Source organism: Streptomyces sp. NPDC091371 (genome assembly GCF_040684275.1).
Taxonomy (GTDB): Bacteria; Actinomycetota; Actinomycetes; order Streptomycetales; family Streptomycetaceae; genus Streptomyces.
Map to the genome: position 1 here is coordinate 1 of NZ_JBFBFP010000059.1, position 41,169 is coordinate 41,169.

Here is a 41,169-nt window from a genome sequence, read left to right on the forward strand (position 1 = left end):
GCGGAAGGAGATGTCGTCCAGGCCGGCCGCGGCCAGGAGTTCGGCGGCGCGGGTGTCAAACGCCGGCGAGGCTGAAAGAACCGCCGGCGTTTGAGGCGCGGGGGTCCGGAGGACCCCGCGGGCTACCCCTTGGCCGTGGCCACCTCCACCGGGCGGACCCGCAGCGCCACCCTCCCCGGGAGGGAAGTGGCGACCAGGGCCAGCAGCCCGGCCACCCCCACCACCACCGCGTAGGCGACGGGCAGCACGGCCGGCGCCGCCACCCCCGTCATGCCCACGCTGAACGCGGTCAGTACGGCCAGGGCGATCCCCGACCCCAGCACCGCCCCCATCAGGACCACCCCGAGCGCCTCCGCCCGCAGCATCCCCAGGACCTGCCTCCGCTGCGCCCCCGCGAGCCGCAGCAGCCCGAACTCCCGCACCCGTTCGGCGGTGGACATCGCGAGGGTGTTGACCACCGCGATCGCGGTGAAGGCCAGCACCAGCCCCATCGCGAGCAGGTTGATCTCCGCCGCGGCGTCCTGCCGCTCGGCCCGCGCCCGGTCGGCGTCCGCCGCGGACAGCACCGCCACCCCCGGGTAGCCCTTCACCGCCGCGGCGAGCCGCTCGTACCCCGCTCCCGACCCCGGCTGCGTCGCCACCAGCACGCTGCCGGCGAGGGGGTTGTCCACGTGTGCGGCCACCAGCGCGTGCGGCAGCGTCAGGTCCCCGAAGCCCAGCCCCCGCGCGTACACGGCGGAGACCTTCAGCGTGACCGGGGTCCCGTCGCCCAGCGTCAGCTTCAGCGGGCTCCCCGGCTTCAGCCCCAGCTGATCGGCGGCGAGTTCGCTCACGGCCGCGGTCCCGTCGCCGAAGCCGTCCAGGCTCCCGCCCGTCACCCGCGGGTCCCAGGTCCGGGTCAGCCCGGCCGGGGTCACGCCCTGCGCGGCGTACTTCGCGAGCCCCACCCGCACCGACGTGTGCACGATCTCACTGGCCGCCACGACCCCGGGCGTACGCCGGATCCGCTCGGCGGCCTCCGGCGTGACGCCCGGCCCCCGCGCGGTCAGCACCCACTCGGCGCGGACCCCCTCGCGGGCCTGCGCCCGGGCCGCGTCGCCGAGGGTGGGGGTGATGAAGAGCACGGTGCAGGTCATGCCGACGAGCAGGGCGAGCGGGGTGACGGCGGAGGCCATCCGGGTGGCGTTGCCGCGCAGGTTCGCACCGGCCAGCTTTCCGCCCGCCCCGGCCAGCCCCAGCGGACCGGCGAGCAGCGCGGCGGCGCCCCGTACGAGCAGCGGACCGAGCAGCGAGACCGCCCCGGCCAGGACCACCACGGCCAGGAAGGTCACCGGAGTGGAGGCGGGCTCCGTGCGCAGCGAGCCCAGTACGACGACCAGCACGGCGCCGCCGGCCAGCAGGAGCAGGCCGAAGGCGGTCCGGAGCCGGCGCGGCCGCCCCTGCTCGGAGGCGGCTTCGGCGAGCGCCTCGGTGGGGCGGATCCGGGCGATGCGCCGGCCGGTGATCCGCGCGGCGGCCCAGGCGCCGAGCAGGCTCGCGCCGACGGCGGCGAACATCGGGAAGATGCCCGCGGTGCGCTCCAGGGTGGCGGGGACGACCCCGCTGTCGACGAACCGGCCGTGCAGCCAGGCGGCGAGCGGCAGTCCCGCGAAGGCCCCGGTGATCCCGGCGGCCAGGCCGATGATCAGGGCCTCGCGCCCGATCAGCTGCCGCAGCTGGCCGGGCGTGGCGGCGATGGCCCGCAGCAGGGCGAGTTCGCGGTAGCGCTGCTGGACGGTGAGCGAGAAGGTGCCGACGACCACGAGGATCGCGACGAGGAGCGAGGTGCCGCCCATCGCGCCGCCCATGGAGACCAGCTTGGTGCGGGCTCCGGCGGCGTCGAGGAACTCCACGGGCCCGCGTTCGTCCCCGGTGCTGACCTGCGCTCCGGTGCCCCGCAGGGCCTGCTCGACCCGCCCGGCGAGCTCACCGGCGGTCACGCCGGGTGCGGGCAGGATCCCGATGGCGCTGACCTGTCCGGCGCGGGCGGCGAGCCGCTGGGCCTCGGCCTCGCTGAAGAAGAGGGCGCTCTGCTGCGCGAGGTCCCCGTGGGCGCTCGCCGCGACTCCGCTGACTCGGTACGTCTTCGGCTCTCCGGTGGACTGCACGGTGAGCTCGGAGCCTGGCTTCAGCCCGGCGCGGGCGGCCAGCGCCCGGTCGACGACGACCTCGGCGCCGCTCTGCGGGGCGCGCCCCTCCGCGAGCGTGAAGGGGGTGAGCGCGGCGGAGGTCCAGGCGTGCCCGTACGAGGGCTTCTGCCCGCCCGGGGCCGCCGGCAGCGGAACGGCCTGGAACGTGAGCTCGGGCACGGCCCGCTCGACTCCGGGCACCGCGCGGACCGTGTCCACGGTGGAGGCGGGCAGCCAGGCCCGCTCGGCGACGGGCTTGGCCTTGTGCTTCGTCTTCGTCTTGCCCTTCTTCTCCTTGACCGTGGTCTCGTGCACATTCTGGTCCGCGGAGACGAGGACCGGCGTGGCCGCGTACCGCTCGGTGCCGATCTTCCCGCGGAGTCCCGTTTCCAGGAGGGTGCCGCAGGCGGTGACGAGGGCGGCCGCGCACAGGAGTGCGACGAAGGCTCCGAGGAAACCGGCTTTGCGGTCCCTGATGGTCCGAAGGGCGTAACGCAGCATCATGCCGTCAACTCTGGCGCCGGGCCCGCCTCCTGACATTGGCGCATCCCGGCGTCCGTACCCGGGGGTTACCCCCACCCCGGGCGCCCCGGCTCACTCCCCCGAGTACCCCGGCCGGAGCTCGTCGGCGTCCTCGCCCTCCGCCTCCAGGGCGCGCCGGACCACCCGCAGGGCCATGCCCTCCGGGTATCCCTTGCGGGCGAGCATCCCGGCGAGGCGCCGGATCCGCTTGTCCCGCTCCAGCCCCCGGGTGGCGCGGAGCTTGCGCTCCACGAGCTCGCGGGCGGTCTCCTCCTCCTGCTCGGAGTCCAGCTGCCCCAGGGCCTCCTCCACGAGGGTGGCGTGGACCCCCTTGGTCCGGAGCTCCTGGGCGAGCGCCCGGCGGGCCAGGCCCCGGCCGCGGTGCCGGGACTCGACCCAGGCCCCGGCGAAGGCGGCGTCGTCGATCAGGCCCACCTCCTCGTACCGGGAGAGGACCTGCTGCGACACCTCCTCGGGGATGCCCCGCTTGTGCAGGGCGTCCGCGAGCTGGCGCCGGGTGCGCGCGCTCCCGGTGAGCAGGCGCAGGCAGATGGCCCGCGCCTGCTCCTCGGGGCTCTGGGGCGGCAGCTCCTGACGGCCCTCACGGCCGCTTCGGCTCCCGCCGCCCCCTTCCTGCTCCCGCACGGTCAGCTCTTGGACGCGGCGGCCTTGGCCGTCGTCTTCGCCTTCGTCGCGGGCGCGGGCACGGCTGCCGCGGCGTCGGCCGGCGCTGCCGCCGCCTCGTCACCCGCGGCGTCCTTGCGGACGCCCACGCCCAGCTTCTCCTTGATCTTCCGCTCGATCTCGTTGGCGAGATCCGGGTTGTCCTTGAGGAAGTTGCGGGCGTTCTCCTTGCCCTGGCCCAGCTGGTCGCCTTCGTACGTGTACCAGGCACCGGCCTTGCGCACGAAGCCGTGCTCCACGCCCATGTCGATCAGGCCGCCCTCGCGGCTGATGCCCTGGCCGTAGAGGATGTCGAACTCGGCCTGCTTGAACGGCGGCGCGACCTTGTTCTTGACGACCTTGACGCGGGTGCGGTTGCCGACCGCGTCCGTGCCGTCCTTCAGGGTCTCGATGCGGCGGATGTCGAGACGCACGGAGGCGTAGAACTTCAGCGCGCGGCCACCGGTGGTGGTCTCGGGCGAGCCGAACATCACACCGATCTTCTCGCGGAGCTGGTTGATGAAGATCGCGGTGGTCTTGGACTGGTTGAGCGCACCGGTGATCTTCCGGAGGGCCTGGCTCATCAGACGGGCCTGGAGACCCACGTGCGAGTCGCCCATCTCACCCTCGATTTCCGCGCGCGGCACGAGGGCCGCGACGGAGTCGATGACGATCAGGTCGAGGGCACCGGAGCGGACGAGCATGTCCACGATCTCCAGTGCCTGCTCGCCGGTGTCCGGCTGCGACAGGATGAGGTTGTCGGTGTCGACGCCGAGGGCCTTCGCGTACTCGGGGTCGAGCGCGTGCTCGGCGTCCACGAAGGCGACGGTGCCGCCGGCCTTCTGCGCGTTGGCCACGGCGTGCAGGGTCAGGGTCGTCTTACCGGAGGACTCCGGCCCGTACACCTCGATCACGCGGCCGCGGGGCAGCCCGCCGACGCCGAGCGCGATGTCCAGCGCGGTCGACCCGGTCGGGATGACCTCGATGGGGTCGTTCGGCTTGTCGCCGAGGCGCATGACCGCACCCTTGCCGAATTGCCGTTCAATCTGTGCGAGCGCGGCGTCGAGAGCCTTCTCGCGGTCGGTGCCTGCCATGGGTTCCACCCGGTTTGCTTGAGTCGATCGCTTCACGCCATTGACGCTAATGCCTGCCACTGACAATGCGCCTCCACGACCGGTTCGGCTGTGGATAACCCATCAGAATGGATGTTCGATTTCCGTGTCAAGCGCGCCACGCCCGCCCCACCGGACGACCGCGGCTTCCCCTCCGAGACGGCGCTCGCGCGGACCCGCCGATCCCGTGGCCGGCGCGCCCTGCGATCGTGACCGGATGCTGTTGACTCCTGAGAACACCCTGTTCGTCCGGGGCACCGTCCCCGTGCTCCTGCTGTCCGACGCCCCGGTCCACGAGGCGCTGCCGGTGCTGGCCGCGCGGGACGGGGCGGTGCCCCGGTGCGAGGGATGGAGCATCGTCCCCAAACTCACCCTGTGCGTCGTGGACGGGCCCGGCGAGGCCGGGCTCGTCGTCCCGGCCTTGGCGGCCCCGGTGATCGACACGACCGCCGGCGACGCCGCGGCCGGCGACATGGGCGACTGGTGCGAGGACGCCGTGCGAGCGGGTGGCGCGGTCGTCCTGTCGCTCGACGAGCTGCCCGAGGTGCTCGACTGGGACCACCTGCTCGGCTCCGGTGCGGCCCGCGGCGGGTTCGTGGCGAGCCTGGACTGACGCCCGCCACGGGCCCCGCCGACACCACGGACGGGACGGACGTCACAGGGCAGAATCCACCCCTGTGACGATCACCGCGCGCGAACTCAACCGGGCCACCCTCAGCCGCCAGCTGCTCCTCGAACGTGAGCCGCTGTCCGTCCCCGACGGGCTGCGGCGCGTGGTCGCCCTCCAGGCGCAGCACCCGGCGTCGCCCTACGTCGCGCTGTGGAACAGGCTCGCAGGCTTCGATCCGGCCGGGCTCGATGCGGCCTTCGCCGGGCGGTCGGCGGTCAAGGCGACCCTGATGCGGATCACGCTGCACGCCGTCCACGCCGACGACTACCCGGACTTCCGCGCGGCGATGCAGCCCACGCTGTACGGCGCCCGGCTCGGCGGCCGCTTCGCCGGCGCGGGGCTGACCCCGGCGGACGCCGACGCGCTCGTGCCCGACCTGCTGGCCTTCGCCGACCGGCCGCGCACCTCGGCGGAGATGCAGGCGTGGGCCGGGGAGCGAGTCGGTACCGAGCGGAAGGACGCGGCGTGGTGGGGGCCGAAGGGGTACGCGGCGCTGCACCACGCCCCGACGGGCGCGCCGTGGTCGTTCGGCCACCGCCCGTCCTTCGTCGCGGCCGGGACGGCCGGAACCGCGGGCACCGGCGCGGTGCCCGCGGCCAAGACCCTGGACCCGCACGCGCTGCGCGCCCTGATCCTGCGCTACCTGGCGGGGTTCGGGCCCGCGTCGGTCGCGGACGTGGCCCAGTTCGCCATGGTGCAGCGGGCCCCCGTCCGCGCGGCCCTCCGCGAGCTGGACGGAGCCGTCGAGGAACTCCGGGGGCCGGACGGCGACATGCTGTACGACCTGCCGGGCGCCTCCCGGCCGCCCGCCGGGACCCCCGCCCCGCCCCGGCTCATGGCCATGTGGGACAGCGTCCTGCTGGCCTACGCCGACCGCGGCCGGGTGATACCCCCGGCCTACCGCCCCCTGGTGATCCGGCGCAACGGCGACGTACTGCCGACCCTGCTCGTGGACGGCCACGTCGCCGGGGTGTGGCGCCCGACGGCCGAGGGCATCGAGGCCACCGCGTTCCACCCCCTCCCGCCCGCCGCCTGGGAGGGACTCGCCGAAGAGGCACGGTCCCTGACGGCCTTCCTCGCCGGCCGCGAGACGGAGGTCTACAGCCGCTACCACCACTGGTGGGCGAAGCTCCCGACGTCCGAGGCCCGGCTGCTGTGACCCGCGACTCGCGGCCCCCGTCGCACGCCGCGCGCACCGCTCAAAGGGAGAGCGCGGTCCCGAGGGATTCCGCGGCCAGGGCCTTCGGCGCGCCCTTTTCGTAGAAGACGTCGAGCGCCGTGATCGTGAACCCCGCCGCCCGCAGCATGTCGGCGGTCGGCCGGGTCAGGTGACACCCGCCGAGGAGCCGTTTGTTGAGCGGTTCGAGCCGTCGCTGCCAGCGGCGCACGTTCCAGTCCCCTTCCGGAGCGAGGCCGTGCTCGACGAAGTGCAGGGTCCCTCCGGGCTTCAGTACGCGCCGCAGCTCCCGCAGCGCCGCGCCCGGGTCCGGGACGGTGCACAGGGTCCAGGTGCACAGGGCGGCGTCGAAGCTGTCGTCCTCGAAGGGCAGCGACTGGCCGTCCAGGCCGGCCCGCCGCACCGGGACGGGTGAGGCCCTGACGCGGTCGGCGGCCAGCTTCCACCCGAGGTCGGAGGGCTCGACCGCGGCCACGCCCGTGACCTCCGGCGGGTAGAAGGGGACGTTGTGTCCCGTGCCGAACCCGATCTCGACGACCTCGCCCCGCAGACCCTCGCAGACCCGGCGCCGCAGCGGTTCGGCCATCTTGGCCCCGCAGGCGACGTTCACGATCCGCGGCACGATCCGGTCGGTGTAGAACCCCATCTCGGCCTCCGTGTCTCGCTCTCAGCCGCGCGTCCCGCACAATCGTGGGTCCGACACGATCTCAAGGGGATGGCATCACGTGAACAGGGTGGGGAACGGAAGGGCGCGCCGTACGGCGGCAGTCGCGCTCGGCGTGGCGGCGGTACTGGCCGGCGCCGCGGCCTGCGGCGGGACGGGCGAGGGCGGCAAGGGCGGCAAGGACGGCAAAGCCGCAGCCACCGCGAGTGCGAGCCCGGGCGGATCCGCGTCCGCGTCCGCATCCCCGGGAAGCCCCGCGGGGCCGGGCGTCGAGCGGCTCAAGGCCATGGCGCTCGCCCCCGGCGAGAAGGCGGGCCGGTACGAGGTCTCGGAGCCCGTCCTCGACGAGCCGATGAGCGAGCTCTACGACGTCGAGCCCGCCGTCTGCACCCCGCTGAACAGCCTCGGCAAGGCCGGCCACACGGCCCAGGCGTACACGGCGACCCATGTGCCCGGCGAGTGGCAGGCCGTCGGGACCGACATCCTGCTGCGCTCCTACAAGGACGGCGGCGCGGCCTCGGCGATGAGGAGCCTGGCCGAGGCGGGCCGGCAGTGTGCGGGCGGGTTCACCGAGGAGCGCTGGGCCGTGTCGGCGAAGGTCCTCAAGGTGGAGCCGGTCAAGGCTCCCGCGCTCGGCGACGAGGCACTCGCCTACCGCATCGTGACGCAGGACGTGAAGGACAAGGACATCACGCTCTACGACTACCTGACGGTGATCCGCTCCGGGTCGGTGACCGTCTCCTTCCGGTCGGACGCCCTCGACACGAAGGACTTCGGCGGGGTGCCGGAGGAAGTGGTGGCGGCGCAGTGGGAGAAGTTCACGAAGGCCGGGGGCGCGGGCTCGTAGCGGCCGCCGGGGCGACACCCCCACCGAGTGACAACCGCGGGTTGACACCCATTCGACTGTCAACCTACGGTTGCACCTATGACGAACCCTTCAGTGGAACCCGTTCGCATGACCAATCCGGTACGCCTCGACGACCTCATCGCGGCCATCAACAAGGTCCACACCGACCCCCTGGAGCAGCTCAGCGACGCCGTCGTCGCCGCCGAGGCGCTCGGGGACGTCGCCGACCACCTCATCGGCCACTTCGTGGACCAGGCCCGCCGCTCCGGCGCCTCCTGGACCGACATCGGCCGCAGCATGGGCGTCACCCGCCAGGCCGCCCAGAAGCGCTTCGTCCCCAAGGCCGACAAGGAGGGCGAAGCGGCCCTCGACCCGAGCGCCGGCTTCGGCCGCTTCACCCCCCGCGCCCGCAACGTCGTCGTCACCGCGCAGAACGAGGCCCGCGCCGCCGGCAGCGCCGAGATCGGCACCGCGCACCTGGTCCTGGGCCTGCTCTCCGAGTCCGAGGGGCTCGCGGCACTGGCCCTGCGCGCCCAGGGCGTCGCGGAGCAGGACGTGCGCGCCGCCGCGACGGCCGCACTGCCCCCGCGCCAGGAGGACGTTCCGGCCCTCATCCCCTTCGACGCGTCCGCGAAGAAGGCCCTGGAGCTCACCTTCCGCGAGGCCCTGCGCCTGGGTCACCCGTACGTCGGCACCGAGCACATCCTGCTCGCGCTGCTGGAGCAGGAGAACGGCGAGGGGCCGCTCAGCGGCCTCGGAATGGACAAGGGCGCCGTCGAGTCGGCCGTCACCGAAGCCCTGGCATCCGTACTCGGCGACGGCGCGGACGGGCAGTAGAGGCGGCCGCGTCCTCCGTCAGCTCGTACCTCTTCACGTACGCGCCGAGGAAGGCCTGCAGAGTGGCGACGGCCGGGATCGCGATGAGCGCCCCGACCGCGCCCAGCAGGGCGGTGCCGGCGATGACCGAGCCGAAGGCCACCGCCGGGTGGATGTCCACGGTCCTCGAGGTCAGCTTCGGCTGGAGGACGTAGTTCTCGAACTGCTGGTAGACCACCACGAATCCCAGGACGTACAGCGCGTACCAGGGGTTGACGGTGAAGGCGATCAGCATCGGCAGCGCGCCCGCGAGATAGGTGCCGATGGTGGGGATGAACTGGGAGACCAGCCCCACCCACACGGCGAGCGCGGGCGCGTACGGCACCCCGAGGGCCGCCAGCAGGATGTAGTGCGCGATGCCGGAGATCAGCGCCATCAGCCCGCGCGAGTAGAGGTATCCGCCGGTCTTGGCGACGGCGATCTCCCAGGCGCGCAGCACCTCGGACTGCTTCGCGGGCGGCAGCACGGAACACAGCGCGTGCCGCAGCCGGGGGCCGTCGGCGGCGAAGTAGAAGGAGAACAGACCGATCGTCAGCAGCTTGAACAGTCCGCCGAGCACGGTGGCGGACACGTCGAGCACGCCGGTCGCGCTGTTCTGCACGTACTTGCGCAGCCAGTCGGAGCGCAGCAGGCTCTCCTGGATCTCCAGCCGGGAGAACTCGGTGCGGAAGGTGGAGTTGATCGAGTCGATCACCGAATCGAGGTAGCGCGGGAAGCCCTCCACCATCTCGATGATCTGCCCGGCGAGCATCGAGCCGAGCAGGGTGAGGAATCCGGCGGCCGCGACGAACACCCCGAGGAACACCAGGAAGGTGGCGAACCCGCGGCGCATGCCGCGGGCCGCCATCCGGGACACGGCGGGTTCGATCGCGAGCGCGAGGAAGAACGCGATCAGGATGTTGACGAGCAGCCCGATCAGCTGGTGGAAGGCCCAGCTGCCGAGCTGGAAGCAGGCGACGAGGGCCAGTACGAGGACCACCGCGCGCGGCAGCCAACGCGGCATCCGCGCGTCGCCCGCGGCCGGGCCGGCCCCCATCGGCGGGCTCCCGCCCCCGCGCCGGTCGGCGCCGGAGCCGTCCTCGTCCGGGCCGGAGGGGGACCCGCCGGCTCCGGCCCGGGGGGGCGTGCGGCCCGTGTCAGCGTGGTCCTGGACGTCCTCTCCCAGCCGCGCGTCCGGGTCCGCCGGGCGGGGCCCGGGTACTCCCCCGGCGGCCTGCGGGCTCCCGCCCCCGGGCCGGGCAGAGCCGGAGCCGTCCTCGGCCGCGTCGGGGTGCGGGGCATCCGGGGAACCGCCGGCTCCCGCCGCCACGGGCTCGTCGGCACGGCCACGCGGGGGTGTGCGGGCGGGCCCGGCCCCATCGGCGGGGTCCCCCGCGTCAGCGGCGCCGGCGGCGTCGGCCGGTGCGGTCGGGTCCGCCCGCCCGGGCGCGTGGGCTCCCCCGGCGGCAGGGGGCTGGTCGGTCGTCTCTTCGGTGGCTGCCACCCGGCCAAGTCTGGCCCACCCGGGCCCCGGAGCACGAAGCGATGGGCCGCGCCCGGCGGCGCCCTCACCTCGAAGCGGCCGCCGCGACGGCCCCTGCCGCGCACCGGTGCGCCCCCGGCTCACCCGGCGGAAGTCTCCGCAGCCGGCCGCACCCCGCGGGGGGTCACCGCAGCGAGGCCGGGACGTCCATGGCCGAACACACCGCGCGCCACACGTCCTTGGTCTCCCAGCCGGCGTCAAGCGCCTGGTGGACGGTCCGCCCGCCCAGCTCCGTCATGACGTGGTCCCGCGCGAAGGAGTCGGCGTAGGCCTCGCCGAAGTGCTCCGCCATCCGCTCCCAGAAAATCGTCAACCGCATGCCCCCAGTATCCCGCCCCGGGAGAGTGCACCGGCCGCGTTCGGCCCTCGTCGCCCCGGTACCGCGTCCTACGTTGCACGCATGCCCGGAGACGAAGCTTCCTCTCTGATCCCGCCGGCCCCGTCGGCCCTGGCCCGCGCCGAGCAGTTCATCTGGCTCACGGCCCGGGTCCTGGAGCAGCGGCGGTTCGCGTTCCACTTCCTCGGCGGGGACGCCGACTCGGTGGACTCCGCCCTCGGCGCGTACCTGGGCGGCGACGGCGGCTACGGCCACGCCCTCGACCCGGACCTGCGCGGCCCGCTCAGCCATCCCCTGCACACGGCGCACGCGCTGCGGGTGCTGGACAGCCTGGGCCGCTGCGCCGGGCAGCGCATCGAGCGGCTGTGCCGCCACCTGACCCGGGTCTCCACCCCGGACGGCGCCCTCCCGGTGGTCTTCCCGGCCCCGCGCTGCTACCCGGCGGCCCCGTACCACCCGATGCACGACGACCCGCCGGGCGAGCTGCTGACCACGGGTCCGGTGGTCGGGGTACTGCACCGCAACCGGGTCTGGCACGCGTGGCTCTTCCGGGCCACGGATTTCTGCTGGGACCGGGTCGAGAGCCTGCGCCACTCGCATCCGTACGAGGTCCAGGCGGCGGTGGCCTTCCTGGACGGCGCCCCCGACCGGGCCCGTGCCGCGGCGGCCGCCGACCGGCTCGGACGGCTGGTGCGCGAGCGGCGCCTCGCCGTGCTCGACCCCGCCCGGCGCGAGGAGTACCCGTGCGCCCCCGGCTACGCGCCCGGCGAGCAGCTGTTCCCGCACGACTACGCGCGCCGGCCGGAGTCCCTGGCCCGGGGCTGGTTCACCGACGAGGAGCTGCGCCGCTCGCTGGACTTCCTGGCGGCCGAGCAGCAGCCCGACGGGGGCTGGCCGGTGCACCGCAGGGCCTGGGCGCCGGGCAGCTCGCTGGAGCGGCGGCCGATCGCCACCCTGGAGGCCCTGCTCACGCTGCGGGCGTACGGCCGCCTGGCCGCGCCCGGAGCTACCCGCCCAGGGCCCGCACGCCCGCGGTGACGACCACCGCGGCGGCGACCACCAGGAGGAACGGGGCCCGCAGGAGCAGGGCGATCCCGGCGGCGGCGAGGCCGGCGGCCCGCGCGTCGAGGACGAGCTCCTGCCCGGTGCTGAAGGTCTGCTGGGCGGTGAGGGCGGCGAGCAGCGCGACCGGCAGCAGCGCGGAGAGCCGGCGCACGAGCGGCCGCTCCAGGGCCCCGGCGGGGACGAGCAGCCCGGCGAGCTTGACGGCGTAGCAGCCGACGACGGTCAGCCCGATGGCGATCCACACATTCATGGCGTTCATGCCGTTCATCCCGTTCACGAGCGGCGTCCCTTCATCCAGAGCACGACGGGGGCGGCCAGGGCCGCGATCAGCACGGGCACGCCCGCGGGCAGCACGGGCAGGAATCCCAGGCCCAGCACGAGCGCGAGGGCGGCGACGGCCCGCTCGGTGGAGGTCTTCAGCATCGGCGCGAGCAGGGCCAGGAACACGGCGGGCCCGGCGGCGTCCAGCCCCCATGCCTTGGTGTCCCCGATGGCCTCGGCGCCGAGCGCGCCGAGCAGGGTGGTGAGGTTCCACAGCACGTACAGGGCGAGCCCGGTGACGCCGAAGCCGAGCCGGGCGGACTTGCGGTCCGGCTGCGCGAGCGCCACGGCGGTGGTCTCGTCGATCACCCAGTGCGCGGCGAAGGGCCGTACGGCGCGGGGCAGCGCGAGCAGCTGCGAGAGCCGCAGCCCGTAGAAGGCGTTGCGGGTCCCCAGGAAGAAGGCCCCGGCGGCGGCGGTGAAGGGGTTCCCGCCGGCGGCCAGCGCGCCGACCAGCGCGAACTGCGAGGCCCCGGTGAAGACGAGCAGGCTGAGCACGCAGGCCTGCAGCGTGCTGATCCCGGCCCCGGCGGCGGTCACCCCGAAGGCGAACCCGGACAGCCCGACGGCCACCCCGACGCCGAGCGCGTCCCTGATGACGGCCGCACGCGGCCGTTCTTCCGTCGCCGCCCGCATCTCCGGCGCTGTGATCATCCTCTGCTCTCCCACGCCCCGAAACTATGCGGGGCCGAGCCGAGCCGTCTTGTACGTTCTTGCGCCTATGTCCTGCGCAGCGGCTCCCCGAGCAGTCCGGTCAGCTCGGCCTCGACGGCGGCGAGCAGCGGCTCCCCGAAGACGGTGAGGGTCTGCTCCCAGGGGTGTCCGAAGGTGCCGAACCGCAGGTCGGGGTGGAGGTAGAGGTAGTAGTCCCCGTTCGGGTAGACCTCTCCGGGCCAGTCCGGCCGGCCCGGTCCGCCGACCCTGTGGGGGTCGAAGTCGTAGCCGGTGTGCTGCCAGTCCAGCCAGACCAGTCGCCCGCCGGGCCGAGTCAGCGCCGTCAGTGCGGGGCGCACGATCCGGTCCAGTTCGCCGGTGAGGGGGTCCGTGAGCCGCCAGGTGGCACAGGCGCCGGGTGGGGCGAAGCCCGGGAACTTCTCGATGTCGGGGTCAAAGCCGTACTCGCGCTCCAGCCGGTCCCACAGCAGGTCTCCGGCCCCTGGGCCGATCAGGCCGACCGGCCGGTCGGGCGCCGGGAGGCCGGGCGGGTCCCAGCGGTGGGTGCGTACGGTGGTCAGTTCGGCGAACCCGGCCGCGAGCAGGGCGGTGCGCAGCTCGCCGTCCGCTTCGGCCGCGCAATAGGGCACGGGGCGGTGCAGGTGGCGGTGGTAGTGCTGCGGCGGAGCCACCAGCTCGCGCCATGCCCGGGGGAACTCGGGGTACGGGCCGGTCACGCCGCCGATGAGCAGGAAGTCCGTGCCCTCGGCCACCTCCGCCCACCCTGCGCCTACCACCTTGCCGCGCTCCAGGAGCACGGCGGCGTCGCGCTCCCCCCACCAGCAGCCGCCGTCGGCCTCGAACTCGGCGAGCGGCTTGGCGTGCGGGCCGGTGGCCCGGGCCAGCTCCAGCGCCGCCGCCCACCGCGGGGCCTCCGGACGGCCGCTGTTCAGCGTGTGCACCCCCGCCCTCCGGGTGCTCCGCTCCACCGGATCCAGCCGCGCGAACTCCGCGACCAGCAGCGACCGCTCCTCGTCGGCCACGAACCCGGCGGCGGTCAACTCCTCGGCCAGGCCCGCCGGGTCGTTCCCGTGGACCTTCCACAGCGCGGGCTCACCGCGCCGGGCGAACTCCGCGCGCTGCCGCAGGACCAGCTCGGCCGGCCGGGCGCGCGGGATGTGGGCCAACGGCCGGTGCGCCACCGTCCCGTGCGTGCCGTAGTGCGTCCGCACGAGCGGCCCGTCCTGCTCGACCACCGCCCCGACCGGCGCCACCCTCGGCACCCGGCCCCGCACTTGGGCGTCGTACAGCTCCAGCAGCCCCCCGGTGTCCATGGCGGCAGCCTAACCGGCCTGACCGGCCCGCTCCCGCCGGTAGGCCCCCGGCGGGACGCCCACGATGCGGGTGAAGTGCCGGTTCAGGTGCGGCTGGTCGGTGAAGCCGACGGCGACGGCCGCCTCCGCCGGCGGGGTGCCCGCGTCGAGGAGCCGGCGGGCCCGCCGCACCCGGGCGTCGGTGAGCCAGGTGTGCGGCGGCATCCCGTACCGCTCGCGGAAGGCCCGCAGCAGGGCGAACGGGCTGGTGCCCAGTTCCGCGGCGAGCTGCTCCAGCGAGGGCGGGTCGGCCATCCGCTCCTCCAGCGCGGCGCGGGCGGCCGCCGCGTCGAGGCCCCCCGCGCCCCGCACCGGGCGGACGGGCAGGGGTCCGGCGTGCCGGGTCAGCATCCGCGCCACTACGCCCCGCAGCAGCGTGTCGGCGGCCAGTGCGTTCCCGGCCTCCGCCGCCCGGTGCACCTCCGTGATCGTGCGGGCACCTTGCGCGTCGGCGACCATGTCGGCGGTGAAGCCGGGGGTGCCCCGCAGGCTGCCGATCTCGGCGGCGACCTCGGTGATCAGTGCGCGGGACGGGTAGAGGGTGGCGTACGCCCAGCCCTCGGGCACCCCGGCGCGCGCGGTGTGCGGCACCTCGGGGTTGATGAGGACCACGCTGCCCGGCCCGGCGCGCACGGCTCCGCCGGGCAGGCCGATCTCCTCGATGCCGCCGGTGACGGCCGCGATGACGTACCCGTCGTGCGCGTGGCGCGGGAAGGTGTGGCGTACGTAGTGGGCGCGCAGCAGGTCCAGCCCGGGCAGCTCCGGGTACTGCCAGTGCCTGGCCCACTCGCGGCGCCCGTCGTCCGTCCCCATCCTCCCATTCTGCGCCCCGCCCCGGGCCCGCGTTTCCCCAGGTCCGAGCCGGCTCCGGCCCGTTGTCAGTGGCGGGGTGCACGATGGGGGCATGTCCGGCTCCGCGCTCGATTCCTTCTCCCCGGCGACCCGCTCCTGGTTCACGGGGGCCTTCGTCACGCCCACCTCCGCCCAGGAAGGCGCCTGGCGGGCCATTGCGGAGGGCTCGGACGTGCTCGTCGTCGCGCCCACCGGCTCCGGCAAGACCCTGGCCGCCTTCCTCGCCGCCCTCGACCAGCTCGCCTCGGCCCCGCCGCCGGCCGAGCCGAGGAAGCGCTGCCGCGTGCTGTACGTGTCCCCCCTCAAGGCCCTGGCCGTGGACGTCGAGCGGAACCTGCGCAGTCCGCTGACCGGGATCCGCCAGGAGTCCGTGCGCCTGGGCCTGCCCGAGCCGGAGATCCGGGTCGGGATCCGCTCGGGCGACACCCCGCCCGCCGAGCGCCGGGCACTGGCGACCCGCCCGCCGGACATCCTGATCACCACGCCGGAGTCGCTGTTCCTGATGCTGACCTCGGCGGCCCGCGAGGCCCTGGAAGGGATCGAGACGGTGATCCTGGACGAGGTCCACGCCGTCGCGGGCACGAAGCGCGGGGCGCACCTCGCGCTGTCCCTGGAGCGGCTCGATGAGCTGCTGCCGCGCCCGGCCCGCCGGATCGGGCTGTCGGCGACGGTCCGGCCGGTGGACGAGGTGGCCCGGTACCTGGCGCCGCGCGGCAAGGTCGAGATCGTCCAGCCGCCGTCGGCCAAGGAGTTCGACCTGTCGGTGGTCGTCCCGGTGCAGGACATGGGTGAGTTGGGCGGCTCGCCGGCGAGCGAGGGCAAGGAGGGCGGGGACAAGCCGTCGATCTGGCCGCATGTGGAGGAGCGCATCGCGGACCTGGTGCAGGCGCACCGCTCGACGATCGTGTTCGCCAACTCCCGGCGGCTCGCCGAGCGGCTGTGCAACCGGCTCAACGAGATCGCGTACGAGCGCGCCATGGGCGAGCGGCTTCCCGAGGGGAAGCCCCCCGCCGAGCTCATGGCCCAGTCGGGCGCCGCCCACGGCGCCCCGCCGCTGCTGGCCCGCGCGCACCACGGCTCGGTGTCCAAGGAGCAGCGGGCGCTGGTGGAGGAGGACCTGAAGGCGGGCCGGCTGCCCGCCGTGGTCGCCACCTCCAGTCTGGAACTGGGCATCGACATGGGTGCGGTGGACCTGGTGGTGCAGGTGGAGTCGCCGCCCTCGGTGGCCTCCGGGCTCCAGCGGGTGGGCCGGGCCGGGCACCAGGTGGGCGCGGTCTCCACCGGCGTCGTCTTCCCCAAGTACCGGGGCGATCTCGTCCAGGCGGCCGTGGTCACCGAGCGGATGCGGACCGGCTCGATCGAGTCGCTGCGCATCCCTTCCAATCCGCTGGACGTCCTCGCCCAGCAGCTGGTCGCGATGACCGCGATGGACACCTGGCAGCTGGACGACCTGCTCGCCCTGGTGCGGCGGGCGGCGCCCTTCGCGGCGCTGCCGGAATCGGCGTTCACGGCCGTGCTGGACATGCTGGCGGGCCGCTATCCGTCGGACGCGTTCGCCGAGCTGAGACCCCGCGTGGTGTGGGACCGCGTCGCGGGGACGATCACGGGCCGGCCGGGGGCGCAGCGCCTCGCGGTCACCTCCGGCGGCACCATTCCCGACCGCGGCCTGTTCGGGGTCTTCCTCGCCGGATCCGACCCGAAAAAGGGCGGCGGCCGGGTCGGCGAGCTCGATGAGGAGATGGTCTACGAGTCCCGCGTCGGGGACGTCTTCACCCTGGGCACCACCTCCTGGCGGATCGAGGACATCACGCGTGACCGGGTCCTGGTCACCCCCGCTCCCGGGGTGCCGGGCCGGCTGCCGTTCTGGAAGGGCGACCAGCTGGGGCGTCCGCTCGAACTGGGCCGCGCGGTCGGCGCGTTCCTGCGCGAGCTCGGCGGCCTGACCGACGAGGACGCCCGGCTGCGCCTGCTGGCGGCCGGGCTGGACGCCTGGGCCGCGGAGAACGTGCTGGCGTACCTCTCGGAGCAGCGCGAGGCCTGCGGGCACGTGCCGGACGACCGCACCATCGTCGTCGAGCGGTTCCGCGACGAGCTCGGCGACTGGCGGGTCGTCGTCCACTCCCCCTTCGGCGCGCAGGTGCACGCCCCGTGGGCGCTGGCCCTGGGCGCGCGCCTCGCCGAGAAGTACGGCATGGACGCGCAGGTGATGCACTCGGACGACGGCATCGTGCTCCGCCTCCCGGATGCGGACCTGCTGTCGATGGACCTCCTGGACCACGATCCTTCCGCTTCCCGCTCGTTCGAGTTCGACGACGAGCAGGCCCCGCTGGGCGCCGCGGACGTCGCCTTCGACCACGGCGAGGTCAACCAGATCGTCACCGACCAGGTGGGCGGCTCGGCGCTGTTCGCCTCCCGGTTCCGCGAGTGCGCGGCGCGCGCCCTGCTGCTGCCGCGCCGCAGCCCCGGCAAGCGCACCCCCTTGTGGCAGCAGCGCCAGCGCGCGGCTCAGCTGCTCCAGGTGGCCTCGGAGTTCGGCTCTTTCCCGATCGTGCTGGAAGCCGTACGCGAATGCCTCCAGGACGTCTTCGACGTGCCCGGGCTGACCGAGCTGATGGGCGACATCGAGGCGCGCCGGGTGCGGCTGGTCGAGGTCACCACCCCGGAGCCCTCCCCCTTCGCCCGTTCCCTCCTGTTCGGGTACGTCGCCCAGTTCCTCTACGAGGGCGACTCGCCCCTCGCCGAGCGCAGGGCGGCGGCGCTGTCGCTGGACTCCCGGCTGCTGGCCGAGCTGCTCGGCCAGGCGGAGCTGCGCGAACTCCTCGACGCGGAGGTGTTGGAGGAGCTGGAGCGGGAGCTCCAGTGGCTCACCGAGGACCGGCGGGCCAAGGACGCCGAGTCGGTGGCGGACCTGCTGCGGCTGCTGGGCCCGCTGACGGACGCCGAGCTGGCCGAGCGCGGCGCCGATCCGGACTGGGCTCCCGGCCTGGCCGCGGCCCGCCGCGCGATCCGGGTCCGGATCGGCGGCTCCGACCACTGGGCGGCCGTCGAGGACGCGGGCCGGCTGCGGGACGCGCTGGGCACAGCGCTCCCGGTGGGTGTCCCGGAGGCGTTCACGGAGCCGGTCAAGGACCCGCTGGGCGACCTGCTGGCCCGCTTCGCGCGCACCCACGGACCGTTCACCTCGGCGTCCGTCGCCGCCCGCTTCGGCCTGGGCCCGGCGGTGACCGAGGGCGCCCTGAACCGGCTCGCGGCGGCCGGCCGGGTGGTGCAGGGCGAGTTCCACCCGGCGGGCATCGGCCAGGAGTGGTGCGACGCGGCGGTGCTGCGCAGGCTCCGCCGCCGCTCGCTGGCCGCGCTCCGGCAAGAAGTGGAACCCGTCCCGCCGACCTCGCTGGCCACCTTCCTGCCGCAGTGGCAGCACCTGGGCGGGGCCCTGCGCGGCATCGACGGCCTGGCCCGTGCGGTGGAGCAGCTCCAGGGCGCCCCGGTGCCGGCGTCCGCGCTGGAGCGGCTGATCCTCCCGTCCCGGGTGGCGGGGTACTCCCCCGGCATGCTGGACGAGCTGACCACCACCGGCGAGGTGGTCTGGGCGGGCGCCGGGGCCCTCCCGGGCAAGGACGGCTGGGTCTCCCTCTACCTGGCGGAGGCGGCCCCGCTGCTCCTGCCGCCGCCGCACCCCCTGGAACTGGGCCCCCTGCACCAGGCGGTGCTGGACGCCCTGGCCGGCGGGTACGGGCTGTTCTTCCGCCAGCTCACCCAGGCGGTCCGCGCCGGGCATCCCGAGGCCACTGACCTGGAGCTCTCCTCGGCCGTCTGGGACCTGGCCTGGTCGGGCCGGCTCACCAACGACACGCTGGCCCCGCTGCGTTCCCTGCTGGGATCGGGCCGCACGGCGGGCTCCACCGCCCACCGCGCCCGGCGCACGGTGCCCCGCGGCCGGTACGGGACGCTGAGCGCGACGGTCTCGCGCACCGGCCCGCCCACGGTCTCGGGCCGCTGGTCGCTGCTGCCGTCCCAGGCGCCCGACCCGACGCACCGGGCCCACGCCCTGGCCCGCACCCTGCTGGACCGGCACGGGGTGGTGACGCGGGGCGCGGTGGCGGCGGAGGGCGTCGAAGGGGGCTTCAGCGCGGTCTACCGCGTCCTGTCGGCCTTCGAGGACAGCGGGCAGGCCCGGCGGGGCTATGTGGTGGAGGGGCTGGGCGCGGCCCAGTTCGCGATGGACGGCGCCGTGGACCGGCTGCGGGCCGCCGAGCGGACCCCGCCCCCGCTGGCGGCGGTGGTGCTGGCCGCCGCGGATCCGGCGAACGCGTACGGCGCGGCGCTGCCCTGGCCGGAGCCGCCGGCCGGGGCCACGCACAAGCCGGGCCGCAAGGCGGGCTCCCTGGTGGTCCTGGTGGACGGCGAGCTGACCCTGTACCTGGAGCGCGGCGGGAAGACCCTCCTGGCGTGGCCGGAGCCCGCCGACCCCCGGCTCGCCGCTGCCGTCACCGCTCTCGCCACGGCCTCCCGCGCGGGCACCCTCCCGGCGCTCACAGTGGAACGGATCAACACGGCCGCCTCCCTGACCTCCCCGCTCGGCCCCGCCTTGGAGTCGGCCGGTTTCCACGCCACCCCGAGGGGCCTGCGCCTGCGCTCGTAAGCCTCCCGACTGCGGCAACCGCGTACCGACTGTTCCGCACATGTCCTGGCCATGTCACAGAACTGTGGTCGAACGCCTCTGAGCTGGAACGCGCGCTTATCCATCCCTTATCAAGAGTCCACAGGCATCACATTGGTGATGCACAGTCATGGGGGAGTAGAAGAGTGAGCACCATCAGCATGCGCAAGAGCACCCTGGTCGCGGTCGCCGTCGCGGTCGCCGGCACCATGGCCCTGACCGGCTGCAAGAACGGCAACGAGGACCCGGTGCCCGCCCAGCCGACCACCTCCGCCCCGGGCGGCGCCCCGGCCAGCCCCAGCGCGGCGGCCAGCCCCTCGACCGGCGGCAGCGAGGCCTCTGCCGGAGCCGCGGGCACGGCGAAGTCCGGCCAGGCCTTCAAGCTCGGCGAGACCGCCACGGTCCCGTTCGACTACGGAAGCAACAAGGGCGGCACCATCGCCCTGACCGTCACCACCGTCGAGCAGGGCAACCCCGCCGACCTGGACTCGCTCAACCTCGGCGACAAGGTGAAGGGCATGGTCCCCTACTACGTCCGCTACACGGTGAAGAACGTCGGCACGACGGACCTGTCGTACTCGACCGTGGGCCACATCAAGGGCCTGTTCCCGGACGGCACCGAGGCGCAGGGCGTGTCGGTCATCGGCAAGTTCGAGAAGTGCAAGGGCGACTCGCTGCCGAAGGGCTTCACCAACGGCCAGACGCAGGAGGGCTGCGCGATAGCGCTGGCCCCGTCCGCACAGACGAAGGTGTCCGGTGCCCAGTACTGGGGCAGCCCGTACAACTCGCTGAGCAAGGGCAACCCCCTCACCTGGAAGTAGCGGTCAGCGCATCACCTTGATGCCGAACCGGGCACCGCCCAGCGCGAACTGGATCGCACTGTGCATGTGGGAGTACATCTCCATGCCGCGCGAGCAGACAAGCGGCCCCAGATCGAGGACGTCCTGCCAGCCGTAGGCCCGTAGCAGGGCGGTGACCTCCGCTTTTGCATCGTCGTGGTCACCCGCGACGAACATCGTGTGGTCTCCCCCTGCCACGGCCTTCGGGTCGACGACGGTCTCCTGCTCCTGCGTGACGCACGCCTTGACCACCTTGACCGCCGGGAGGGCGCGCTGGATCCGCTCCCCCAGGCTGTCGTGGTCCACCGGGTCCAGAGCGGGCATCACCCCCCAGGGCGTGGGCCAGGGATGGGCCTGCTCGGGGTTGTAGACGAACGGGACGGCGTAGTCCATCAGGGTCTTCCCGGCCAGGTGCTCGCCGATCCCGCTGAGCACGCGCACGGCGCTGGCCCCGTCGATCCCGTTGATGACGAAGTCGCCCGCGGCCGCGGCCTCGTCGAAGTTCCGGAGCTCGATGCCCGGATAGTCGGCAGCCCATTGCCCGAAGGGCTCGATGCCCATGAAGTCGGGTTCGCTGCGGCCGAGGGTGACCCGGGAGTCCCGGGTGCCGACGTACACCTCGTGCCCGAGCTCCAGCAACCGGGCCGCATGCGCGCGACCCCCACCGCCGGTGCCGAGGACTGCGACCTTCATGCGGATGCTCCGTTCTCAACGCCCATGCACGCAGAGACTCACGAGGAACCCGCCCCCCGGCGGCGGACGCGCAGGCACACCCCGAACCAGCACGAGCGGATCGCCCGAGTGGCCCAGCCCGGCCGCGCCGACCCGGCCGGCCGGGGTCGGGTGTGCGTCGGGGTGCCCCCGCAGGACTCCGAACCGGGCCACCCTCGGCCCACCGACCCGTGGAAACCTTCGGAGCCCGACGAGACGCCCCGGCGCGCGCCCGGCCCCGGCGCAACCCCAGCCCCGGCCGCACCCGCGGCCCCCGCGGCCCCCGCGGAACCACGCGACCCCGACACACCCCGCCGCCACCCCACCCGCCCCACAATGAAGGCATGCCCGAAGGAGACAGCGTCCGCCGCGCAGCGACAAGGCTGCACGCGGCCCTCGCCGGCAAGCCCCTCACCCGCAGCGACCTGCGGGTCCCCCGCTTCGCCACCGCCGACCTCACCGGCCGCGTCACCCTCGACGTGACACCCCGCGGCAAGCACCTCCTCGCCCGCTTCGAGGGCGGCCTCACCCTGCACAGCCACCTCCGCATGGACGGCGCCTGGCACGTGTTCCCCGCGGGCGAGCGCTGGCACGGCGGCCCCGCCCACGAGATCCGGGCGATCCTCGGCACCGCCGGCCACACCGCCGTCGGCTACCGCCTCCCCGTCCTCGAGCTGATCCGCACCGCCGAGGAGGGCCGCGCCGTCGGCCACCTGGGCCCCGACCTCCTCGGCCCGGACTGGGACCCCGGCCTCGCGGCCGCCAACCTCCTCTCCGACCCCGCCCGCCCCCTCGGCGAGGCCCTCCTGGACCAGCGCAACCTGGCCGGGATCGGCAACGTCTACAAGGCCGAGCTCTGCTTCCTCGCCCAGGTCACCCCCTGGACCCCGGTCGGCGCGCTCCCCGACCCCGAAGCCACCCTCCCCCGGCTGACCGCCGCCGCCCACCGCCTGCTCGCCGCGAACGCCGGCGACACGCCCCGGCGCCGCAACACCACCGGCAGCCGCCGCCCCGGCCAGGACCTGTTCGTGTACGGACGCACGCACGCCCCCTGCCTGCGCTGCGGCACCCCCGTCCGGGAGGCCCCGCAGGACGACCGCCCCACGTACTGGTGCCCGCGCTGCCAATCGGGCCCGACCGACTAGTTGACGCCCCGTCAGGTCCGCTCGTACGGTCCCGGCATGCCCACACCCAGCCACACACCCAGCCCCGCTCCCACGCCCACCGCCCCCTACGACCTGACCGGCCGCACCGCCCTGGTCACCGGCGCCGCCAGCGGCATCGGCCGCGCCACCGCGGCCCTCCTCGCCGGAGCGGGCGCACATGTGCACTGCGCCGACCGCGACGAAGAGGGCCTCGCCGAGACGGCCGCGCTCATCTCCAAGGCCGGATCCGGCGCGGCCACCGTCCACCCCCTCGACGTCACCGACCGGGCCGCCCTCCGCGCGGCCGTCACCGCGGCCGGCCCGCTCGACATCGCGGCCGCGATCGCCGGGATCATGCACAGCAGCAGCGTCCTGGAGACCACCGACGAGGACCTCGACCGGGTCCTGGACATCAACTTCAAAGGGGTCCTGCGCACCTGCCAGGAAGCCGCCCGCGCCATGATCGCGGCGGGCCGCCCCGGCTCCATCGTCACCATGGCCTCCGGCGCCGTGGACGCCGCCCAGCCCGGCCTGCTCTGCTACAGCGCCGCCAAGGCGGCCGTGGTCCAGCTCACCAAGACCCTCGCCACCGAGGCCGGCCCGCACGGGATACGGGTCAACGCGGTCGCACCCGGCTGGATCCGCACCCCGATGACCGGCCGGCACAGCCCCGAGGTCCAGGAGCAGACCGAAGCGGCCATGGTCCGCATGTCACCGCTGCGCCGGGTCGGGGAGCCCGAGGACATCGCCCAGGCCGTGCTCTACCTGGCCTCGGACGCCTCGTCGTTCATGACGGGGCAGATCCTTCGCCCGAACGGCGGAGTGTCGATGCCCTGGTAGCGCCCCCACCGGGCTCGCAGGCCAAACTGCCGGACTCCCCGTCCGGCGCCCGCCGGGCCCTGCGCGCCGGGCGCGGTACACAGTGCACCGGCAGCAGCCCCAGTCCCCAGCCGCCCACGGCCACCGCGCCCTCCACGGGCCCGGCCTGCGCCGGTTCGAGCACCAGCCGCAGGACGGCCCACCACCACAGCACCCCCACCGCGAGGGCCAACGCCACAGGAATGCGCAGTAACCGCCGCACGGCTACCTCCCAGGGGCCGGGACCCGGACGGCCCCATCCTCCCGCACCCCCCGCGACCCCGCACCCAGAACGGCCGGGAGCCCCGGCCGGCGCCTGACGCACCGGCCGGGGCTCCGGCCACACTCACACACTGACGTGCACGCTCACGCGGCTACGACATTCACCGCTTCCGCAGGCGCCTTGATGGTCACCCGCTCCGGTCCACCCGTGACCGAAGCCATGGAGACCGAATTGAGCATCGGGCGTACCGGCACACTCACCGGTTCGCTTGCCGCGGCCGACTGTGCCAGCTCGGCCAGCGACAGTTCATCGCTGACTTCGCGCATCAGCTCGGACATCCGTACGTCCAGCGCGTCGCAGATCGCGGAGAGCAGCTCGGAGGATGCCTCCTTCTGCCCCCGCTCCACCTCGGAAAGATAGCCGAGCGAAACTCGGGCCGACGAGGAGACTTCGCGCAGAGTACGGCCCTGGCGCTGGCGCTGCCGACGCAGCACGTCACCCAGCAGGCGACGGAGCAGAATCATCGGTGGCTCCCTCCTCTGACCGTGTAGCCGCATCCTTCACGCCCCACCGTACCGCCTCGCGCCGCGGCCGTGCGGGGAGCGATGTCGTGTTCACTCAGGGCTGCAAACATCAAATCCCCCCGTTCTGTTCCGTATCCTGCCTCCGCGCATTCTCACGGAGTTGGCTTGAGAGAAGTTCGAGCACTGTGCGTGCACTCTCCCTACGGATTTCCGCGCGGGAGCCGTTCAACCTCAGCCGAGCCGTTTTCCTGCCTGTCGGACCGGCCACCGCGACGAAGACGGTGCCCACGGGCTGCCCGTCCTGCGGGTCCGGGCCGGCCACTCCGGTGGTCGCGATCCCCCACGAAGCCCCCAGGATCCGCCGCACTCCGGCCGCCATCTCCTCGGCGACCTGCGCGTTCACCGCGCCTTCGGCCGCCAGCAGCCCCGCGTCCACTCCCAGGACCAGGTGCTTGAGTTCAGTGGCGTACGCGGTGACCGAGCCGCGGAAGGACCGCGAGGCCCCGGGAACGGCCGTCAGCTCGGAGGCCACCATTCCGCCGGTCAGCGACTCGGCGACGGCCAGCGTTTCGTCACTCTCCGCAAGCAGGCGCAACACCTCCGTGGCCACGCCCGCCACACCGGCATCGCCACCGGCTTCGACTTCCGCCCCCACGGAATCCGTCACGCCGCGGCCCGCTCCTCGGCGAGACCCTTGCGGCGCAGTACGACCGCCTGCCGGATGTAGTCCAAACCGGTGAGCACGGTCAGCACCACCGCGAGCGCCATCACCCAGAAGCGCATGGTCGCCAGCGCCCCGGTCAGCGCGAGCACGTACATGCCCACGGCCGTGCCCTGGGCCAGGGTCTTCATCTTGCCGCCGCGGCTGGCCGGAATCACTCCGTAGCGGATCACCCAGAAGCGCATCAGCGTGATCCCGAGCTCCCGGCCCAGGATCACCCCGGTCACCCACCAGGGCAGATCACCCAGCCAGGACAGGCAGATGAGCGCCGACCCCATGATCGCCTTGTCGGCGATCGGGTCGGCGATCTTCCCGAAGTCCGTGACCAGGTTGTACGTCCGGGCGAGGTGCCCGTCGAAGATGTCCGTGATCATGGCGACGGCGAACGCCGCCCACGCCCACGCCCGCCAGGCCGGGTCGTACCCGCCCTCGGCCAGCAGCAGGAAGACGAACCCCGGCACCAGCACGAGCCGGATCATCGTCAGGATGTTGGCGATGTTCCACAGGCTGGCCTGATTGACCGCCGCGGCTCCCAGCTTCGCGCCGGGCGCGGGCCGGCGGCCGGTCCCGCCCGCCGCAGATGCCGGGACTCCGGTCATCCGGCCGCCTCCTCAAGATCCGCGCCCAAGGGCTCGGCCACGAGGTCCACACCCAGGGTGCCGACCACCTTCGCCGTGACGATGCGCCCGGGGACCAGGCCCGTACTGTCGGTGAAGACCACCTGGCCGTCCGTCTCGGGCGCCTGGTGCGCGGCACGCCCGTAGGCGCCGTCGCCGTCCTCGTCCACGGCCTCGACCGACTCGACGAGTACTTCCAGGGTCTCCCCGATCCGCTCCTCCGCGCGCTGCGAGGTGAGCTCCTCCGCGAGGCGCTGCATGTGGGCGAGGCGCTCGGCGATCGTGTCCTCGTCCAGCTTGTTCTCGTACCCGACGGCCTCGGTGCCGTCCTCGTCCGAGTAGCCGAAGACGCCGATGGCGTCGAGGCGGGCGTGGGTGAGGAAACGCTCCAGCTCGGCGAAGTCGCTTTCCGTCTCGCCGGGGAAGCCGACGATGAAGTTGGACCGCACGCCGGCCTGCGGGGCCTTGGAGCGGATGGTGTCCAGCAGCTCCAGGAAGCGGTCGGTGTCACCGAAGCGGCGCATGGCGCGCAGCACGTCGGGGGCCGAGTGCTGGAAGGACAGGTCGAAGTACGGGACGACCTTGGGGGTCGAGGTGAGTACGTCGATCAGGCCCGGGCGCATCTCGGCGGGCTGGAGGTAGCTGACGCGGACGCGCTCGATGCCGTCCACCTCGGCGAGCTCGGGCAGCAGGGTCTCCAGCAGGCGGATGTCGCCGAGGTCCTTGCCGTACGAGGTGTTGTTCTCGGAGACCAGCATGATCTCCTTGACGCCCTGCTCGGCGAGCCAGCGCGTCTCGCCCAGCACGTCGCTGGGGCGGCGGGAGATGAAGGAGCCGCGGAAGGACGGGATGGCGCAGAAGGAGCAGCGCCGGTCGCAGCCGGAGGCCAGCTTGACCGAGGCCACGGGGCTCTTGTCGAGCCGGCGGCGCAGCGGCGCGCGCGGCCCGGAGGCGGGCGCGAGGCCCTCGGGGAGGTCCGAGGGGGCGGCCTCGGGCTCCTGGGCGTGGCCGGGCAGGGCCACCGCGGTGTCCTGGCGCTCCGCCGGGCTGATCGGCAGCAGCTTGCGCCGGTCGCGCGGGGTGTGGGCTTCCACGCTGCCGCCGCTGAGGATGGTCTGGAGGCGGTTGGAGATGTCGGCGTAGTCGTCGAAGCCGAGGACTCCGTCGGCCTCGGGGAGCGCTTCGGCGAGTTCCTTGCCGTAGCGCTCGGCCATACAGCCGACGGCGACGACGGCCTGGGTCTTGCCGTGATCCTTGAGATCGTTGGCTTCCAGCAGGGCGTCTACGGAGTCCTTCTTGGCGGCTTCGACGAAGCCGCAGGTGTTGACGACGGCTACGTCCGCATCGGCGGCGTCCTCGACGAGCTCCCAGCCATCCGCCGCCAAGCGGCCTGCGAGCTCCTCCGAGTCCACCTCGTTACGGGCGCAGCCAAGAGTGACAAGGGCGACGGTACGGCGTTCGGGCATGGACTCAAGACTACTTCGTCCCGGCGCCGACCCCGGCCCCAAGTCCCCTTACATCAAGATCCCCGGGGTGCGGTAGGGCACCCCGGGGATCCGGATTCATACATTCCGCCCTAGGGCGGCCCAGGCTCAGCCCGCCTGGGGCTGATTCTGGAGCGGGTCTTCCTTCGTGTATGTGAGACGTTCCACCTGACCCGGCTGGAAGTCGTCCTTGATCTCCTTGCCGTTCACGAACAGCTTCACGGCCCCGGCGTCGCCGAGCACGAGGTCGACGGACTCCTTGTCCGTGAAGGTCTTCGACTCGCCCTGCGCGAGGGTGCCGTCGAAGAGCAGCCGGCCGCTGTGGTCCTTCGCGGAGATCCAGCTCTCGCCCGTCTCGGCCGTCAGGACGACCGTGACGATGTCCTTGGGCGCCTGGGCGATGGCGCTGTCCGAAGGCTCCGGCTTGGGCGCCTGAGGGGTCTGCTGGGGCTGCGCGGCGGGCTTTCCGCCGCTCTGCTTGGGTGCGGGCTTCGGCGCGGCGGAACCTTCCGCCACCGGCCGCTTGCCCTTCTCGTCGCCGCCGCTGAAGGCGGTGAAGCCCACGAAGCCGATCACGGCGACGATGGCGGCGACCATGGCGGCGGTCCAGTTGGGCCGCTGCCGCTCGGGGCGGATCCGCTCGGCTTCGAACATCGGCGCGGCGGGGGTGGGTGCCGGCCGGCCGCCGTGGGCCGCGTCGTAGCTCTCGATCAGGGGTGCCGGATCGAGGTGCACGGCGCGGGCGAGCGTACGGATGTGACCGCGGGCGTAGACGTCGCCGCCGCACCGCGTGAAGTCGTCCTCTTCGATCGCGTGCACGATCGGGATGCGCACGCGGGTGGTGGAACTGACCTCGTCAACTGTGAGCCCGGCGGCGATCCGGGCCTTCTTGAGGGCCGTCCCGATGGACGGCTCTTCGACGGTACGTTCGACGATGCGGTCCTCGGACCGGTCGTCGGTCGAAGGCCGCTTCTCTTCGGGGGAGTTGGAGTTGCCGATGGACACGAGGGCGCCTTTCGAGCGTGTAGCCACCTGCTGGATGTCCAGTCTAGGGGGGTGACGAAAGGGTGGAGCAACCGGAGGGTGCACTTCCTACGCCATCCGAATGGCGAGGGAAGCTACCCTCCGTTCAACTGGACGCGGGGCCAAGGGAAACGGTTGCCCCGCGTTTCCTTACGGTCCGGTCTCGCCGCGGATGACGGCGAGCACTGCGTCCAGCTCGTCGGCCTTGAGCAGGACGTCGCGCGCCTTCGAACCCTCGCTCGGGCCCACGATGCCCCGCGACTCCATCAGGTCCATGAGCCGGCCGGCCTTGGCGAAGCCCACGCGCAGCTTGCGCTGGAGCATCGAGGTGGAGCCGAACTGGGTCGAGACCACCAGCTCCGCCGCCTGGCACAGCAGGTCCAGGTCGTCGCCGATGTCCTCGTCGATCTCCTTCTTCTGTTTCTGCCCGACGGTGACGTCGTCCCGGAAGACGGGCGCCATCTGGTCCTTGCAGTGCTGCACGATCCCGGCGATCTCGTCCTCGGTGACGAAGGCGCCCTGCAGGCGGACCGGCTTGTTCGCGCCCATCGGCAGGAACAGCCCGTCGCCCTTGCCGATGAGCTTCTCCGCACCCGGCTGGTCGAGGATGACCCGGCTGTCGGCGAGCGAGGAGGTCGCGAAGGCGAGCCGCGAGGGCACGTTCGCCTTGATCAGACCGGTCACCACGTCCACCGACGGCCGCTGGGTCGCGAGCACCAGGTGGATGCCGGCCGCGCGGGCCAGCTGGGTGATGCGGACGATCGAATCCTCGACGTCGCGCGGGGCCACCATCATCAGGTCCGCGAGCTCGTCGACGATCACCAGCAGGTACGGGTAGGGGCTGAGCTCGCGCTCACTGCCCGGCGGCAGCTTGATCTTGCCGTCCCGGATCGCCTGGTTGAAGTCGTCGATGTGCCGGTAGCCGAAGGCGGCCAGGTCGTCGTAGCGCAGGTCCATCTCGCGCACGACCCACTGCAGCGCCTCGGCGGCCCGCTTGGGGTTGGTGATGATCGGCGTGATCAGGTGCGGGATGCCCTCGTACGCCGTCAGCTCCACCCGCTTGGGGTCGACGAGCACCATCCGGACGTCCTCCGGGGTGGCCCGGACCATGATCGAGGTGATCAGGCAGTTGATGCAGGAGGACTTGCCGGAACCGGTGGCACCGGCGACCAGCACGTGCGGCATCTTCGCGAGGTTGGCCATGACGTAGCCGCCCTCGACGTCCTTGCCCAGCGCCACCAGCATCGGGTGGTCGTCCTCGGCCGCGTCAGCCAGCCGGAGCACGTCGCCGAGGTTGACCATCTCCCGGTCGGTGTTCGGGATCTCGATGCCGACCGCCGACTTGCCCGGGATCGGGCTGATGATCCGCACGTCCGGCGAGGCCACCGCGTAGGCGATGTTCTTGGTCAGCGCGGTGATCCGCTCGACCTTGACCGCCGCGCCCAGCGTGACCTCGTACCGGGTGACGGTCGGCCCCCGGGTGAAGCCGGTGACGTCCGCGTCGACCTTGAACTCGGTGAACACGTTGCGCAGGGAGGCGACGACCGCGTCGTTCGCGGCGCTGCGGGTCTTGCCGGGCCCGCCCTTCTCCAGCAGGTCCAGCGAGGGCAGGGCGTACGTGATGTCGCCGCGCAGCTGGAGCTGCTCGGCACGCGGCGGCAGGGGCTGGGTCTCGGGCGGGGCCTTGGTCAGGTCGGGCACCGAGAGGGTCCCGGACGCCGCCGCGGTGGTCGCGTGCGGCTGCTCGGCCGCCGGTACGGGACGCTCCTCGCGGGCGGGCGGCACGGGAGCGGTGACCTCCGCGCCCTCCCGCTCGACACTGATCCCCTGGGTGAGGTCGGCGACGAGGGGCGAGGGCGGCAGCCCCCCGTAGACCACCCCGTCCAGCGCCGCGGCGGCGGCCGCGGCCACGTCCACGGCGTCCATCTCCCGGTCCATGGCCGGCCGGGCCGCGGACCTGCGCGGGCGCCGGCGCCGGGCCAGCGCCTCCTCCTCGGCGGCGTCCGCCGGATCGCCGGAGCCCGGGCCGTCGCCGTCGCCGGTACGGGCCCGCCACTGCGCGGCGTCGTGCCGGTCGCGCCGGCCGGCCGGGGCGCCGTCCTCCTGCTCCCCGTAGCCCTCGTCGTACTCGTTCGGGGCGATCACCCCGAGCCTGATCCCGAGCCGGCGCAACCGCTGCGGGATCGCGTTCACCGGGGTCGCCGTGACCACGAGCAGCCCGAAGACGGTCAGCAGCACCAGCATGGGCACGGCCAGCGGCGCGCCCATGGTGAAGATCAGCGGCTTCGAGGCACCCCATCCGATGAGCCCGCCCGCGTTCTGCATCGCGGTGGTGCCCTCGTCGCGGCCGGGGGCTCCGCAGGCGATGTGGACCAGGCCCAGCACCCCGATGACGAGGGCGGAGAGCCCGATGCCGATGCGGCCGTTGGCGTCGGTCTGCTCGGGGTGGCGGATGAAACGTACCGCCATCACGCCGAGCAGGATCGGCACGAGCAGATCCAGTCGCCCGAAGGCACCCGTGACCAGCATGGTGACCAGATCCCCGACGGGACCGCTCAGATTCGACCAGGTCCCGGCGGCGACGATCAGCGAGAGCGCGAGCAGCAGCAGCGCGACGCCGTCCTTGCGGTGGGCGGGGTCGAGGTTCTTGGCCCCGTGGCCGATGCCGCGGAAGACCGCGCCGACCGCGTGCGCGCAGCCCAGCCACACGGCGCGCACCAGCCGCACCACACCCCCCGTGGGGGACGGCGCCGGTTTGGCCGCGACCTTCTTGACCGGGGCGCGCTTGGCCGCCGCGGCCTTCTTCGCGGCGGGCTTGCGCGAGGGCGCCGCCTTCTTCGCCGGCGCCGTCGTACGGCCGGTGCGGCCCTTCGCGGTGCCCGCGGTGCTCTGGGAACCCTTGCCGGACGTACTTGAGGCCATGCGCCCGAGGTTACCGGTGCGCGCCCCGGTGGACACGCGTGCCCACCCCTTCACCCGTTCGTGTCGCGTACCCCGTACGCCCTTTGACGCCCCGCCATACCTGACGAAGCCTCAGCAGGCGCCCGGGGCGGCAGCGTCCCGGCGTACTCAGCCCTGCGCGGGCAGCACCGCTCCCCCGCTGCCGGGCTCCAGCGCGTCCAGGGCGCGCCGCAGTCCGGTCAGCTTGCGCTCCAGGTGCGCCGCGGTCGCCACCACACCCGCGTCGGCGGAATCCTCGCCGAGCTGCTTGGTCAGCGCCTCGGCCTGCTCCTCGACGGCCGCGAGCCGCGCGGAGAGCTCGGCCAGCAGCCCGGCCGTCTCCTTGCTGCCGTCGCCGTTGGAACCGCCGCCCTCCAGCTGGAGCCGCAGCAGCGCGGCCTGCTCGCGCAGCTTGCAGTTCTTGGTGTACAGCTCCACGAACACCGAGACCTTGGCCCGCAGCACCCACGGGTCGAAGGGCTTGGAGATGTAGTCCACCGCACCGGCCGCGTAGCCGCGGAAGGTGTGGTGCGGACCGTGGTTGATCGCGGTGAGGAAGATGATCGGGATGTCCCGGGTCCGCTCCCGCCGCTTGATGTGCGCGGCCGTCTCGAAACCGTCCATCCCCGGCATCTGCACATCCAGCAGGATGACCGCGAAATCGTCCGTCAGCAGCGCCTTGAGCGCTTCCTCCCCCGACGACGCCCGGACCAGTGTCTGATCGAGCGCGGAGAGGATGGCCTCCAGCGCCAGCAGATTCTCCGGCCGGTCGTCGACCAGGAGGATCTTGGCCTTCTGCACCATGCCCTGTCCTCCTCGCCCCGGCATGGGGCCTCCCCGGCTCAAGGCTCCGGCCTGTGCGCCGGGCCCCGCCCCAGAGGACGGCATCCTTGCGCCGTCCGTCCTTGTGCCGGTCATCGTAGCCCCAGTCCCGAGATCGCCACACCCTGTCACCGAGATGTCACTGTGCACGATGCGGAAACGTGGCGGAAGGGCAGAAGGTTCCCTCTGCGCCTCCCGGTCACGCCCGCCCGTTGATCACTTTCCGCGCATGTGCCCTTCCATGACCGACAGTAGGTAATCGGGCTCCACCGGCTTGGTCACGTAGTCGGACGCACCGGACTCGATGGCCTTCTCCCGGTCGCCCTTCATCGCCTTGGCGGTGAGCGCGATGATCGGCAGCCCCTCGAACTGCGGCATCTGCCGGATCGCGGCCGTCGTCGCGTACCCGTCCATCTCCGGCATCATGATGTCCATCAGCACCACCGCCACGTCGTCGTGCTGCTCCAGGACCTCGATGCCCTCCCGGCCGTTCTCCGCGTAGAGCACCGCCAGCCCGTGCTGCTCCAGCACGCTCGTCAGCGCGAAGACGTTGCGCACGTCGTCGTCCACGATGAGCACCCGCTCACCCCGGAAGTCGTACGCACGCGGCAAGGCCGGCAGCGCCTCCTCCACGCCCCACGCGTCGGCGTCCGGCTGGCCCGGCACCTCCAGCCGCGGCAGCGGATCGCCCAGGCTCTTGCGGCGCCGCCTGAACAACGCCGAGGAGCCCTGCCCGGCCGGCTCCGCGGCCGGCAGCCCCGGCCGGGCCTGCTGGGCCTGCTGCGCCTGCGCCTGCGCCGCCGGTACGGGCACGGGCACGGACGCGGCCGGCGGCTGCGGCAGCGCGGGCCGCGCCGCCCCGTCGACCGCCCTGCGGTACAGCTCCCCGCGGGCGCCGCCGGGCGTGGGCGGCGCGTACCCCTGCGGGGGCAGCTCGCTCGGGTGCAGCGGCAGGTACAGCGTGAAGGTGGACCCCCGGCCGGGCTCGCTGGCCGCGTGGATCTCCCCGCCGAGCAGCCGGGCGATCTCGCGGCTGATGGAGAGCCCCAGGCCCGTACCGCCGTACTTGCGGCTCGTGGTCCCGTCGGCCTGCTTGAACGCCTCGAAGATCACCAGCATCTTGCTCGCCGCGATACCGATCCCGGTGTCGGTCACCGAGAAGGCGATCAGGTCCGCGTCCGCCTCCCGCAGCGAGCCGGCCTCCAGCAGCTGCTCGCGGATCGCCGTCGGGACGTCGGCCCCGGCCGGCCGGATCACCAGCTCCACCGCCCCGGTGTCGGTGAACTTCACCGCGTTCGACAGCAGGTTGCGCAGCACCTGCAACAGCCGCTGCTCGTCCGTGTGCAGGGTCGCCGGCAGCTCCGGCGAGACCCGCACCGAGAAGTCCAGGCCCTTCTCCGCGGTCAGCGGCCGGAAGGTCGCCTCCACGTAGTCCACCAGCTGCACGAGCGCGATCCGGGTCGGCGAGACGTCCATCTTCCCGGCCTCGACCTTCGACAGGTCGAGGATGTCGTTGATGAGCTGGAGCAGGTCGGAGCCCGCCCCGTGGATGGTCTCGGCGAACTCCACCTGCTTCGGCGAGAGGTTCTCGTCCGCGTTGTCGGCGAGCAGCTTGGCCAGGATCAGCAGCGAGTTGAGCGGGGTCCGCAGCTCGTGCGACATGTTCGCCAGGAACTCGGACTTGTAGCGCATCGAGACCGCGAGCTGCTCGGCGCGCTCCTCCAGGACCTGCCGGGCCTCCTCGATCTCGGTGTTCTTCACCTCGATGTCCCGGTTCTGACGGGCCAGCAGCTCGGCCTTCTCCTCCAGCTCCGCGTTGGCGGCCTGGAGCGCCTTCTGCCGGTTCTCCAGCTCGTCGGAGCGCTCGCGCAGCTGCTCGGTCATCTCCTGGGACTGCTTGAGCAGCATCTCCGTCTTGGAGTTGACGCTGATGGTGTTGACGCTCGTACCGATCATCTCGGCGATCTGGCTGAGGAAGTCCTTCTGGATCTGCGTGAAGGGGGTGAAGGACGCCAGCTCGATGACGCCGAGCAGCTTCCCCTCGAAGAGCACCGGCAGCACGATCACGTGCGCCGGCGGCGCCTCACCGAGCCCCGAGGAGATCTTCAGGTAGCCGGGCGGGGTGTTCTCGACGAGGATCGTCCGCTTCTCCTCGGCGACCGTCCCGATCAGCCCCTCCCCCGGCCGGAAGGAGGTGGGCATCTGGCCCCCGGCGTACGCGTAACTCCCGCGCATCCGCAGCTCGTACGAGCCCTCCGCGCCGCCCTCCGTCCCGATCTCGGTGGTCCCGCCGGCCGGCAGCGCCAGGAAGAAGGCGCCGTGCTGCGCGGAGACCACCGGGGTCAGCTCGCTCATGATCAGCGAGGCCACGTCGTCGAGCTCCCGGCGGCCCTGCATCAGGGCGGAGATCCGTGCGAGGTTGCCCTTGAGCCAGTCCTGCTCCTTGTTGGCCAAGGTGGTGTCGCGCAGGTTGACGATCATCGTGTTGATGTTGTCCTGGAGGACCTGGATCTCGCCCGCCGCGTCCACGTCGACCTTCAGGCTCAGGTCGCCGCGGGTCACCGCGGTGGCGACGGCCGCGATCGCGCGCACCTGCCGGGTGAGGTTCCCGGCCATCTCGTTCACGGACTCGGTCAGGTCCCGCCAGGTGCCGTCGACGTCACGGACGCGGGCCTGGCCGCCCAGGATGCCCTCGGTGCCCACCTCGCGGGCGACGCGGGTCACCTGGTCGGCGAAGGAGGACAGCTGGTCGACCATCGTGTTGATGGTGTTCTTGAGCTCCAGGATCTCACCGCGGGCGTCGATGTCGATCTTCTTGGTCATGTCGCCCTTGGCGATGGCGGTCGTGACCATGGCGATCTGCCGCACCTGACCGGTGAGGTTGGAGGCCATGAAGTTCACCGAGTCGGTGAGGTCCTTCCAGGTCCCCGAGACGCCCGGCACGTGTGCCTGGCCGCCGAGGGCGCCCTCCGTACCCACCTCGCGCGCCACGCGCGTGACCTCGTCCGCGAACGAGGAGAGGGTCTTCACCATCGTGTTGACCGTGTCGGCGAGCTGCGCGACCTCGCCGCGCGCCTCGACCGTCACCTTCTTCGTCAGGTCGCCGTTGGCCACCGCCGCCGAGACCTGGGAGATGTTGCGCACCTGGGAGGTCAGGTTGTTGGCCATCAGGTTGACGTTGTCGGTCAGGTCCTTCCAGATGCCGGTCACCCCGCGCACCCGGGCCTGACCGCCCAGGATGCCTTCGGAACCCACCTCGCGGGCCACCCGGGTCACCTGCTCCGCGAAGGAGGACAGCTGGTCGACCATCGTGTTGACGGTGGTCACCAGCTCCAGGATCTCGCCCTTGGCATCGACGGTGATCTTCTTCGAGAGGTCGCCCATGGCGACCGCCGTCGTCACCTCGGCGATGTTGCGCACCTGCGAGGTCAGGTTGTTCGCCATGAAGTTGACGGACTGGGTGAGGTCCTTCCAGGTGCCGGAGACCCCCTTCACCTCGGCCTGGCCGCCCAGGATGCCCTCGGTGCCCACCTCGCGGGCCACCCTCGTGACCTGCTCCGCGAAGTTCGAGAGCTGGTCGACCATCGTGTTGAGGGTGTTCTTCAGCTCCAGGATCTCGCCGCGCGCGTCCACGTCGATCTTCTGCGACAGGTCACCGCGCGCCACCGCCGTGGCAACCTGCGCGATGTTGCGCACCTGCGAGGTCAGGTTCCCGGCCATGCCGTTCACCGAGTCGGTCAGGTCGCGCCACACACCGGCCACGCCGGGCACCTGCGCCTGACCGCCGAGCCGGCCTTCCGTACCCACGTCCCGGGCGACCCGGGTCACCTGCTCCGCGAAGGCCGACAGCTGGTCGACCATCGTGTTGATCGTGTTCTTCAGCTCCAGGATCTCGCCCCGGGCGTCCACGTCGATCTTCTGCGACAGGTCGCCGCGCGCCACCGCCGTGGTCACCTGGGCGATCTGGCGCACCTGGGAGGTCAGGTTGCCGGCCATGAAGTTGACGGAGTCGGTGAGCTCCTTCCAGGTACCGGACACCCCCTCCACCCGTGCCTGGCCGCCGAGCCGGCCCTCCGTGCCCACGTCCCGCGCCATCCGCGTGACCTGGTCGGCGAAGGAGGACAGCTGGTCGACCATCGTGTTCACGGTGTTCTTCAGCTGGAGCATCTCGCCGGAGACGTCCACGGTGACCTTCTGCGACAGGTCGCCGTTGGCCACCGCCGTCGTCACCTGCGCGATGTTGCGGACCTGCCCGGTCAGGTTGCGGAAGGCGGTGTTCACCGAGTCGGTGAGGTCCTTCCACGTCCCCGCCGCCCCCGGCACCTGCGCCTGACCGCCCAGCTCACCCTCGACGCCGACCTCACGGGCCACACGCGTCACTTCCGCACCGAAGGACTGGAGCTGGTCCACCATCGTGTTGACGGTGTTCTTCAGCTCCAGCATCTCGCCGGCCACGTTGACCGTGACCTTCTGCGAGAGATCGCCGTTGGCCACGGCGGTCGTCACCTGCGCGATGTCCCGCACCTGCGTCGTGAGGTTGCGGAAGACCGTGTTCACCGAGTCGGTGAGGTCCTTCCACGTCCCCGCCGCCCCCGGCACCTGCGCCTGGCCGCCGAGCAGACCCTTGGCGCCGACCTCGCTGGCCACGCGCGTGACCTCGTCCGCGAAGGTCCGCAGGGTCTCCGTCATCTGGTTGATCGTTTCGGCCAGCTGCGCGACCTCGCCGCGCGCGCTGACCCGCACCTTCTGCGACAGGTCGCCGTTCGCGACCGCCGTCGTCACCTGCGCGATCCCGCGCACCTGGGCCGTCAGGTTGCCGGCCATGGTGTTGACGGAGTCGGTCAGGTCCTTCCACACGCCCGCGACCCCGGGCACCTTCGCCTGGCCGCCGAGCTCGCCCTCCGTACCCACCTCGCGGGCGACGCGGGTCACCTCGGAGGAGAAGGAGGACAGCTGGTCCACCATCGTGTTGACGGTGTTCTTCAGCTGGAGCATCTCGCCGGCCACGTGCACCGTGACCTTGCGCGACAGATCGCCCTTCGCCACCGCCGTCGTGACGAGGGCGATGTCACGCACCTGAGCGGTGAGCCGGTACGCCATCGTGTTGACGGAGTCGGTCAGATCCTTCCAGGAACCGGACATTCCGCGCACCTGGGCCTGGCCGCCGAGCTTGCCCTCGGTACCCACCTCCAGCGCCACGCGCGTCACCTCGTCGGTGAACGCGGACAGCTGGTCGACCAGGTTGTTGACCGTACGCCCGACCTTCAGGAACTCCCCGCGCAGCGGATGCCCCGCCCCCTCCAGGGCCTGGGTCCGCAGGTCCATCCGCTGGTCCAGGTCGCCCTCGGCCACCGCCGACAGCACCCGGCCCACCTCGGAGACCGGCCGCGCCAGGTCGTCCACCAGCTGGTTCGAGGCGTCGATCGCGGCCGCCCAGGAGCCCTCGCAGGCCCCCGTCTCCAGCCGCTCGCTCAGCTTGCCCTCGCGGCCCACCATCCGCCGGACCCGGGAGAGCTCCCCCGTCAGGTGCAGGTTCCGGTCGGCGACCTCGTTGTAGACGGCGGCGATCTCCGCCATCACGCCCTCGCCGGACACCGTCAGCCGCTTGCGGAAATTGCCGTCCCGCATCGACACCAGGGCCGTGAGCAGCCGGTTCAGAGCGGCGGTATCGACCTCGGTCGTGCCGCCGCGCCGCGGACGCCCGCCCTTCGGCCGCGTCCCTGTACGCCGCACCGCTGCGCCAGACTCCACCGTGTCCCTCCCGAAAGGGTCGACCGCTGTTCCACCGGACACCTGAACTCTTCACGAGCCCGTTCCGCAAGCCTGCCCAGTGTTTCACCATGGCCGAACCCGGCCATAACACTTCGGCACCATCGCATACCCGCCGTACCCTCCGGGTGGTTTCCCGGACGACGGCACCATGCCGACCGCGAAGGTAAGTAACCTGGCACCCGATGTCCAACCGCGTCGAAGGAGACTCGTGATCACGGCACGGGCGGCTGCCAGTTTCGATCCCCTCGGGCGCTCCGTCGCCGCCGCTCGCGCGTTCGTCCGCGACACCTTGCAGGGCTGGGGCTTCGCGGACATCGTCGACGACGCGGTGGTGCTCACCAGCGAGCTCGTCACCAACGCCGTCGTCCACGCCGGAACCCGGGCCGAGGTCCTGTGCCTGCGCTCCGGAGACGGCGTACGCGTCGAGGTCGCCGACCGCTACCCGGAACGAGAGCTCCCGCTCCAGCACCCCGGCGAGCGCCCCTACGCCGACCCCGACCGCGAGAGCGGCCGCGGCCTGATGCTCTGCGCCGCCCTCGCCACCCGCTGGGGCGTCGAGTACACCGCCACCCACAAACACGTGTGGTTCCGCCTCGACCTCCCGGACCGGCCGGTCGGTACCCGCTCCGCGGGCCCCGTCGTCCCCGACCGGCTCCTCCCCCTGGCCGACAGCCGGGTCCGCGTCGCCGTCCTCCAGATCGACTCCGCCGACTGCATCAGCGCCTGGAACGAGGACGCCGAGCACGTCTTCGGCTACACCGCGGAGAAGGTCGTCGGCCGCCCCCTCGCCGAGCTCGCCGCCTGGCCGCAGACCCCCGGCACCGGCACCGGCATCGCCGAGGCCCTGCGCCTGTCCCGCTGGGAGGGAAGCTACGGAGTCCGCGGCGCCGACGGCCGCGTCATCCCCGTCTACGCCTCCCACCTGCGGGTGCGCGACGCACACGGCGAGCCGTCCATCGTCTGCCTCCTCGTCCACGACGACGAGCGCGCACTGCTCCAGACCCCCGTGCGGGCCCCCGCCACCGACAGCGGCCAGCTGTCCGAGACCCGCGCCGCGGACCCCTTCGAGGTCTTCATCGGCTCCCCCGCCCCCGACGACCTGGACGGCCTCCTCCAGCGCACCGTCGAACGGGCCCGTGACCTCCTCGACGCGGACTCCGCCTTCCTCCTCCTCGCCACGGACGACGAAACGGAACTCGAGGTCCGCGCCACCACCGGCCTGCCCTCCACCCGCCAGCGCTTCGCCCGCGTCCCCGTCGAGGCCGGCACCAACCGCTGGGGCTCCGCCCGCATGCCCGCCGTCCACGACGACCTCACCGCAGTCCCCGGAGCCGTCCCGCTCCTCGAATCCACCGGCATGCGCTCCGCCGTCACCGTCCCCCTCAAGGTCGAAGGCCGGCTCACCGGCTCCCTCGGCGTCGCCGCCGAGACCCCCGGCCGCTACACCAACGAAGAGGCCCTGCGCCTCCAGTTCGCCGCCGACCGCATCGCCCTCGCCGTCGAATCCGCCCGCCTCGGCGAGCTGGAACGCCTGCGCCGCGGTTCCCTGTCCTTCCTCGTCGAGGCCTCCGACCTGCTGGCCGGCACCCTCGACCGGGACCAGACCCTGGCCCTGATGGCCCAGATGACCGTCCCGACCCTCGCCACCTGGTGCGCCGTCTACACCATCGCCGACCAGACCTCCGACCCGTACCTCTCCTACGTACTCCACGAGGACGAGGAACGCATCGACGGCCTCAAGGCCCTGCTCTCCCGGGTCAGCCCGCCCGAACCGGTCCGCGAGGCCGGCGCCCGCCCCTGGCCCGAAGCGGCGCTGGCGGTCGGCGGCGAGACGGTCGTCCTGCCCCTCCTCGCGCGCAACCGCGTCATCGGCCTGCTCACCCTCGGAAAGCCGTCCGAGGAGCACTTCCGCCAGGAAATCCTCGAACTCGCCGAGGACCTCTCCCGCCGGGCCGCCCTCGCCCTCGACAACGCCCGCCTCTACTCGGAGCGCACCGCGATCAGCCGCTCCCTCCAGCGCAGCCTGCTGCCGCCCGGCTCGCCCGCCATCCCCGGCATGGAGGTCGAGGTCATCTACCGCGCGGCCGGCGAGGGCAACGAGGTGGGCGGCGACTTCTACGACGTCTTCCCGATCCGCGACGGCGCGTACGGCTTCGCCATCGGCGACGTCTGCGGCACGGGCCCCGAGGCCGCCGCGGTCACCGGCCTCGCCCGGCACGCCCTGCGCCTCCTGGCCCGCGAAGGCCTCGGCGGCCCGGCCGTGCTCGAACGCCTCAACGCGGCCATCCTCGACGAGGGCGCCCGCAGCCGCTTCCTCACCCTCCTCTACGGGGAGCTGCACCCCCAGCCCGACGGCGGCGCCCTGATGAAGGTGGTCTGCGCGGGCCACCCGCTCCCGCTGCGCCTGCGCCCGAACGGCGAGGTCCTCCCGGCCGCCGAACCGCAGCCCCTCCTCGGCGTCATCGACGACCTCGACCTCTACGAGCAGACGCTCACCCTCGACCCGGGCGACGTCCTGCTCTGCGTCACGGACGGAGTGACGGAACGCCGCGAGGGCACCCGCATGCTCGGCGACGACGGCCTCACCGAGGTCCTCACCACCTGCACCGGCCTCACCGCGGGCGCGGTCGCCTCCCGGGTCCTGCGCGCGGTGGAGCGCTTCGCGGCCGAACCCGCCTCGGACGACATGGCGATCCTGGCCTTCCGCGTCCCGCACCAGCGCACCGGCGACTGAACGGCTACCTACGCGGCAGCCGCGCCGACAAGATCATGAAAGACGGGGCCGCCATCTCCGCAGCCCAGGGAACCCTGGCACCGTCGGCCTCAGGCCCGGCCCTCTCCGGTGCGGGCAGCGGCTCGACGGACACCGACGGCGACGTGGGACCACCATCGGCTGCCTCCAAGGCCGTCACGATCGAAAGAACAAGGCGTCGGATCCTGGAGATGTTCATGGGAGGGTCCTTCCGCTGATCGAGGAGCGTGGGCTTCCGTGAACCCATTGCGCCCCGCGACGCGACCCTGGTCATGGCCCGGAAAGTCGGGACTTGACAAAGGCCCCCGCCGATCGGCGGGGGCCTTTCACGAGCATCGATCAGACGCTCTCGCTCCGCGTCAGCCCGATCCCGAGCACGCCGCGGACGTAGTTCTCGACGAAGCCGGGGAGCCACGGGATGTCCGCCATCTCGTCGAAGACCTTCACCAGCCGCTCGTCCGGCTCGTCCGTCAGCAGGACGATCCGCCAGGTGTTGGTCGGACGCTCGTCGGTACCCGCGACTCCGTGCTGCACGTGGAACAGCGGCTGCCCGTCGTCCGCGGCCAGGGGATCGCCCTGCGCGTCGGGGAACCGCGCCCGGCCGAGGAAGGTGACGACCTGCCGCTCGTGGTCGAGCCACACTTCTTCCAGCACCAGCCCGTACTGCTCGGGCTCCAGCCACAGCCTCTGCTGCGACTGCCGTACGTACTCGTCACCCAGCTCCGCCCCGGCCCGCCCGGGCACCCAGGCCGAGGCCGAGCCTTCCTTGACCACGTACGGAATGAAGGCCCCGGGGTTGCCGGCCTTCCGTACCTCCATGTCCCAGAGCATGGCCCGGGTCAGGACCAGCGGCTCCTCGGTGACGTACCGCTCCTGGAGGATGCGATTGACGTCCACCGCCGGCAGCTCCGCGCGGGTGTACCGCGCGTCATTCCACGCCGCCTCGAACTCGGCCTGAGCGGCCGCTACCTCTTCTGCCACGACGAAACCCCTCCCCAAAAGGATCTTCAAGATCATCTGGAGGATACACAGCCCCGAAAACGCAAAAAGGCCCCCGCCACGTGGCGGGGGCCTTTCTCATTGGAGCCCTTTAACGGAATCGAACCGTTGACCTTCTCCTTACCATGGAGACGCTCTACCGACTGAGCTAAAAGGGCGGGTTGTTCGGCGGCGTCCTACTCTCCCACAGGGTCCCCCCTGCAGTACCATCGGCGCTGAAAGGCTTAGCTTCCGGGTTCGGAATGTAACCGGGCGT

The 41,169-nt window shown here is 72.8% G+C and carries 29 protein-coding genes, 1 tRNA gene, 1 rRNA gene and 2 pseudogenes; 10 read left to right on the forward strand and 23 right to left on the reverse strand.

What is annotated here, in order from left to right; translation table 11 throughout:
* Positions 1–122: 122 nt before the first annotated feature.
* From AB0O21_RS36275 to recA, 3 genes and pseudogenes are all read right to left on the reverse strand, one after another.
* Entirely contained in the window at positions 123–2,672 is a 2,550-nt protein-coding gene (locus tag AB0O21_RS36275; protein WP_365178863.1) for an ABC transporter permease, read from the reverse strand.
* 90 nt (positions 2,673–2,762) lie between these two features.
* Positions 2,763–3,428: pseudogene (gene recX / locus AB0O21_RS36280) on the reverse strand (recombination regulator RecX); the annotation flags it as partial.
* On the reverse strand, positions 3,338–4,447 hold the full coding sequence (gene recA, locus AB0O21_RS36285) for a recombinase RecA (protein WP_365178866.1): 1,110 nt from the start codon (positions 4,445–4,447) through the stop codon (positions 3,338–3,340). The gene recA and the pseudogene recX, both read right to left, overlap by 91 nt.
* A 235-nt stretch (positions 4,448–4,682) precedes the next feature.
* Between recA and AB0O21_RS36290 the strand changes: the two genes are divergently transcribed.
* Both AB0O21_RS36290 and AB0O21_RS36295 read left to right on the forward strand, forming a co-directional pair.
* Positions 4,683–5,078, forward strand: coding sequence for a hypothetical protein (locus tag AB0O21_RS36290; RefSeq protein WP_365178869.1), 396 nt, complete (start codon positions 4,683–4,685; stop codon positions 5,076–5,078).
* A gap of 64 nt (positions 5,079–5,142) precedes the next feature.
* Positions 5,143–6,294 carry a winged helix DNA-binding domain-containing protein gene (locus tag AB0O21_RS36295; protein ID WP_365178872.1) on the forward strand — a complete coding sequence of 384 codons (1,152 nt, stop codon included), beginning with the start codon at positions 5,143–5,145 and terminating at the stop codon, positions 6,292–6,294.
* Between the two features lie 40 nt (positions 6,295–6,334).
* Here the strand turns inward: AB0O21_RS36295 and AB0O21_RS36300 are convergent, their stop codons facing one another.
* The gene (locus tag AB0O21_RS36300) at positions 6,335–6,958 is read right to left on the reverse strand and encodes a methyltransferase domain-containing protein (RefSeq protein ID WP_365178874.1); all 624 of its coding nucleotides are present in this window, start codon (positions 6,956–6,958) and stop codon (positions 6,335–6,337) included.
* Between the two features lie 79 nt (positions 6,959–7,037).
* On the opposite strand from AB0O21_RS36300, the gene AB0O21_RS36305 reads away from it, so the two are divergent.
* Both AB0O21_RS36305 and AB0O21_RS36310 read left to right on the forward strand, forming a co-directional pair.
* Positions 7,038–7,823: a hypothetical protein gene (locus tag AB0O21_RS36305; protein WP_365178877.1), complete on the forward strand. Its 786-nt coding sequence runs from the start codon at positions 7,038–7,040 to the stop codon at positions 7,821–7,823.
* 78 nt (positions 7,824–7,901) lie between these two features.
* On the forward strand, positions 7,902–8,660 hold the full coding sequence (locus AB0O21_RS36310; RefSeq protein WP_365178880.1) for a Clp protease N-terminal domain-containing protein: 759 nt from the start codon (positions 7,902–7,904) through the stop codon (positions 8,658–8,660).
* A gap of 10 nt (positions 8,661–8,670) precedes the next feature.
* Here AB0O21_RS36310 and AB0O21_RS36315 read toward each other — a convergent pair.
* Positions 8,671–9,735: pseudogene (locus AB0O21_RS36315) on the reverse strand (AI-2E family transporter); the annotation flags it as partial.
* A gap of 610 nt (positions 9,736–10,345) precedes the next feature.
* Complete coding sequence (locus tag AB0O21_RS36320) at positions 10,346–10,540, reverse strand: DUF3046 domain-containing protein (protein WP_360871684.1); 195 nt, start codon at positions 10,538–10,540, stop codon at positions 10,346–10,348.
* 81 nt (positions 10,541–10,621) lie between these two features.
* Here AB0O21_RS36320 and AB0O21_RS36325 point away from each other — a divergent pair, with 81 nt between their 5' ends.
* Entirely contained in the window at positions 10,622–11,596 is a 975-nt protein-coding gene (locus tag AB0O21_RS36325) for a hypothetical protein (RefSeq protein ID WP_365178883.1), read from the forward strand.
* Here the strand turns inward: AB0O21_RS36325 and AB0O21_RS36330 are convergent.
* The 4 genes from AB0O21_RS36330 to AB0O21_RS36345 all read right to left on the reverse strand — a co-directional run bounded on the left by AB0O21_RS36330 (position 11,565) and on the right by AB0O21_RS36345 (position 14,784).
* Complete coding sequence (locus AB0O21_RS36330; protein ID WP_365178935.1) at positions 11,565–11,873, reverse strand: AzlD domain-containing protein; 309 nt, start codon at positions 11,871–11,873, stop codon at positions 11,565–11,567. The genes AB0O21_RS36325 and AB0O21_RS36330 overlap by 32 nt on opposite strands.
* A gap of 23 nt (positions 11,874–11,896) precedes the next feature.
* Entirely contained in the window at positions 11,897–12,598 is a 702-nt protein-coding gene (locus AB0O21_RS36335) for an AzlC family ABC transporter permease (protein ID WP_365178886.1), read from the reverse strand.
* A 65-nt stretch (positions 12,599–12,663) separates the two neighbouring features.
* Positions 12,664–13,932, reverse strand: coding sequence for a DUF2716 domain-containing protein (locus tag AB0O21_RS36340; protein WP_365178888.1), 1,269 nt, complete (start codon positions 13,930–13,932; stop codon positions 12,664–12,666).
* A gap of 9 nt (positions 13,933–13,941) precedes the next feature.
* The gene (locus AB0O21_RS36345; RefSeq protein ID WP_365178891.1) at positions 13,942–14,784 is read right to left on the reverse strand and encodes an AraC family transcriptional regulator; all 843 of its coding nucleotides are present in this window, start codon (positions 14,782–14,784) and stop codon (positions 13,942–13,944) included.
* Between the two features lie 91 nt (positions 14,785–14,875).
* On the opposite strand from AB0O21_RS36345, the gene AB0O21_RS36350 reads away from it, so the two are divergent.
* Together AB0O21_RS36350 and AB0O21_RS36355 are read left to right on the forward strand one after the other, a co-directional pair.
* Positions 14,876–19,465 (forward strand): ATP-dependent helicase, encoded by a 4,590-nt coding sequence (locus AB0O21_RS36350; protein ID WP_365178894.1) that lies wholly within the window; start codon positions 14,876–14,878, stop codon positions 19,463–19,465.
* 164 nt (positions 19,466–19,629) lie between these two features.
* Complete coding sequence (locus AB0O21_RS36355; RefSeq protein WP_365178897.1) at positions 19,630–20,304, forward strand: hypothetical protein; 675 nt, start codon at positions 19,630–19,632, stop codon at positions 20,302–20,304.
* Between the two features lie 3 nt (positions 20,305–20,307).
* Here the strand turns inward: AB0O21_RS36355 and AB0O21_RS36360 are convergent, their stop codons facing one another.
* Positions 20,308–21,015 (reverse strand): NAD(P)-binding domain-containing protein, encoded by a 708-nt coding sequence (locus AB0O21_RS36360; protein WP_365178900.1) that lies wholly within the window; start codon positions 21,013–21,015, stop codon positions 20,308–20,310.
* A gap of 362 nt (positions 21,016–21,377) precedes the next feature.
* Between AB0O21_RS36360 and AB0O21_RS36365 the strand changes: the two genes are divergently transcribed.
* Positions 21,378–22,178: a DNA-formamidopyrimidine glycosylase family protein gene (locus AB0O21_RS36365; protein ID WP_365178902.1), complete on the forward strand. Its 801-nt coding sequence runs from the start codon at positions 21,378–21,380 to the stop codon at positions 22,176–22,178.
* A gap of 36 nt (positions 22,179–22,214) precedes the next feature.
* A complete protein-coding gene (locus AB0O21_RS36370; RefSeq protein WP_365178905.1) occupies positions 22,215–23,018 on the forward strand; it encodes an SDR family NAD(P)-dependent oxidoreductase in 804 nt (267 codons plus the stop codon).
* Here AB0O21_RS36370 and AB0O21_RS36375 read toward each other — a convergent pair.
* The 9 genes from AB0O21_RS36375 to AB0O21_RS36415 all read right to left on the reverse strand — a co-directional run bounded on the left by AB0O21_RS36375 (position 22,966) and on the right by AB0O21_RS36415 (position 37,141).
* Positions 22,966–23,259, reverse strand: a complete 294-nt coding sequence (locus AB0O21_RS36375) for a hypothetical protein (RefSeq protein WP_365178908.1) — start codon at positions 23,257–23,259, stop codon at positions 22,966–22,968. The genes AB0O21_RS36370 and AB0O21_RS36375 overlap by 53 nt on opposite strands.
* A 143-nt stretch (positions 23,260–23,402) precedes the next feature.
* Positions 23,403–23,783 (reverse strand): helix-turn-helix transcriptional regulator, encoded by a 381-nt coding sequence (locus AB0O21_RS36380; RefSeq protein WP_030012484.1) that lies wholly within the window; start codon positions 23,781–23,783, stop codon positions 23,403–23,405.
* 109 nt (positions 23,784–23,892) lie between these two features.
* On the reverse strand, positions 23,893–24,402 hold the full coding sequence (locus AB0O21_RS36385) for a CinA family protein (protein WP_365178938.1): 510 nt from the start codon (positions 24,400–24,402) through the stop codon (positions 23,893–23,895).
* A 44-nt stretch (positions 24,403–24,446) separates the two neighbouring features.
* The gene (gene pgsA, locus AB0O21_RS36390; RefSeq protein ID WP_365178911.1) at positions 24,447–25,103 is read right to left on the reverse strand and encodes a CDP-diacylglycerol--glycerol-3-phosphate 3-phosphatidyltransferase; all 657 of its coding nucleotides are present in this window, start codon (positions 25,101–25,103) and stop codon (positions 24,447–24,449) included.
* The gene (rimO, locus tag AB0O21_RS36395; protein WP_365178914.1) at positions 25,100–26,587 is read right to left on the reverse strand and encodes a 30S ribosomal protein S12 methylthiotransferase RimO; all 1,488 of its coding nucleotides are present in this window, start codon (positions 26,585–26,587) and stop codon (positions 25,100–25,102) included. Before rimO ends, pgsA begins: the two co-directional genes overlap by 4 nt.
* A 126-nt stretch (positions 26,588–26,713) precedes the next feature.
* Positions 26,714–27,610, reverse strand: coding sequence for a RodZ domain-containing protein (locus AB0O21_RS36400; RefSeq protein ID WP_365178917.1), 897 nt, complete (start codon positions 27,608–27,610; stop codon positions 26,714–26,716).
* A 168-nt stretch (positions 27,611–27,778) separates the two neighbouring features.
* A complete protein-coding gene (locus AB0O21_RS36405) occupies positions 27,779–30,550 on the reverse strand; it encodes a DNA translocase FtsK (protein ID WP_365178920.1) in 2,772 nt (923 codons plus the stop codon).
* Positions 30,551–30,697: 147 nt separating this feature from the next.
* Positions 30,698–31,372 (reverse strand): response regulator, encoded by a 675-nt coding sequence (locus tag AB0O21_RS36410; protein ID WP_365178923.1) that lies wholly within the window; start codon positions 31,370–31,372, stop codon positions 30,698–30,700.
* Positions 31,373–31,606: 234 nt separating this feature from the next.
* The gene (locus tag AB0O21_RS36415; RefSeq protein ID WP_365178926.1) at positions 31,607–37,141 is read right to left on the reverse strand and encodes a HAMP domain-containing protein; all 5,535 of its coding nucleotides are present in this window, start codon (positions 37,139–37,141) and stop codon (positions 31,607–31,609) included.
* A gap of 169 nt (positions 37,142–37,310) precedes the next feature.
* On the opposite strand from AB0O21_RS36415, the gene AB0O21_RS36420 reads away from it, so the two are divergent.
* Positions 37,311–39,896 carry a SpoIIE family protein phosphatase gene (locus tag AB0O21_RS36420; RefSeq protein ID WP_365178929.1) on the forward strand — a complete coding sequence of 862 codons (2,586 nt, stop codon included), beginning with the start codon at positions 37,311–37,313 and terminating at the stop codon, positions 39,894–39,896.
* Between the two features lie 357 nt (positions 39,897–40,253).
* Here the strand turns inward: AB0O21_RS36420 and AB0O21_RS36425 are convergent, their stop codons facing one another.
* The 3 genes from AB0O21_RS36425 to rrf all read right to left on the reverse strand — a co-directional run.
* The gene (locus tag AB0O21_RS36425; RefSeq protein WP_365178932.1) at positions 40,254–40,895 is read right to left on the reverse strand and encodes a hypothetical protein; all 642 of its coding nucleotides are present in this window, start codon (positions 40,893–40,895) and stop codon (positions 40,254–40,256) included.
* A gap of 100 nt (positions 40,896–40,995) precedes the next feature.
* A tRNA-Thr gene (locus AB0O21_RS36430) sits at positions 40,996–41,071 on the reverse strand.
* 5 nt (positions 41,072–41,076) lie between these two features.
* A 5S ribosomal RNA gene (gene rrf / locus AB0O21_RS36435) occupies positions 41,077–41,169 on the reverse strand; the annotation flags it as partial.

Excerpts from the sequence above, each read along its gene's own strand:
- AB0O21_RS36275 (WP_365178863.1), bottom strand. The coding sequence starts at position 2,672 with ATGATGCTGCGTTACGCCCTTCGGACCATCAGGGACCGCAAAGCCGGT.
- recA (WP_365178866.1), bottom strand. The coding sequence starts at position 4,447 with ATGGCAGGCACCGACCGCGAGAAGGCTCTCGACGCCGCGCTCGCACAG.
- AB0O21_RS36290 (WP_365178869.1), top strand. The coding sequence starts at position 4,683 with ATGCTGTTGACTCCTGAGAACACCCTGTTCGTCCGGGGCACCGTCCCC.
- AB0O21_RS36300 (WP_365178874.1), bottom strand. The coding sequence starts at position 6,958 with ATGGGGTTCTACACCGACCGGATCGTGCCGCGGATCGTGAACGTCGCC.
- AB0O21_RS36310 (WP_365178880.1), top strand. The coding sequence starts at position 7,902 with ATGACGAACCCTTCAGTGGAACCCGTTCGCATGACCAATCCGGTACGC.
- AB0O21_RS36320 (WP_360871684.1), bottom strand. The coding sequence starts at position 10,540 with ATGCGGTTGACGATTTTCTGGGAGCGGATGGCGGAGCACTTCGGCGAG.
- AB0O21_RS36325 (WP_365178883.1), top strand. The coding sequence starts at position 10,622 with ATGCCCGGAGACGAAGCTTCCTCTCTGATCCCGCCGGCCCCGTCGGCC.
- AB0O21_RS36330 (WP_365178935.1), bottom strand. The coding sequence starts at position 11,873 with ATGAATGTGTGGATCGCCATCGGGCTGACCGTCGTCGGCTGCTACGCC.
- AB0O21_RS36335 (WP_365178886.1), bottom strand. The coding sequence starts at position 12,598 with ATGATCACAGCGCCGGAGATGCGGGCGGCGACGGAAGAACGGCCGCGT.
- AB0O21_RS36340 (WP_365178888.1), bottom strand. The coding sequence starts at position 13,932 with ATGGACACCGGGGGGCTGCTGGAGCTGTACGACGCCCAAGTGCGGGGC.
- AB0O21_RS36345 (WP_365178891.1), bottom strand. The coding sequence starts at position 14,784 with ATGGGGACGGACGACGGGCGCCGCGAGTGGGCCAGGCACTGGCAGTAC.
- AB0O21_RS36350 (WP_365178894.1), top strand. The coding sequence starts at position 14,876 with ATGTCCGGCTCCGCGCTCGATTCCTTCTCCCCGGCGACCCGCTCCTGG.
- AB0O21_RS36360 (WP_365178900.1), bottom strand. The coding sequence starts at position 21,015 with ATGAAGGTCGCAGTCCTCGGCACCGGCGGTGGGGGTCGCGCGCATGCG.
- AB0O21_RS36365 (WP_365178902.1), top strand. The coding sequence starts at position 21,378 with ATGCCCGAAGGAGACAGCGTCCGCCGCGCAGCGACAAGGCTGCACGCG.
- AB0O21_RS36370 (WP_365178905.1), top strand. The coding sequence starts at position 22,215 with ATGCCCACACCCAGCCACACACCCAGCCCCGCTCCCACGCCCACCGCC.
- AB0O21_RS36380 (WP_030012484.1), bottom strand. The coding sequence starts at position 23,783 with ATGATTCTGCTCCGTCGCCTGCTGGGTGACGTGCTGCGTCGGCAGCGC.
- pgsA (WP_365178911.1), bottom strand. The coding sequence starts at position 25,103 with ATGACCGGAGTCCCGGCATCTGCGGCGGGCGGGACCGGCCGCCGGCCC.
- rimO (WP_365178914.1), bottom strand. The coding sequence starts at position 26,587 with ATGCCCGAACGCCGTACCGTCGCCCTTGTCACTCTTGGCTGCGCCCGT.
- AB0O21_RS36405 (WP_365178920.1), bottom strand. The coding sequence starts at position 30,550 with ATGGCCTCAAGTACGTCCGGCAAGGGTTCCCAGAGCACCGCGGGCACC.
- AB0O21_RS36410 (WP_365178923.1), bottom strand. The coding sequence starts at position 31,372 with ATGGTGCAGAAGGCCAAGATCCTCCTGGTCGACGACCGGCCGGAGAAT.
- AB0O21_RS36420 (WP_365178929.1), top strand. The coding sequence starts at position 37,311 with ATGCCGACCGCGAAGGTAAGTAACCTGGCACCCGATGTCCAACCGCGT.